General features: G+C 67.0%; 52 protein-coding genes and 3 pseudogenes (2 of these 55 running past the window's edge). 27 read left to right on the top strand and 28 right to left on the bottom strand.

The features are described from left to right. Positions 1 to 1483 carry the 3' portion of a hypothetical protein gene (locus JMJ55_RS23015; protein WP_202827947.1) on the top strand. The gene continues 140 nt to the left of window position 1, outside the view, so 1483 of the gene's 1623 nt are visible here — the last part of the coding sequence; its start codon lies beyond the left edge, outside the window; its stop codon occupies positions 1481 to 1483. Positions 1484 to 1852: 369 nt separating this feature from the next. On the opposite strand, the gene JMJ55_RS23010 is transcribed toward JMJ55_RS23015, so the two are convergent. Then, on the bottom strand, positions 1853 to 2824 hold the full coding sequence (locus JMJ55_RS23010; RefSeq protein WP_202827946.1) for a TIGR03885 family FMN-dependent LLM class oxidoreductase: 972 nt from the start codon (positions 2822 to 2824) through the stop codon (positions 1853 to 1855). A 244-nt stretch (positions 2825 to 3068) separates the two neighbouring features. On the opposite strand from JMJ55_RS23010, the gene JMJ55_RS23005 reads away from it, so the two are divergent. Further along, entirely contained in the window at positions 3069 to 4685 is a 1617-nt protein-coding gene (locus JMJ55_RS23005) for an alpha-amylase family glycosyl hydrolase (protein WP_202827945.1), read from the top strand. A 548-nt stretch (positions 4686 to 5233) separates the two neighbouring features. Here the strand turns inward: JMJ55_RS23005 and JMJ55_RS23000 are convergent. Genes JMJ55_RS23000 through JMJ55_RS22990 form a run of 3 tightly spaced genes read right to left on the bottom strand, consistent with a single transcriptional unit; the run spans position 5234 to position 9127 of the window. Further along, entirely contained in the window at positions 5234 to 6307 is a 1074-nt protein-coding gene (locus JMJ55_RS23000; protein WP_202827944.1) for an ABC transporter ATP-binding protein, read from the bottom strand. Positions 6308 to 6309: 2 nt separating this feature from the next. Next, positions 6310 to 8064 (bottom strand): ABC transporter permease, encoded by a 1755-nt coding sequence (locus JMJ55_RS22995; protein ID WP_202827943.1) that lies wholly within the window; start codon positions 8062 to 8064, stop codon positions 6310 to 6312. 1 nt (position 8065) lies between these two features. Continuing rightward, on the bottom strand, positions 8066 to 9127 hold the full coding sequence (locus JMJ55_RS22990; protein ID WP_202827942.1) for an ABC transporter substrate-binding protein: 1062 nt from the start codon (positions 9125 to 9127) through the stop codon (positions 8066 to 8068). A gap of 484 nt (positions 9128 to 9611) precedes the next feature. On the opposite strand from JMJ55_RS22990, the gene JMJ55_RS22985 reads away from it, so the two are divergent. After that, on the top strand, positions 9612 to 10604 hold the full coding sequence (locus JMJ55_RS22985) for a Bug family tripartite tricarboxylate transporter substrate binding protein (RefSeq protein WP_202827941.1): 993 nt from the start codon (positions 9612 to 9614) through the stop codon (positions 10602 to 10604). 55 nt (positions 10605 to 10659) lie between these two features. On the opposite strand, the gene JMJ55_RS22980 is transcribed toward JMJ55_RS22985, so the two are convergent. The 4 genes and pseudogenes from JMJ55_RS22980 to JMJ55_RS22965 all read right to left on the bottom strand — a co-directional run bounded on the left by JMJ55_RS22980 (position 10660) and on the right by JMJ55_RS22965 (position 12977). Then, positions 10660 to 11301, bottom strand: a complete 642-nt coding sequence (locus JMJ55_RS22980) for a YdcF family protein (protein WP_202827940.1) — start codon at positions 11299 to 11301, stop codon at positions 10660 to 10662. A 365-nt stretch (positions 11302 to 11666) separates the two neighbouring features. Further along, on the bottom strand, positions 11667 to 12104 hold the full coding sequence (locus JMJ55_RS22975) for an IS3 family transposase (protein WP_202827939.1): 438 nt from the start codon (positions 12102 to 12104) through the stop codon (positions 11667 to 11669). A gap of 8 nt (positions 12105 to 12112) precedes the next feature. Then, positions 12113 to 12454, bottom strand: a pseudogene (locus JMJ55_RS32095) (hypothetical protein); the annotation flags it as partial. Positions 12455 to 12488: 34 nt separating this feature from the next. Continuing rightward, on the bottom strand, positions 12489 to 12977 hold the full coding sequence (locus tag JMJ55_RS22965) for an NUDIX hydrolase (protein ID WP_202827938.1): 489 nt from the start codon (positions 12975 to 12977) through the stop codon (positions 12489 to 12491). A 219-nt stretch (positions 12978 to 13196) separates the two neighbouring features. On the opposite strand from JMJ55_RS22965, the gene JMJ55_RS32090 reads away from it, so the two are divergent. Together JMJ55_RS32090 and JMJ55_RS22955 are read left to right on the top strand one after the other, a co-directional pair. Continuing rightward, positions 13197 to 13454: a transposase gene (locus JMJ55_RS32090; RefSeq protein WP_202827970.1), complete on the top strand. Its 258-nt coding sequence runs from the start codon at positions 13197 to 13199 to the stop codon at positions 13452 to 13454. Beyond that, positions 13424 to 13804: a hypothetical protein gene (locus JMJ55_RS22955; RefSeq protein ID WP_202827937.1), complete on the top strand. Its 381-nt coding sequence runs from the start codon at positions 13424 to 13426 to the stop codon at positions 13802 to 13804. The genes JMJ55_RS32090 and JMJ55_RS22955 overlap by 31 nt, the downstream gene beginning before the upstream one ends. Here the strand turns inward: JMJ55_RS22955 and JMJ55_RS22950 are convergent. From JMJ55_RS22950 to JMJ55_RS22915, 8 genes are read right to left on the bottom strand one after another with little or no spacing between them, the layout of a single operon-like run. Next, positions 13801 to 14847 (bottom strand): UDP-glucuronic acid decarboxylase family protein, encoded by a 1047-nt coding sequence (locus tag JMJ55_RS22950; RefSeq protein ID WP_202827936.1) that lies wholly within the window; start codon positions 14845 to 14847, stop codon positions 13801 to 13803. The genes JMJ55_RS22955 and JMJ55_RS22950 overlap by 4 nt on opposite strands. After that, on the bottom strand, positions 14844 to 15938 hold the full coding sequence (locus JMJ55_RS22945; protein WP_328702759.1) for a CgeB family protein: 1095 nt from the start codon (positions 15936 to 15938) through the stop codon (positions 14844 to 14846). Before JMJ55_RS22945 ends, JMJ55_RS22950 begins: the two co-directional genes overlap by 4 nt. A 29-nt stretch (positions 15939 to 15967) precedes the next feature. Further along, a complete protein-coding gene (locus JMJ55_RS22940) occupies positions 15968 to 17062 on the bottom strand; it encodes a CgeB family protein (protein WP_202827934.1) in 1095 nt (364 codons plus the stop codon). Then, the gene (locus tag JMJ55_RS22935) at positions 17059 to 18174 is read right to left on the bottom strand and encodes a CgeB family protein (protein WP_202827933.1); all 1116 of its coding nucleotides are present in this window, start codon (positions 18172 to 18174) and stop codon (positions 17059 to 17061) included. The genes JMJ55_RS22940 and JMJ55_RS22935 overlap by 4 nt, the downstream gene beginning before the upstream one ends. Then, the gene (locus tag JMJ55_RS22930; RefSeq protein WP_236033944.1) at positions 18171 to 19271 is read right to left on the bottom strand and encodes a glycosyltransferase family 4 protein; all 1101 of its coding nucleotides are present in this window, start codon (positions 19269 to 19271) and stop codon (positions 18171 to 18173) included. The genes JMJ55_RS22935 and JMJ55_RS22930 overlap by 4 nt, the downstream gene beginning before the upstream one ends. A gap of 26 nt (positions 19272 to 19297) precedes the next feature. Further along, positions 19298 to 20587: a TIGR04295 family B12-binding domain-containing radical SAM protein gene (locus tag JMJ55_RS22925; RefSeq protein WP_202827931.1), complete on the bottom strand. Its 1290-nt coding sequence runs from the start codon at positions 20585 to 20587 to the stop codon at positions 19298 to 19300. After that, positions 20584 to 21663 (bottom strand): NAD-dependent epimerase/dehydratase family protein, encoded by a 1080-nt coding sequence (locus JMJ55_RS22920; RefSeq protein ID WP_202827930.1) that lies wholly within the window; start codon positions 21661 to 21663, stop codon positions 20584 to 20586. Before JMJ55_RS22920 ends, JMJ55_RS22925 begins: the two co-directional genes overlap by 4 nt. Beyond that, a complete protein-coding gene (locus JMJ55_RS22915; RefSeq protein ID WP_202827929.1) occupies positions 21660 to 22775 on the bottom strand; it encodes an NAD-dependent epimerase/dehydratase family protein in 1116 nt (371 codons plus the stop codon). Before JMJ55_RS22915 ends, JMJ55_RS22920 begins: the two co-directional genes overlap by 4 nt. A gap of 446 nt (positions 22776 to 23221) precedes the next feature. Here JMJ55_RS22915 and JMJ55_RS22910 point away from each other — a divergent pair, with 446 nt between their 5' ends. From JMJ55_RS22910 to JMJ55_RS22860, 11 genes are all read left to right on the top strand, one after another. Beyond that, positions 23222 to 24184, top strand: coding sequence for an inositol-3-phosphate synthase (locus JMJ55_RS22910; protein ID WP_236033943.1), 963 nt, complete (start codon positions 23222 to 23224; stop codon positions 24182 to 24184). A gap of 5 nt (positions 24185 to 24189) precedes the next feature. Beyond that, entirely contained in the window at positions 24190 to 24789 is a 600-nt protein-coding gene (locus JMJ55_RS22905; RefSeq protein ID WP_202827927.1) for a histidine phosphatase family protein, read from the top strand. Further along, a complete protein-coding gene (locus tag JMJ55_RS22900; RefSeq protein ID WP_202827926.1) occupies positions 24786 to 25550 on the top strand; it encodes a TIGR04290 family methyltransferase in 765 nt (254 codons plus the stop codon). The genes JMJ55_RS22905 and JMJ55_RS22900 overlap by 4 nt, the downstream gene beginning before the upstream one ends. After that, complete coding sequence (locus JMJ55_RS22895; RefSeq protein WP_202827925.1) at positions 25547 to 26434, top strand: glycoside hydrolase 5 family protein; 888 nt, start codon at positions 25547 to 25549, stop codon at positions 26432 to 26434. The genes JMJ55_RS22900 and JMJ55_RS22895 overlap by 4 nt, the downstream gene beginning before the upstream one ends. A gap of 70 nt (positions 26435 to 26504) precedes the next feature. Then, positions 26505 to 27596 carry a DNA topoisomerase IB gene (locus JMJ55_RS22890; protein WP_202827924.1) on the top strand — a complete coding sequence of 364 codons (1092 nt, stop codon included), beginning with the start codon at positions 26505 to 26507 and terminating at the stop codon, positions 27594 to 27596. 37 nt (positions 27597 to 27633) lie between these two features. Further along, complete coding sequence (locus JMJ55_RS22885) at positions 27634 to 28719, top strand: CgeB family protein (protein ID WP_202827923.1); 1086 nt, start codon at positions 27634 to 27636, stop codon at positions 28717 to 28719. Between the two features lie 2 nt (positions 28720 to 28721). Further along, positions 28722 to 29561, top strand: a complete 840-nt coding sequence (locus JMJ55_RS22880; RefSeq protein WP_202827922.1) for a nucleotidyltransferase family protein — start codon at positions 28722 to 28724, stop codon at positions 29559 to 29561. Between the two features lie 136 nt (positions 29562 to 29697). After that, positions 29698 to 29880, top strand: coding sequence for a hypothetical protein (locus tag JMJ55_RS22875; protein ID WP_202827921.1), 183 nt, complete (start codon positions 29698 to 29700; stop codon positions 29878 to 29880). A 337-nt stretch (positions 29881 to 30217) separates the two neighbouring features. After that, the gene (locus tag JMJ55_RS22870; protein WP_202827920.1) at positions 30218 to 30772 is read left to right on the top strand and encodes a GNAT family N-acetyltransferase; all 555 of its coding nucleotides are present in this window, start codon (positions 30218 to 30220) and stop codon (positions 30770 to 30772) included. After that, positions 30772 to 31896, top strand: coding sequence for a phosphopentomutase (locus tag JMJ55_RS22865; protein ID WP_236033942.1), 1125 nt, complete (start codon positions 30772 to 30774; stop codon positions 31894 to 31896). Before JMJ55_RS22870 ends, JMJ55_RS22865 begins: the two co-directional genes overlap by 1 nt. Beyond that, the gene (locus JMJ55_RS22860) at positions 31893 to 32264 is read left to right on the top strand and encodes a hypothetical protein (RefSeq protein WP_202827919.1); all 372 of its coding nucleotides are present in this window, start codon (positions 31893 to 31895) and stop codon (positions 32262 to 32264) included. Before JMJ55_RS22865 ends, JMJ55_RS22860 begins: the two co-directional genes overlap by 4 nt. Positions 32265 to 32371: 107 nt before the next feature. Here the strand turns inward: JMJ55_RS22860 and JMJ55_RS22855 are convergent, their stop codons facing one another. After that, positions 32372 to 33316, bottom strand: coding sequence for a glycosyltransferase family 9 protein (locus tag JMJ55_RS22855; RefSeq protein ID WP_236033961.1), 945 nt, complete (start codon positions 33314 to 33316; stop codon positions 32372 to 32374). A 646-nt stretch (positions 33317 to 33962) separates the two neighbouring features. Between JMJ55_RS22855 and JMJ55_RS22850 the strand changes: the two genes are divergently transcribed. Continuing rightward, entirely contained in the window at positions 33963 to 34505 is a 543-nt protein-coding gene (locus JMJ55_RS22850; RefSeq protein WP_202827917.1) for a DUF1003 domain-containing protein, read from the top strand. A 210-nt stretch (positions 34506 to 34715) separates the two neighbouring features. Beyond that, positions 34716 to 34958 carry a hypothetical protein gene (locus JMJ55_RS22845; protein WP_202827916.1) on the top strand — a complete coding sequence of 81 codons (243 nt, stop codon included), beginning with the start codon at positions 34716 to 34718 and terminating at the stop codon, positions 34956 to 34958. A 346-nt stretch (positions 34959 to 35304) separates the two neighbouring features. On the opposite strand, the gene JMJ55_RS22840 is transcribed toward JMJ55_RS22845, so the two are convergent. Then, positions 35305 to 35886 carry an NUDIX domain-containing protein gene (locus JMJ55_RS22840; protein ID WP_202827915.1) on the bottom strand — a complete coding sequence of 194 codons (582 nt, stop codon included), beginning with the start codon at positions 35884 to 35886 and terminating at the stop codon, positions 35305 to 35307. Positions 35887 to 36391: 505 nt separating this feature from the next. On the opposite strand from JMJ55_RS22840, the gene JMJ55_RS22835 reads away from it, so the two are divergent. Beyond that, complete coding sequence (locus tag JMJ55_RS22835) at positions 36392 to 37375, top strand: di-heme-cytochrome C peroxidase (RefSeq protein WP_202827914.1); 984 nt, start codon at positions 36392 to 36394, stop codon at positions 37373 to 37375. Here JMJ55_RS22835 and JMJ55_RS22830 read toward each other — a convergent pair. From JMJ55_RS22830 to JMJ55_RS22810, 5 genes and pseudogenes are all read right to left on the bottom strand, one after another. Then, positions 37289 to 38494: pseudogene (locus JMJ55_RS22830) on the bottom strand (IS3 family transposase). The gene JMJ55_RS22835 and the pseudogene JMJ55_RS22830 sit on opposite strands and share 87 nt — an antisense overlap. A gap of 644 nt (positions 38495 to 39138) precedes the next feature. Next, the gene (locus tag JMJ55_RS22825; RefSeq protein ID WP_202827913.1) at positions 39139 to 40308 is read right to left on the bottom strand and encodes a phytanoyl-CoA dioxygenase family protein; all 1170 of its coding nucleotides are present in this window, start codon (positions 40306 to 40308) and stop codon (positions 39139 to 39141) included. A 102-nt stretch (positions 40309 to 40410) separates the two neighbouring features. After that, positions 40411 to 41364: a tripartite tricarboxylate transporter substrate binding protein gene (locus JMJ55_RS22820; RefSeq protein WP_236033941.1), complete on the bottom strand. Its 954-nt coding sequence runs from the start codon at positions 41362 to 41364 to the stop codon at positions 40411 to 40413. Positions 41365 to 41532: 168 nt separating this feature from the next. Next, entirely contained in the window at positions 41533 to 42507 is a 975-nt protein-coding gene (locus tag JMJ55_RS22815) for a Bug family tripartite tricarboxylate transporter substrate binding protein (RefSeq protein ID WP_202827911.1), read from the bottom strand. A 47-nt stretch (positions 42508 to 42554) separates the two neighbouring features. Further along, positions 42555 to 43472 (bottom strand): TauD/TfdA dioxygenase family protein, encoded by a 918-nt coding sequence (locus tag JMJ55_RS22810; RefSeq protein ID WP_202827910.1) that lies wholly within the window; start codon positions 43470 to 43472, stop codon positions 42555 to 42557. Between the two features lie 118 nt (positions 43473 to 43590). Between JMJ55_RS22810 and JMJ55_RS22805 the strand changes: the two genes are divergently transcribed. Further along, entirely contained in the window at positions 43591 to 44313 is a 723-nt protein-coding gene (locus JMJ55_RS22805; RefSeq protein WP_268885383.1) for a GntR family transcriptional regulator, read from the top strand. Between the two features lie 197 nt (positions 44314 to 44510). On the opposite strand, the gene JMJ55_RS22800 is transcribed toward JMJ55_RS22805, so the two are convergent. The 5 genes and pseudogenes from JMJ55_RS22800 to JMJ55_RS22785 all read right to left on the bottom strand — a co-directional run bounded on the left by JMJ55_RS22800 (position 44511) and on the right by JMJ55_RS22785 (position 49230). Next, positions 44511 to 46103, bottom strand: coding sequence for an MBL fold metallo-hydrolase RNA specificity domain-containing protein (locus JMJ55_RS22800; protein WP_202827908.1), 1593 nt, complete (start codon positions 46101 to 46103; stop codon positions 44511 to 44513). A 43-nt stretch (positions 46104 to 46146) separates the two neighbouring features. Next, positions 46147 to 46596, bottom strand: a complete 450-nt coding sequence (locus JMJ55_RS22795) for a host attachment protein (protein ID WP_202827907.1) — start codon at positions 46594 to 46596, stop codon at positions 46147 to 46149. Next, positions 46596 to 47936 carry an ATP-dependent metallopeptidase FtsH/Yme1/Tma family protein gene (locus JMJ55_RS31115; RefSeq protein WP_328702753.1) on the bottom strand — a complete coding sequence of 447 codons (1341 nt, stop codon included), beginning with the start codon at positions 47934 to 47936 and terminating at the stop codon, positions 46596 to 46598. The genes JMJ55_RS22795 and JMJ55_RS31115 overlap by 1 nt, the downstream gene beginning before the upstream one ends. Positions 47937 to 48243: 307 nt before the next feature. Continuing rightward, a pseudogene (locus JMJ55_RS31965) lies at positions 48244 to 48351 on the bottom strand (hypothetical protein); the annotation flags it as partial. A gap of 432 nt (positions 48352 to 48783) precedes the next feature. Further along, on the bottom strand, positions 48784 to 49230 hold the full coding sequence (locus JMJ55_RS22785; RefSeq protein ID WP_202827906.1) for an EF-hand domain-containing protein: 447 nt from the start codon (positions 49228 to 49230) through the stop codon (positions 48784 to 48786). Between the two features lie 394 nt (positions 49231 to 49624). On the opposite strand from JMJ55_RS22785, the gene JMJ55_RS22780 reads away from it, so the two are divergent. The 7 genes from JMJ55_RS22780 to JMJ55_RS22750 all read left to right on the top strand — a co-directional run. Next, on the top strand, positions 49625 to 50626 hold the full coding sequence (locus tag JMJ55_RS22780; protein WP_236033938.1) for a hypothetical protein: 1002 nt from the start codon (positions 49625 to 49627) through the stop codon (positions 50624 to 50626). 15 nt (positions 50627 to 50641) lie between these two features. Continuing rightward, positions 50642 to 51628 carry a zinc-dependent alcohol dehydrogenase family protein gene (locus tag JMJ55_RS22775; protein WP_202827905.1) on the top strand — a complete coding sequence of 329 codons (987 nt, stop codon included), beginning with the start codon at positions 50642 to 50644 and terminating at the stop codon, positions 51626 to 51628. Between the two features lie 90 nt (positions 51629 to 51718). Next, entirely contained in the window at positions 51719 to 52555 is an 837-nt protein-coding gene (locus JMJ55_RS22770; RefSeq protein ID WP_202827904.1) for a universal stress protein, read from the top strand. Between the two features lie 233 nt (positions 52556 to 52788). Then, positions 52789 to 53406, top strand: a complete 618-nt coding sequence (locus JMJ55_RS22765) for a calcium-binding protein (RefSeq protein WP_202827903.1) — start codon at positions 52789 to 52791, stop codon at positions 53404 to 53406. Then, positions 53339 to 53605 (top strand): hypothetical protein, encoded by a 267-nt coding sequence (locus JMJ55_RS22760; protein ID WP_202827902.1) that lies wholly within the window; start codon positions 53339 to 53341, stop codon positions 53603 to 53605. The genes JMJ55_RS22765 and JMJ55_RS22760 overlap by 68 nt, the downstream gene beginning before the upstream one ends. Before the next feature lie 224 nt (positions 53606 to 53829). Beyond that, positions 53830 to 55485 (top strand): hydantoinase B/oxoprolinase family protein, encoded by a 1656-nt coding sequence (locus tag JMJ55_RS22755; protein ID WP_202827901.1) that lies wholly within the window; start codon positions 53830 to 53832, stop codon positions 55483 to 55485. Continuing rightward, positions 55482 to 55494 carry the 5' end (the start) of a hydantoinase/oxoprolinase family protein gene (locus JMJ55_RS22750; protein ID WP_236033937.1) on the top strand. It continues 2102 nt past the right edge of the window, so only the first 13 of its 2115 coding nucleotides appear in the window; it begins with the start codon at positions 55482 to 55484; the stop codon falls past the right edge of the window. The genes JMJ55_RS22755 and JMJ55_RS22750 overlap by 4 nt, the downstream gene beginning before the upstream one ends.

The following is a 55494-nucleotide window of genomic DNA, read 5'->3' as shown; positions in this document are numbered from 1 at the left end:
CCCGGTCAGCTGCACGCCAGAGGCGCAGGCTGCCTTCGACGCAGCAATGAAGCTGCAGCACTCCTTCTGGTATGAGGCCGCTCAGGAGGCCTTCCGGCGTGTGCGCGAGCGCGACCCCGGTTGTGTCATGTCCTACTGGGGTGAGGCCATGGCGCTGCTGGTGAACCCCTTCACCGTGACGACCGCGGCCAACCTGCGCCAGGGCCGGGCCCTACTGGCAGAGGCGAAGCGCATCGGGGCGAAGAGTGAGCGCGAGATTGGACTTATTGGTGCCCTCTCTGAACTCTACGGCGATGAGAACCCGGCGACGCACCGCGCCCGCTTGGAGCGTTACGAGCAGGCTATGGGGCAGTTGCACGGGCGCTTCCCGGACGACCCGGAGGTGGCGATCCACTATGCCCTCGCGCTCGCCATGGCCGCATCGCCGACCGACAAGACCTACACACGGCAGCTCAAGGCCGCCGAGATCCTAGAGCGCGAGGCTGCTCGCCAGCCGCAGCATCCGGGCGTGGCCCACTACCTCATCCACACCTACGACGTGCCGGCGCTCGCCCAGCGCGGTCTGCCCGCTGCCGAGCGCTACGCCGGCCTCGCGGCGGACGCGCCACACGCCCTACACATGCCCTCCCATATCTTTACACGCGTTGGGCGGTGGGAGGACTCGATCGAGACGAACCGACGCTCGGCCGAGACGGCACGGGCGCGACAGTCTGCGTTCGACGAGATCCACGCGCTTGACTACATGCTCTACGGCTATCTTCAAACCGGGCAGTTGGAGGCGGCGCGCCGCACGCTGGCGGAGCTGCCGCGCTTCGCCGACTGGAACGCACCCGCGCCGATCTTCGCCTGGGCGCTCACGGTGATGCCGGCGCGCTACGCGCTGGAGCGGGGGGCCTGGGAGGAAGCGGCTGCTCTGCAGCCAGGTCGGCAGACAGCACCGCTCGTGGTAGCGAACACGTATTTCGCTCGCGCGGTGGGCGCTGCCCGCGCTGGGCGTCCGGACGCCGCCGCCAGCGACATCGAGGCGCTAAAGGCCGCTGCCACGGCACTGCGCGGCAGCGGCGACGCCTACTGGGCAGAGCAGACGGAGATTCTGCGCCTCGCGGCTGAGGGCTGGGTCGCATTCGGCCGCGGTGGGCGTGAGGAGGGCTTAGCCCTGCTGCGCGAGGCAGCGGAACGAGAGAGCCGGACGGACAAGCATCCGGTCACGCCGGGGCCACTCATGCCAGCACGCGAGCAGCTCGGGGAAATGCTGCTGCTGGTGGGCCGCCCTGGCGAGGGGCAGCGCGAGTTCGAGGCGGTGCAGGAGACCGAGCCGCGCCGGTTCCGCGCCGTCCACGGCGCGGCTCGATCAGCGGAAATGGCGGGTAATGCTGAGGCGGCGCGCCGGCACTACGGCCACCTCCTTGAGATCGCAGCGCGCGCGGAAGATGGCGCGCGACCGGAGCTTGCGGCGGCACGCGCGTACACCACCAGGCAGTGACTGCGCGGGTCGGGGAGCCAAGGCAACGCCCCTCAACCGTTACGGCATATGAACAGGAGCTGGGCGGCGCTAAACCTCGACTACGGCGCCGCCGTTCGGGCCAGTTCATGCCCCCTGTCAGCATTACGGGCTCTGCCCGAGCGCAAGCGCGCCAAGATCCCGGACAAGGCTAGTCCACCGGCGCTCGCACCATGCGCCTGCTCAGTCGGGAACAGCTCCCCCTAAACGGACCGTCGCCGCAGGCCTCGTCCATCTAGAACAGCCTTCGATTATGAATATTCACTCACCGGAGCCGGGCGGTGCGCTCATCCCAGAGCGCTCCCTCGCCCAGCTTGGAGTCGGCGGCTCCGAACAGGCCCGGTGCCCCGATCATCGCCGCAGCGCCGGCAGCACGTGCTCGCCGAAGATGTCGATGAAGGCCTGCTGATTGCGGCCGACCTGGTGCAGCTGGATTTCCTCAAAGCCGAGTTCGGCAAGTTCCGCGAGGCGGGCGGCGTGCCAGCTGGGATCGGCCGAGATCCAAACGGATTGCCGCATGTCATCGGGTCGGACGAAGCGTGTCGCTGTATCGAACTCCTCTGGCGTGCGCAGCTCCCAATTCACCTCGCCGCCGATGACATTGGTACGCCATTGCTCATGCGCGCCCGTCAGCGCCTCCGCCTCGGTCGGTGCCCAGTTCAGCCCGACCTGGACCACCAGCCGCTTGCCCGCGCCGCCGCCGCGTTGGAAGGCCTCGATCACCTTGCGCATCTGCTCGGGTTCCGCGGAGACCGTCAGCAGCCCGTCCGCCCAGGCGCCCACGGCTTCCGCTGTCGCCTCCGTCACCGCGGCCCCGAGCAGCGGCGGCGGCTGGGCGGGGCGACTATAGAGTTTCGCGTTCACCACCGAGACCCGACCGTGATGCGTCACCGTCTCGCCGGCGAGCAGGGCGCGGATGATGTCGGCGCATTCGCGGAGGCGGGCATTGCGCTCAGCTTTCTCCGGCCAGGCAAGGCCGGTGATGTCCTCATTCAGACGCTGGCCGCTGCCAAGGGCCAGCCAGAAGCGGCCGGGAAACATTTCAGTCAGTGTCGCCGCGCCCTGGGCGACGATGGCGGGGTGGTAGCGGTAGCCCGGCGCCGAGATGACGCCGATTGGCAGCCGGGTCGATGCCAGCGCCGCGCCGAGCCAGGACCAAGCGAAGCCCGAATGCCCCTGCGCCGCGCCCCAGGGGCGGAAATGGTCGGAGGACATGGCACAATCGAAGCCGGCGGCTTCGGCGTGGCGAACGAGGGCGAGCAGTTCCGAGGGCGGGAACTGTTCATGTGAGGCGTGAAAGCCGATGCGAGGAAAGGCGGCCATGGTCACCTCGTCGCGGCGCGTGCCGCCGGGCGGGAACTTGCGGCGCGTGCCCCGGTTGCCGGGTGGCGGGCGATGGAAGAGGATATACGATGGCTGAGGCGCTCATCTCCGGGCTGGACGAAAGGTCGACCGGCAGAAAGGCCCTGCGCCTCAGCGCCCGGTCCTGGATGGTTCGCCGCCGCGGCCCGGCGGCGTGCCTGGCGCGAGGCCATGGCTCGCCGCTGGCCCGCGGCTGCGCGTGACCATGGCGGGCAAAGGATATGCCTGGTGGCAGAGCGGGGTGATCTATCAGGTCTATCCTCGCTCCTTCCAGGATTCAAACGGCGATGGCGTCGGCGACCTGCCGGGGATCCTGGCGCGGCTCGACCATCTCGTGGCACTGGGCGTGGACGCGGTCTGGATCTCGCCCATCACTCCCTCGCCGATGGCGGATTTCGGCTATGACGTGGCGGACTACACCGGCATCGATCCAGCCTTCGGGACGCTTGCCGATTTCGACCGCCTCGTTGCGGCGGCACATGCGCGGGGCCTGCGTGTCATCCTTGACTATGTGCCGAACCATAGCTCGGACCGTCATCCGTGGTTCCTCGAAAGCCGCGCCTCCCGCAGCAGCGCCAAGCGCGACTGGTACATCTGGCGCGATCCCGCACCGGATGGCGGCCCGCCCAACAATTGGCTGAGTGAATTCGGCGGCCCCGCCTGGACGCTAGACTCGGCAACGGGCCAGTACTGGTACCATGCCTACCTCCCGGGACAACCGGACCTGAACTGGCGCAACCCGCTGGTACGGGACGCCATGCTGGAGGTGCTGCGGTTCTGGCTGGACCGTGGCGTGGATGGGTTCCGCGTCGATGCCATCCATCACCTGTTCGAGGATGAGTGCCTGCGCGACAACCCACTCAACCCCGACTGGCGACCGGGCCTGTCACCGGCGCGCCGCGTGATCCGTGCCCATACGATGGACCTGCCGGAGGTGCAGGAGGCGGTCGCCGCGATGCGCCGCGTGGCCGATGCCTACCCCGGCGATCGCGTGCTGATCGGCGAAGCCTATCTGCCAATCGACCGGCTGATGGCCTATTACGGGGTCGGGCTTGCAGGCTTCCATCTCCCTTTCAATTTTCACCTGCTCTCCACGCCGTGGAAGGCGCGCGCAATTGCCGCCCTTGTCGAGCGTTACGAGGCGGCGCTGCCGCAAGGTGCCTGGCCGAACTGGGTGCTTGGCAATCACGACCGTTCGCGTCTCGCCAGCCGGCTGGGCCCGGCGCAGGCCCGGGTTGCCGCCATGCTGCTGCTGACCCTGCGCGGCACGCCGACGATCTACCAGGGCGAGGAGATCGGCATGAGCGATGTGCCGATCCCACCGGACCGCGTGCAGGACCCCTGGGAGCGGCGCGTGCCGGGACTGGGCCTCGGACGCGACCCGGTAAGAACGCCGATGCAGTGGGATGCCGGAGCGGGCGCCGGCTTTACCAGCGCCGTCGAGCCCTGGCTGCCGCTGCCGCAGGACTGGCGCTCGGTGAATGTCGCGGCACAGGAAGGCGATGCATCGTCGGTGCTGTCGCTCTACCGCGCACTCCTCGGGCTGCGCCGTGCCAAACCGGCGCTCTCGGTCGGGACCTATGCCTCCGTCGCGGTCGATGCGCCGGATGTTCTGGCCTATGAACGGCGGGACGAGGCGACCGGTCGCCGATTGCGCATCGCTCTGAACCTGGGCGACGGCCAGCGGGTGCTGGCCGGCTTCGCGCCGGGGGCCAGGGTGCTGCTGTCCAGCTGCCTTGACGACAGGAGCGGCCCGATCCAGGAGGCGATGTCGCTGCGCTCCGCTGAAGGCGTCGTGGTGGAGCTGCCAGCCGGGGCCTGAGCGGCGCCGCGTCGGCGTATGGCGGACAAGCTTTGGTCCTGACGACGAGACAGGATGAACCGCCGCCCTCCGCGAGACTTTGGCCATCTCGGTTGAGCAGACGGCGGAGTGGTTTGAGCGGAGAGACTGGATGCGTCTCCGGCGCACCGCGACCAGCCTGCCGCATATCCGTGCGCTCACCTTGGAAAAACGCTTCGTGAACTATCATTGGGTGCTCAACCGGGTGGCCTGAAGTGGGAGAGTGGCGTCCCGGGTGCTGCTCGATATCTTCCTGCCAGCGAAGGCCGGTGCTGCTGGGGCTGAACCACGCCCTCGTGCACCGGCGCGGCGACCGGATCAGCGCGAAAGGGATCTATCGGGATTTGGTCCGCTCCAGCTACGGCACTTCGTCAAGGCGAGTGGCCTAGGTTGGCTCAGCCTCATGCTGGCACCTTCGCCGCTATAAAGCGGAGAGATTATTGTCCGCTTGTCGAGTTTCCAGGCCACCTCACCTGCCAGCGGCGAGGCTGCAAACTGCATCCAGGAACCGGGTGCCATTTAGGGTGGTGTTACTCCACCAGTGCCATCTGGTGCGGATCGAATTCCAGCCAGACAGCCTCACCCACCTCATGCACCTGGAGCGGCGGGGCGGTGACCCGCAGCTTGGTGCAGCTGCTTTGGGGTTGGACCACGTAATCCCAGGTTTCGCCAAGGAAGACGCGCTGCGTCACGATGCCGGGCACCACCGGCCGGCCCGCAGCGCTCGCGGGCTGTGCCCGGTATAGACCGATGCTCTGGGGCCGCACCGAGAGCAGGACCGGCCGACTGAGACCGTTCAGCGATGCATCCACTTGGCTCGCCTGGAAGGCGACGCCGTCGAAGCCGATCTCACCATTCGCCAGCTTTGCCTCTAGCAGGTTGGTGCGGCCGATGAAGCCAGCCACAAAGCGGGTCTTTGGCTTGGTATAGAGCAGGTGCGGCGCATCTACTTGCTCGATCCGGCCGGCATGCATCACCGCAATCCGGTCGGAGGTCGCCATCGCCTCCGCCTGATCATGCGTAACATAGACCGTGGTGATGCGGAACTCGTTGTGCAGGCGGCGGATCTCGAAGCGCATTTCCTCCCGCAGGTTGGCGTCGAGGTTGGAGAGCGGCTCGTCCAACAGCAGCACGGCGGGTTTAACCACGATGGCCCGCGCCAATGCCACGCGCTGCTGCTGCCCACCGGAGAGTTCCGCCGGGTAGCGCCCGTGTAGATGCCCCATCTGCACAACTTCCAGGATCTCGGCGACCCTGCGCTGCACCTCCGCCGCCGGCAAGTTGCGCAGCTTCAGGCCGAAGCCAACATTCTCCGCAACCGTCATGTTCGGCCAGATGGCATAGCTCTGGAAGATCATGGACATCTGGCGCCGCTCGGGCGGCAGGACGGACCCAGGCGTGGAGATGACCTTGCCGCCCATCTCCACTGTGCCATCCGTCGGCTCGACGAAGCCCGCGATCATGCGCAGCGTAGTGGTTTTGCCGCAGCCGGAGGGGCCGAGCAGCGAGACGAACTCGCCTTCGTTCAGGGTCAGGTCGATGTGGTCCACTACCACCATCTTGCTATAGGCCTTGGTCAGGCCCCGAAGGGAAAGGCGGGACATCCCTAGGTCCTCCGCAGCATGAAGTCGCGTCCGACTAGCTTCATGCCAATGCCAACGAGCACCAGGGTGATGAGCAGCAGGAGGCCACCGAAGGCGGCCAGCACCTCAAAATTGCCGGCCTCGCTCAGGTCGTAGAGAAGGACGGACATGGTTCGCGTCCGTGGCCCCACTAGGAAGATTGCTGCGGAGAGTTCCCGGGTGGCGACGATGAAGACGATTAGCCAGCCGCCGAGCAGTGCCCTTTTCAGCAATGGCGCGGTGACATGTGCGATGGCGTGCAGCCGGCCGCTGCCAAGGATGCGCGCCGCCTCCTCCATCTCCGGATGCACGGTTCGCACCGCAGCGGCCGAATTGGCGTAAGCGATGGGCAAAAAGCGCGCAGTGAAGGCGAAGATTATGATGGCTGCCGTGCCGTAAAGCGCCACCGGCGGCGAGGCATAGGCAGCGTAGAAGCCGATGGCCATGACGATACCCGGGATGACGAAGGGGGCCATGGCCAGGAACCCGAGCGCGTCGCCGAAGGGCACCAAGCGGCGTTGCACAATGTAGGCGACCAGTAGCGCAATCAGCACAGCCATGGTCGCGGCGGAGGCTGAGAACCAGACCGTGTTCCAGATCGAGGTCAGCGCCATCTCGTGCTCGAAGATAAGGTGCTGGTAGTTACGCAGGGTGAAGTTGTCCAGGCTGATCCCTCGCCCCCAGGCCTTGGCGAACGAGGCCTGCACTAGGATACCCAACGGCATCACCACCGACAGCAATCCGACCAAAGCGCACCAGGTAAAGAGCAGCCAGCGCCAGGGGCCAAGCTTGATTGGCCGCCGCTCACCGCCCTTGCCAGTCTGCGAGACGAAGCCCTTGCGGGCTAGAAACAGCTTTTGCGCCACAATCATGCCCACCGTGATCAGTAGGAGCGGCATGGCGTAGGCGGCAGCGACTTCGACCCGGACCGGGTATTCGAAGAATTGCCAGAGCTGTGTCGTGACCACGTTGATGCGTGCCGGGATGCCGATGAGGGCTGGCGTGCCGAACAGCGCGATGGTTTCCAGAAACACCACCACGAAGGCGCCGAGGATCGCCGGCCAGACTAGGGGCAGCGACACCTTGCGCATCGTGGTCCAGGTACCAGCGCCAAGGATGTTGGCCGCGTCCTCCATCTCCGAGGAGATGAGGTCCAGCGCTGCCTTGACGAAGATGAAGACCAGTGGGAAGGAGTGCAGCGCGATGACCAGCGCCAGCCCCTCGAAGCTGAAGATGTTGAAGAGCGGGCCTTCTGCCCCGGTCGCCCAGCGCCAGAAGCGGTTGACTGCTCCTGAATTCGGGCCCGCCAGCAGCATCCAGCCTACCGCGCCGAGGTAGGGCGGCATGACGAAGGCACCCATCACCACGCCCCAGGTGAGGCCCTTGCCGGGCATGTCGGTGCGCGACACCGCCCAGGCCATCGGGACTGCCAGCGCCACCGACAGCGTGGCGGAGGCAAGGCCCAGAGTTAGTGAATTCACCAACGCATCGACGTATCGCGCGCGGCCGTAGGCGGCGACGTAGTTGGAGAGGGTGAACTCGCCGGTGCCTTGCGTCTCGAAGCTGACAGCGAAGAGCTTGGCCAGGGGCGCCACCACCAAGAACAGCAATGCCAGGAGCAGCATTAACCAAACCAGCGCTACCGGTTCGACGTGGCGGAGCCGTCCAAGCAGGCCGAGGCGGCGGGTGCCGCGGGTCTCGCCCACGGGTTCGGGAAGGGAGGCGGCAGTGTCGGGCATGTCAGATACCGAACGTGTCGCGCCAGAGTTCGCGGACTTCCGGCACGCCCTTCTCCTGCTCATCCTGGCTCGGTGCGATCAGCTTCACCTGGTCCAGCGGCAGAGAGCCTTCGGCTGCCGGTACATCCGGCCGCAACGGCTCTCCGAACAGGCGGCGTATGACCTGTGACATCTCGGGCCCGGTTTGGTACTCCATGAACAGCTTGGCCGCGTTCGGGTGCGGCGCGTTCGACGGGATCGCGGAGGGTGAGATGGTGGCTAGCGTGCCCTCAGTCGGGTAGATCAGCCGCAACGGATTGCCGCGCGACATGCTGAGCAGCATAGTTCCGGCGGGGACGCAGATGCCGATGCTGCGCTCCCCGGCATTCAGCAGGGTCACCGGGTCTTGGCTGGAGCGGCCAATTTGCGGCCGGTTCCGCTCCAAGCGCTTGAAATAGTCCCAGCCATACATTTTGCGCATCTGCACGGCCCAGACCCCGATAGCGCCGCTGAAGCCCGGATGGCCCACGGCCACCTGGTCCCTCCACTTCGGGTCGAGCACATCCGTCCAGCTTTTCGGCGCTTCCGCGTCCTTTACCTTCTGAGTGTTGTAGCCCAGCAAGAACAGGCCGAGAAAGCTAGTCTGGTAGTAGTTGTCGGGGTCGGCGATGCGGATTGCTTCCAGCAACCCGTCCGCATTCCTCGGGCGGAACTGCAGCAGCCGCCCCTCCCGCTTCAGCATGGTAAAGTGGCCGGTGTTGGTGGAACTGAAGACATCGCATTGCGCCACCCGCGCCCGCGCATCCTGCGACAGGCGCTGGAAGGCGACCTGGGATGTGCTGCGCACCACGTTGCAGCGCACCCCGGCGTACCGCTCCATGAAGCCGCGGCCTACTGCCTCCGATCCCTCCGCGCTGTACTGGCCGGAGTACCAGGTGATCTCGCCCTCGCGCTTGGCAGCCTCATAGAGTTCGCGCTCGTGCGGGGGCAGGTCCTGCGCCGCTCCCCGGCGAATGATTGCGAAGCTGGCTAACGTGGCGCCCAGGCCTGTGCCCAGCACCCCGCGGCGTGTAACCTGCGGCATGTGACGCTCCCTCTGCAACCATTCTTCGCTTTGTGGAAGGTAGCAGAGCCTGACCGCACGCCAGATGCCAGCCCCGACGCGCCAGATCAGCCGCCTGTGAAGACCGCGGGGTTTCCCATCGATGCGCAGCGGTCCTCGGCGTAACTCACGCCTTTCGACCAACGGGTGACTGCGGGCGAGGGGCTGCGGCTCGTAACCACCAACGCTATCAACACCTGGCACGATTGGTACGACGTCAACGGAGTGCCGGAGCGCGGCATTTGGACTGGCCCCAGCGGGACAGTGCGGCCGGGCCGAGGGGAGATGAGCAGGAGGCACTCGCCTGGTAGGACTAGCCCGACCGACCTGGACAGGGGGATACCCGAGGAGCCCGAGCAGCGCATAAAGCTCAGGCAACGCTCGTCTGGACGATCCGCGGCGAAGCTGGTCTGATCCCTGCTGGTGCCGTGCCTATGGGAGCGGCAAGGGGAGGAAAGGGGCGTCCATGCAGGCACTCCTCAATCGACGCGCTCTGGGCGCCGCGGCACTTTCTGTACTGGCGAGGCCCGGTCTGACGCAGACCGACGCTGCTGCCTGGCCAAATCGGCCAGTGCGCCTGGTAGTCGGCTATCCTGCCGGCGGCTCGACCGACATTTGCGCCCGCATCCTGGCCGATGACTTTCGAACCCGCCTCTCGCAGCCTATCGTGGTGGAGAACCGAACTGGCGCAAACGGTTCGCTCGGCGCTGCATCCGTCGCGGCAGCGACCGACGGCCATACCCTGCTGGTCAGCAACACCAGCACCATGACCGTGAACCACCTGCTCTATCGCGACACACGCTATGACCCGCTGCGTGATCTGCTGCCTGTGGCTACGATCACCATCAGCCCCTTCATCTTGGTGATCAACCCGCGCAATCCGCGCACCCAGGGCGTGCGCACGTTACAGGATCTGATTGCGCTGTCGCAGCGGCAGCCCGGGCGGGTTACCTATGCCTCGGCCGGCGTCGGGAACCTCCAGCACCTGCATATGGAGCAGCTGTTGGCGGCAGCCGGTGCGCAGATGTTGCATGTGCCCTACCGCGGCTCTTCGGTGGCGACTAACGCCATGGTGGCCGGCGAGGTGGACGTGCTACTGGATACCCCCACCACAGGCGGACCGCTGATCCAAGCTGGCACCTTGGCAGCGTTGGCTACCACTGGTGAGACGCGCTGGCGCGAGTTGCCGGAGGTACCGACAGTCAAGGAAGCCGGCTACCCAGACTTCGCCGCCGTTTTCTGGAATGGTTTGGTCGCACCAGCCAATACACCGCCCGAGCTGGTGAACCGCCTATATGGTATGATGCGGGCAACAGCGGAGTCGCCCACGGCGCGCCCGCCGCTGCTGGCTCAAGGCGACATCTTCGTACTAGACCCGGTGCGCTTCCGCGAGCGCATCGCCACCGACATCGAGCGCAACGCTGCGGCCATCAAAGCGGCTGGTATCGAGATGCAGTAGGGCTGCCGCTCACGCCAAGGCCGGACAGCTTCGGCCTGAACCGGCACGTCACTCTTTAGTAACTCTCGAGCGCTGCAGCTGGCGGGGCATCGCTTTGAGGATCGGCTCCCGCGGCATAGGCCTGATGCTCGGTGAATAAAAACCGATGCATTGCGGCAAGGCTGCCGATGCGAGAAATGAGGCGGCGCAAACCCTCCATTCTCGCCACCTCCTTCGCGCGCCGCGCCGCAATGCTCACCTCCGTCAGACCTAGGTCTGGCACCGTATGGTAGTCCACGGTGTAAGGCGGTTCGGCTGGGGAAAGGCTGAAGACCCAGTCGAAGATCATCCGGGTCCGTGGCATGTGGAACTCCGAGTTCACCACCAACAGGCGTCGAAGACCGGCCGGATCGGTATGGATCATACGGGCGAAATAGGCGTTCCCGATCGTGTCGAGTGATGCCGTCTCAGTCCAGATCCGTGCCGCCGGCACGCCGCGCGCGAGCAGGGCCTCCGCGGCGGCAACGGATTCCAACACTGGGAAGCCCGCAGCATTGAGCGGTGGGGCACGATGAACGGTGTGCGCACTTAGCGGGATGATGGGTGCCTCGCCGGCCAGGGCCTCGGCCGCCTCTAACCGGTTCAGCACAAATGGCGGCAGCGTGCCGCCTGGTCGCAGGCCACCGCCGGGCACAAGGACTGCGTCATATTGCTGCATAGGCTCAAGCATAATCGGAAGGCGACACGACGTGGGGCGCGTTTGACGCGCTTTCGCAGAATGTTACCTCCAGGGCTAAACCAACTCCAGCTTGGAAACCCTAGTCCACCCCGTTGATGACGCTCCTCTGGAAAAGCATTGTGCTAGCCGGCGTTGGCAGGGCTGCAGGTTTCAAACTGGGCGTGGTTTGTCAGCGCTTACGGTCCTTGGGGCCGGCTTCGTCCTTCGAGTCCTCCGCCACCCGTGCCGCAGCGGCTTCCGTCGCGGCGCGGTCATCGCCACCATAGCCTGCCTTGGGAGTCGCACCGCCCGCTTCCCCCGCCGCCTCCGCGTCGCTCGAGGTGGGTGCCCCTCGGCCTTTCTCCTCAGAGGCCCAGCCCGGCTTCCTGGTTCCTTTTCCCTTGTCGTTCGGCATTTTCAACTCCGTGGGTCGGAGATCGAAAGGCTGAACGCAAGGAGCAGTTCCGGTGCGGACCTACTACATAATAGTCGCGGTAGAGCTCTGGCGGCAGGTTGGGGGCGACCGGCAGCTCGTGGCGGCTGTCCGTGGTGCGGGATGTGCGGCGGCGGCCCCGGCCAGCCGAGAGCCTCGTCTCGCGCATTAGCCGCTCGACGCGCCGGCGCGAATGCCGCAGCCCTTCCCGGCGCAGCTCGGCGTGGACGCGTGCCAAGCCGTAAACCCACCGGCGAGCGGCGAAGATGCGGCCGACCTGCCTGCGCAGCTCGGCTTCCGCCTCGGCACGGCTTTGGACGGCGTGGTTCGCCCGCTCGGCCGACACAAAGCTGAACGTCGTCCCGTTCATCCCCTTTGCGGCTCAACCGCCTTGGCGAAAAAAGCCGCCGCCTTGCGGAGGATCTCCACCTCCTCCTGGAGCCACTTCAGCTCGCGCTTCAGGCGCTGCGTTCCGGCCTGCTCTGCTTTGCGGGTACCAGCAGCCAGAAAGGCGTCGCGCCAGCTGCTCAGGGTAGCCGCGGTCACACCTAGCGCCCGCGAGACCGTCTCCAGGTCCTCGCCCCGGAGCAGCCGCAGCACCGCGTTCCGCTTGCGCTGCCGTGACATCCGGCCGTCCCGGCCAGGACCAGCGGCATCCGTCAGCTCTGTCATCGTCGTAAACCCGATCCGCGGACACCGTCCACTTGCGGGATGTCTCATTCAACTGCGAAGCGGAGGATGATCACACAGTTCGTCAGGCCCCAGCCGACGGACGCTGACGCTTCGGTGGCAGCTCACATAAATAGCCCCGGATGAACGGAGGGAGGTCGTCCGCCTGCAGCAGCGCGAGTGGATCGACGAAGCGGGCACTCACAACTTCACGGTTGTCGAGGCGGATGGGAGGCTCGGCCTGCAGGTGCAACTCGAAGATGCGCACGCGGTCGCGTCGGTAGTCCCAATCCACAACCATTTCCCGGGCGAGCACGAGGGCATCGGCGCTGACGGCCAGCCCAAGCTCCTCGCCGAGTTCACGTCGAGCCGCGTCCCTGGGGTCTTCATTCCGGTGAATCCCGCCTCCGGGCCAGGAGAAGTTCGAGCGGTAGGATTGTCGAACGACAAGGATGCGGCCGTCGAGCCAGATCGCCACAACGGCACCGTCATGATCTGGGCGGCGCAGCCACCACCAGAGCCGGGCCGCGTGGAAGCCGACCTTGTAGGCAGTCCGCCAGAGCCAATCCGTCATAGCAGACGCAATCTCCATTCCTTCCGTGTCGGTGCACAGAGCCGTGGCGGATGGCCCAGATGCAACAAATCCGTTATGGTTTCGGGAACGCCATTCAAACACAACGCCGCCCGGCGTCACCGTATCCCGGAAGTACGCTACCGGATCCGGAACTGGCCAGCCTATAAGGCCGGGCTACGGCGGCGTGGCGACCTGACGCTCTGACTCGATGATGATGCCCTGAGCGGGTGCCAGGCACCGCGGCGGAGCACGCCCGGCGGCCAAGCTCGGGAATCGGATGCAGTGATCGAGCCGGTGCTGATGCTGCGGCTCGTCCTCCATCTCGCCCCGCGCCCAGCTGAGGGCTTCGCGACGAGCGTGCTGCAGTTACTCGGGCCAGCGTTACGTGTCCCGGGCCACACGACCTTGCGCCGGCGCAGCCGCAGCTTCGTTGGCGGCAGCCGACGGTGGTCCCGCACGACCGGCTGCACCTGCTGACCAATGGTAAGGGCCTCAAGCTGTTTGGCCGGGGCGGATGGAATGAGGAGAAGCATGGCCGAGCGCACCGGTCCTGGCGCAAGCTGCATCTCGCCGTCGGTGCTGGCACCGGCGAGATGGTCTCAAGCACGGGGATTGCCGAGGCATCAAGCCAACGTAAGCGCCACATTCCGCTCGTCGCTGAGAAGAGCCGCATGGCTTGGAAAAAGGAAGCAGGTCACGGCTGCCGCAGTCTCGCCGAGACTACGGCTGCCAGATACACGACGATCGTTGGCTCAAGGCTGCGCGCCCACCTCGAACGGACATCCGGTCTAGCATCTCGGCGCGAGGCCGCACGCGGCCTGGCTTAAGAGTTCATGCCCAAGCCATCGCCAGACGCATGAAGACTCGCGGGAACTTTGCCGACATGCGCGTTGACCACGGGAGTATGCTGCTGTTCGGCCGCGAACCACGCGATGGTGGATTTCAGCCCGGTGCTGAGTGGAATGCGTGGCGACCAGCCCAGAAGCTTGTTGGCGCGGGCGATACTGGGTCGGCGCCGGCGAGGGTCATCCAGCGGCAAGGGGCAGAACACCGTCGACGAGCGCGAACCTGTCAGGGCGATAACCTGCCCTACCAGTTTTGCAATCGTCAGCTCCGCTGGGTTGCCAAGATTGATCGGGCCGTCCAAGGGCGTCTCACACGCACCAAGCCGCATCAATCCATCCACCAGATCCTCGGCGTAGCAGAAGGACCGGCTTTGCGTGCCGTCACCATAGATAGTGACCGGATTGTCGGCCAGCGCCTGGGTGATGGCATTAGAGACGATGCGGCCATCATCGGCTCGCATCCGCGGGCCATAGGTGTTGAAGATCCGGGCGACGCGGACATCAACGCGACCCATCCTGGCGTAGTCGAAGGTCAATGTCTCGGCGGCGCGCTTGCCCTCGTCGTAGCAGGCCCGTGGTCCGGTCGGGTTAACATTGCCCCAGTAGGTCTCGACCTGTGGATGGATCTCGGGATCACCGTAGATCTCGCTCGTCGATGCCAGGACGAACCGCGCTCCCGACGCCTCGGCTAGGCGGAGTAGGTTCCGCGTGCCGAGCACGCAGGTCAGCAGAGTGTGCTCCGGATCCGCCTGGTAGTGCGGCGGCGAGGCAGCGCATGCGAGGTTGAACACGGCGTCGATTTGAAGCCGGCCAAGACGCGCGGGCAGCGCATTGATAACATCCGCCTCAATCAGTTCAAAACGTGGCTCGCGCTGAAGATGCGCCAGGTTGCGCGCCCGTCCGGTGCGGAAATTGTCGACGCATATGACGTCGACATTCTCCGACAGAAGGGCATCGCAAAGGTGCGACCCGAGGAATCCCGCGCCGCCGGCGACGACGGCGATCTTGCGCTGCATCTTGCTCATGATGTCGCCCTCTCACCTGGGCCGCTGCCGGCCTGCTCCGGACTGGACGAGTAGCGGCGCAGATAGGCTTCCAGTTCCGCAGCGCGGTGGGCAGCAGTGTGATGGGAGCACACACGTCGCTGCACGGCGACGGCCAGGGCCAATCGGCGGGACTCTGGGACTTCCAGCAGCGTCTGCAGCACGTCCTCGGGTTCCCTCACGAGGATAATGTCCTCGCCCGGAGCAAAAATCTCATCGATGCCGGCCCATATGTCGGAGAGGATGGGGGTTCCGCAGGCGCCGGCCTCGAACAGCCGGACACTCGGGCTGTAGCCCGCTCGCACCATGTCATCGCGGGTGACGTTCAGCGTGAAGCGGCTCATGGCGTAGAATTCGGAATGCGCGCCCGGAGGCACGTGCTCGAGCCGTTCCACATTGTCGGGCCAGCAGATGTCCCCCGGGTATTGCGGACCGGCGACGACGAACCGCAGCTGCGGCGCCCGTCGCGCCGCCTCGAGCAGCAAGTGCTCCAGCTTAGGTTGGCGGTCGGCACTGTAGGTGCCGAGATAGCTGAGATCCCAGCGATGCGGCAGCCCGAGCGGGCGGTAGGCTTCCGCATCCACAGAACAGTACAGCACCCGCGCGGCCGGCGAGCCATACTGGCCCATCAAGCGATCGAGCGTCGGTCCGCCGGTGAAGGAGAGGTACAGATCGTAGCCGGGGATCTGCCGGGCAGCCAGGTATTCCTCGTCGCCCCGCTCCAGCTTCGCCAGTGTCACCGGCGTGTCGATGTCGTAGAAGGCAGTGATCCCCCGGGCGATACGCTGCACCAGCGCGCCGACGGCAACACCCTCCGGTACATAGGAGCCGACAATGACCGCATCGGCATCGGCGATGACCTCGTGCCAGCGGCCCAGCTCGGCGAGGTCGCGGTAGAATTCCAGGCGGCAGAAGCCGGGATCGCCGAGGTCGCGATGCGCAGCATACCACGGTACGTCGCGTTCAAGGAACAGCACGTCATGGCCGCGCGCAGCGAAGGCGTTCAGCAGGGCGCGGTAGGTGGTCGCATGGCCATTGCCCCAGGAGGAGGAGAGGCTGAGGCCGAGCACCACGACCCGCAAGGGCGGAGGAGCCACAGGCATCATGCGACCACCCGGGCACGCTTGCGGGAGGCTTCCTCGCGCAGCAGGGCATCCACCTGCGTGCCGCGTCGGGCATAGGTGTGCTCAGACAGGATGCGCGCACGTGCCGCCTCTCCGATTGCGCGGGCCCGTGCAGGAGTCAGTTGCCGGACATGCTCGGCGACTTCTGCGCCATCGCGGGCGACCAGCACCTCCTCGCCTTCACGGAGGAAGAGCTCGAGGCCGACCCAGGCATCGGTGATCAGGCAGGCGCCGGCACCCGCCGCCTCGAAGACGCGGGTCGCCGGGGAGAATCCGACCGCTGCCATGCTGTCGCGGGCGATGTTCAGTACCGCGAGGCCGGAGGTGTTGAAGGCGTTGTGCTCGCGCGTGTAGACATGCCCGATATGCCGGACCTGCGGCGGCATATCCTTGGTCTCCCAACCATTGCCACCGATCAGGAAGCGCCGCTCCGGCAGCATCGCGGCGGGGCGCAGGAAAAACTCCTCGACCCGCGCCTCACGGTCTGGCAGGCGGTTGCCAAGGAAGGACAGGTCGGCAGCGAAGCGCGGCTCGGCCGCCACCGGGTGATGGGTCTCCGGATCGAGGGCATTGTAGACCGGTACGCAGCGGCGCGCGCCGAAACCCTCATAGGCCTCGACTACCGGCGGCCCACCGCCATAGGTCAGCACCAGGTCGAGCGCAGGCAATGTGCGGCGCAGGCAATGGTCCGGGTTGCCGCGCAGCTCGGCCAGGGTCGCCGGTGCGTCGACATCCCAGAAGATGCGGATGGCATGCGGCGCCGCCGCTGCCATCACGCCCTCGAGCAGCGCATCGTCGAACACCCCGACACCGCTGGCCTTCACCACCACATCGGCCTGGCGCGCCTCGCCGATCACCTCGCGCAACGCCGCCTCGGTGGCCGGGTAGACGCGCACCATCGCCCACTCGGGCGGGTCGATGTCGCGGTGCTGTTGCCGGTCGAAGGCGTCGGGCTCGTAGAAGGTGATCTGGTGGCCGCGCCGGTGCAGATCGCTGATCAGGCCACGATAATAGGTCGCAGCACCATTCCAGTAGGAGGACAGCAGGCTCGAGCCGTAGAACGCAATCTTCAAGAACTGGTCTCCATTGCCGTGGGGACGTCCCGCAGCCTGCCGTGGATCGACAGCAGCTCCGCTGCCCGATGGGCGCAGGTGTGGCGGGCGCGGATGGTGCCCAGCCCGCTCGCGACCAGGCTGGCGCGCAGATCGGCATCATGGCGAATAGCGGTCAGGTGGCGCGCCATCGTCGCCCCGTCCTGCGCCACGAGATAGTCCTTTCCCGGGTGGAAAAGCCCCTCCGTATCCTGCCACGGCGAGCAGACGAGAGGGATCCCACAGGCCAGCGCCTCGAAGACCCGGATGGTCGGGATGCCGGGGAGCCGGTCGACATAGAAGCGCCGCGGAACATGAACCGTGGCGAGATGGCGTGCGAACACCTCCGGCGCGCGTGCATTGGGCAGCCAGCCCCGATACCGCGCACCATAGGCGGCAAGCGTCCTTAGCGCCTCGTCCGGGTAGCGCACGCCATGGATGTCGAGTGCCAGGGCGGCGACCTGCGCGGGTGCAAGCAGGAAATGCTCGAGCTCCTCGCTGCGCTCGTCGTCGCCCCAATTGCCGATCCAGACCAGGCCCTCCCGCCTGGCTTCCTCGGCAGGCGGATGGAACAGCCGTGTGTCGGCGGCCTCGTGCCAGACATGGACCCGATCGCCCCAACCCCATTGCCGATAGACCGCGGCCAGAGTCTCGCCGAAGGCAAGCACGCCATCATAGCCGTCGAGGTCGAAATGTCGGATCGCGTCGGGGTCGCTAACCGCTCTATGATGGGTATCGTGGAACAGCAAGACGAAGCGGCCGCCATTGCGCCGCATCCGGCCGAGCGCCGCGACCAGCCACGGCTCGTTCCATTCATGGACGACGATCAGGTCGGCACCCTCGGCCGCTTCGGCCAGATCGGCCTCACTGTCATAGGTCTGGGCCTGTAATTCGGGATAAGCTGCGCGGAAGGCGTCGAGGCCGGCCGGCCCATGGTCGCGCAGCAGGTTCTCTAGGCTCCAGGCTTGGGTCGGCTGCCAGGTCGCCACCTCATGGCCTCGCAACAGGAACTCCCGCAGCACGCCGCGGAGGAAATGCGCGTTGCCGTGGTTCCAGCAGGAATCAAGGGAATGGGTGAAGTAGACCAGCTTCACGCCGCGACGTCCTTTTGCATCGAGCCACATTGGCCGGCGAGAAGCCGGCGGTAAGCGTCCAGCATGGTGGTAGCCTGAGTCTCGACCGTGAATCGTTCTGCCCGTTCCCTTGCCGCAACGCCCAATGCAACTCTGCGTTCCCGGTCCGCCGCGATATGCTGCACCGTGGCGGCGAGTGCGGCGTCATCGCCGGGCTGCACGAACTCCGCAACCCCGTCCCACAGCTCGCGGAAGCCAGGGATGTCCGACAGGACCAGCGCGCACCCGGCCTGCGCCGCCTCCAGCACCGCCAGGCCGAAAGGCTCATATCGGGCCGGCGCGACGAAGATGGGACGTGTGTCCAGGAGGTGGGCGAGCGTGGTGTCCGAGAGCCGTCCGAGCAGCCGCAGATGCCGCAGCTCGACCTGGGCGCCATTCGGGCCGCGCGTGTCGCCGGCGGCAAGAACCGGAATCGGCAGCCTGGCTGCTGCCCGGTCGAGCGTCGCCATGTCCTTGCCCTCGTCCCAGAGCCGGCCGGCCGTGAAGGCAGCATCCGCCGGTATGGGCTGCACAGCGGCAGGGCGGGCCATCGCCCGGCGTCCGTTGTAAATCACCAGCGGCGGTTGCCGCAGCCTGTAGGTCCGTGATGTCGCAGCGGCGAAAGCGGCTGTCGGCGCGACCAGGAGCCTCGCCGCCGCATAGGCCTGGCCCGTCAGCTCGGCGCGCCAGCGGAAGTCGTCCGGCAATGGCCCGTCCCGGACCGCCTCCCACCAGGTCGCGACACAGGAATGGCAGGCAATGACGAGCGGTGCCGGGAAGGCGGCGCAGGCGGCGGGCGCCGGCGTGTTGAGATGCACCAGATCCGCACCAATCTCCCTCGCCAATCCTGCCAAGGCTTGACCCGAGGCCGCGATCTCTGCCCTCGAAGTGGCGAGCCATTCGAGCGGCAGGCCCGTCTCCAGCAGCCGCAGCCCTGGCACTGCGGCCGCGGCCGCACGCTGGTCCGCCGTCGGTGCGGGACCGAGCACCGCAAGTGTGGTCTCCACGCCATGCGGTGCCAGGCCTCGCAGCAGATCGACCGCATAGGACCACACGCCACCCACCGCATCCGCCGTCATCAGCAGCCGGATGCGGGGCGAGGGACTCATCGGCAACATGCAGCCTCGAGCTCGGGCAGCAGGGCCACCCGGTCGTCCTGGATATCGCTCAAGACGGAGAACTGGGCGAGGTAGTGGGTATGCGCCCGCTCCCATGCCTCGTCATCCGGAGCGCCCCAGAGGCGGTGGTAGTCCGGCGAACTCGGGTAGGGGTAGAGCGGCACGGGATCGTTGGCCCAGACGCCGCCACGCCGCAGCGTCTCACGCCAGGCCGCGATCATGGCGGGATCGTCGCCCGGCGTCTTGATCAGGTTCGCCTGTACGAAAGGCACCCTGCGCTTCGCATGCAGCAGCCGCTCGGTGAGCTCCTCCGTCGACATCCGGCAGTTCTTGTCGAGCGCGGCCCGGCCCTCCGGCGTCAGGCTTTCCACCCCGGCCTCGATCGAGACGCAGCCCGCCGTGCCGAGGAGATCGAGCATTTCCGGCTTCCAGAGGTCGAGGCGGGTCTGGATACCGAATTGCAGGTTGCGGCCGACCAGGGCTTCCAGCAGGGCGCGCTGCGGCAGGAAGATCTCGTCGATGAAGTAGACATAGCCGACGCCCTGAGCGATCAGCCCGTCCAATTCGTCGAGCAATGGCGCCAGGGGGCGCCGCCTGTAGGCGTCGCGGAAGTCGATCTTGGCGCAGAAGGAGCAGGAATAGGGGCATCCGCGGGAGGCCTCGACCTCGGCGCCGGGCACCGCCGGCTGCGCGTCGAAGCGATGATGATGGTGGTGATGTCGTGCGATCCACGAATCCGGCCAGCGCAGCGCAGGCAGCGTTGCGAAGGCACCGGCATGCGGCGCACCGGTGACCCGGATCTCGTCGCCATCCCGGAAGGCGATGGCCGGTACCCGTGCGAGGTCGCCTTCGCCGGCAAGCCGGAGAACGATCTCCTCGCACTCGCCGCGGACTACCACGTCGACGCCGAGCTTACGCAGGGCGGCCGCTGGTGTTGCCGAGCCGTGGGGGCCGACCGCGACCGTGCGACCGCCCCGGCCGTCGAGGGCCAGGAGGAACTCCCGCGGGACGCGAAGCTCCGGCGGTGCGCACCGCCAGAACAGGTAGCTGGGCGCGGTCGTCACGACGGTCATGTCAGGTTGGAAGGCGACGACTTCGGTCACCGCTTCAGCCAAGGGCAAGGCGAAGAGATGCGCGTCCACCATCAGAACGACGTGGCCGGCGGCTTCCAGCAACGCCTTGCTATAGCCTAGCTCGAGCGGCAGATGCGGCTCGCGGCAGCCGAAATAGATGCTGCCATCGAAGCGCCAAGGCGGGTTGACCAGCGCGACCTTCATGGCAGGGCCTCCGCAGGATGCGACGGAGTGACCGCAGCGGTTGGGCCGTGATTCTGCCCGCGCAGCCAGTCCGCCAGGGCGGCGAGGCCGTCCTGCCAGGGGGTCGGTGGCCGCAGGCCGAGCGCCCGAGTCGCTAGGCGCGTGTCGGAGACGTAGTAGCGCTGGTCGCCCGCACGCCAGTCGCCGTGCTGCACCTGGACCGGCGAACCGAGCAGCGTGCCGATGTGCTGCAACACCTGCCGCAGGCTGACCGCATTGCTCGGGCCGCCGCCTAGGTTGAAGGCGCTGCCGCGCACCCGACCGATATTCCGCCAAGCCGCGACATAGGCACCGACGGCATCATCGACGAACAGGATGTCACGCACCTGGCAGCCATCGCCGAAGACACTGACCGGCTTGCCTTGCAGGGCACGGATCAGGAAATGCGCGACCCAGCCCTGGTCCTCGGTGCCCATCTGCCTTGGGCCGTAGATGCAGCTCATGCGGAAGACGGCGGTCGGGATGCCGAAGCTCCGTGCATAGTCCAGCACATACTGGTCCGCCGCACCCTTGGAGCAGCCATAGGGAGTGTGGAACTCGAGCGGCCGGTCCTCGCCGATGCCGTTCAGGCGGATCTCCTGCGCTTCCGGCCGGTAGGCGTTGTCCTCAAGCCGCAACGCGAGATCGGCCAGGTTCCCGTAGACCTTGTTGGTGCTGGCAAAGACAAGCGGCAGATCCTCCCGGGCGCGCCGCACGGCTTCGAGCAGCAGAGTGGTTCCCTGCAGGTTGGTGCGGAAGTCCTCGGCGGGATCCTCAAGGCTGGTGGTGACCGCGACCTGCGCCGCGAGGTGAAACACCGCACCGGCCTCCCCGACCGCGCGGCCGAGCTCGCCGGCCTCGCAGATATCCGCAATGACCGGGATGATGCGGCCAGCATGCCGGTCCCGCAGCCATTCGAGATTCGCCTGGACGCCAGGGCGCCGCAATGCGTCATAGACCAGGACGCTGTGGCCTTCCCTCGCCAGACGGTCAGCCAGGTTGGCGCCGATGAACCCCGCGCCGCCGGTGATCAGGACCGGCCGACCTTTCGCCGTCACGCCACCAGCCCCCGCGCGGCGAGCTCATTCCTCGCATGGCTGACGCGATCTTCCGCCTGCTGCAAGGCGACCCACTCCGCCAGTTCGCTAAGCCCATCGACAAAGTCGCAGCGGGGCTCGAAGCCGAGCACGGTGCGTGCCAGGCCGAGATCCGGGATGCAGTGGCGGATGTCGCCGGCGCGCGCCTTGCCGGTGATCTCGGGGGCCATGCCGTGCTTCCGCATCGCTCCGGCGAGAAGCTGCGCGACCTCCGCGACCGTGCGGTCGACGCCGCTGGCGATGTTGAACACACCGCCCGCGGCGGCGGGATGCTCCAGCGCCAGGACGAAGGCCTGGGCCACGTCCTCGACATGCACGAAGTCGCGGCGCTGCGCGCCATCCTCGAAGATCATTGGCGGCTGGCCGTTGTGAAGGCGGGAGGCGAAGATCGCCAGCACGCCGGTATAGGGGTTCGACAATGCCTGCCCCGGACCATAGGCGTTCCAGAGCCTGAGCGCGACGCCTTGCATGCCATAGGCAGGGGCGAGGGTGAGCGTCAGGCGTTCCTGCATGTATTTGGTGATCGCATAGACCGAGGCCAGCGCTGGCCGCTTGGTCTCCGGCGTCGGGATCGGGATGAGCGGCCGCCCGGCTGGATCCAGCGGGTCCCAGGATGCCGTAGAACCCGTGCGCGGGACCCGGACGACATCCTCGTAGCAGCGCCCTTCCGCATCCCGGTAGAGTCCCTCGCCATAGATGCTCATGGACGAGGCGACGACGACTCGGCGCACGGGCTTTTCAATCAGGCCCTGGAAGAGGACGGCAGTACCGTGGTCGTTCACCGACACGTAGCGATCGATAGCGTACATGCTCTGGCCAACGCCAACCTCGGCGGCGAGGTGGACCACGCTGTCCACACCCTGCAGCGCACGGGTAACCGCCGCAGCGTCGCGCACATCGCCGATCTGCAACTCGGCATCGCGGCCAAGAAGTTCCGGATCAGGCTGCTGGCCATGAACCTGCTCGATGAGGCTGTCCAGAATTCGAACATGATGCCCACGCGCGAGAAGCGCCCGGGTGAGATGCCTGCCAATGAAGCCGGCGCCGCCGGTAATGAGAACACGTTCCGACAATTGGGCGCCTCCGCAAGATAGTGTCGCCGGCTATGGCGGCAACGCCGCGATAGCTTGGCTGGTATGGCTTGCCGGACGCAACCCGGTATTGTCACCCGCTCCGGTGATCGCCAGCATCCGAGAGAGACAAACGCGTCCTGAGTCGATTCGTATCCGCGGCGGAATCGGTGTTCACCCGGATTTGTTGTCAGGCAAGTTTATAACGGTGGCGCCAATCGCGCCGTCGCGCGTTCGATCTGCGATCATCGCCGCGGCTACATGGTTGCGTGCCACCCGATTGCGGCTTTACGCCTAAGCATAAGCAGCGACGTGTCATGAGGAGATCGACCTTGGGCTCCAGATCAGTGCGGGTTGGCTTGGTCGGTGTCGGCAATTGTGCGTCATCCTTCGTTCAAGGACTGGCTTATTATCGCGATTTCGGAACGGATGGTGCTGTCCCCGGGCTGATGACGCAGGAAATCGGCGGCTACCGTGTCGCTGACATCGTCATTGCCTCAGCCTTCGACATCGCCGCTGCCAAGGTCGGGCGCGACGTGGCGGAGGCCATTTTCGCCTCGCCCAACAACACGGCCCGATTCGCAGCGCCTCCACTCACGGGCGTGGTGGTTGAGCGCGGCAGGACCGCTGATGGTCTCGGGCGGTATCTGCGCGATGAGCTGCAAGAATCCGATGAGCCAGAGGCGGATGTTGCGGAAACGCTGCGCCGCACCGGGACTGAGGTGCTGGTGTCGTACTTGCCGGTAGGTTCGCAGCAGGCGACCGAGTGGTATGCCGAGCAGGCCCTCAAGGCTGGCTGTGCCTTCGTGAACTGCATCCCGGTCTTCATCGCATCCAATCGCGACTGGCGCGAGCGGTTTGAGGCGCGCCGGTTGCCGCTGATCGGCGACGATATCAAGAGCCAGGTCGGCGCCACGATTGTGCACCGGGTGCTGACCAACCTGTTCCGTGAGCGCGGCATTCAGCTAGACCGCACCTATCAACTGAATTTCGGCGGCAACTCCGACTTCCTGAATATGCTGGAGCGGGAGCGTCTCGTTTCTAAAAAAATATCGAAGACTCAATCAGTCACCAGCCAGATGGATGTGGCGCTGCCCGACGGTGACGTTCATGTCGGACCGAGTGACTTCGTGCCCTGGTTGGGTGACCGTAAGTTCGCCCATATTCGCATGGAGGGTACCGGCTTCGGTGGCGTGCCCCTGAACCTGGAGCTCAAGCTGGAGGTCTGGGACTCGCCCAATTCGGCGGGCATCGTCATCGACGCAGTCCGCTGCGCCAAGCTTGCCCTGGATCGCGGCGTCGGCGGCGCGCTGGTCGGCCCTGCGAGCTACTTCATGAAGTCGCCACCACAGCAGTTCACCGATGGCGAAGCCCGGGAAAGGACGCTCCGCTTCATCGCCGGCGAGGGCTGAGGCGGGTGGCGACCACGATCTTCCTGGTCCGCCACGCAGAACACGAGCTGCTCGGCCGCGTGCTGTGCGGCAGAATGCCAGGCGTCTCGCTCGGCGATGCCGGCCGGCAGCAGGCATTGCGACTCGGCCACCGGCTGCAGCAGGAGGGTTTGACGGCGCTCTACACGAGCCCGCTCGCCCGGGCACGGGAAACGGCGGCGGTAGTTGGCCAGCAATGTGGGCTCGCGGCGGACATCGCCACGGAGTTCAACGAGATCGATTTCGGGCGCTGGACCGGCGCATCCTTCGACCGGCTAGACCCGGATCCGACTTGGCAGAGGTGGAATGCCGAGCGCAGCAGCGTACGGCCGCCAGATGGCGAATCGATGGCCGAGGCCCAGGCCCGGGCTGTGGTGGGCGTGCGGCGAATCGAAGCCCGGCATCCCGAGGCGTCCGTTGCAATCGTCAGCCATGCCGATGTCATCAAGTCGGTCCTGGCTTGGTGCCTCAGCCTTTCGATGGACTTCCATGCGCGATTCGAGGTTGGCCCCGCCTCTGTCAGCGCGATGGCGATGTGGGGCACGGGGGCGAAGGTGCTTTGGATGAATGAGGCCGTAACAACATGACTGCCATTCTCGATACCGACGAGATCCGACGCCGGGCGACGGCGCTTGGCCAATGGTTCCACAACATCGATCTCCGTGGCGTGTCGACGGCGCCAGATCATTTCCTCGGGGACTACCCCGCGGTTAAATGGCGCGGCTTCGCCGAGGCCATCCCGCAGGACCTCACCGGCCGAAGCGTGCTCGATATCGGCTGCAACGGCGGGTTCTACTCGCTCGAGATGAAGCGGCGCGGCGCGGCGCGGGTGCTTGGTGTCGATTCCGACGAGGGCTACCTTGCCCAGGCACGCTTCGCCGCCGAGGTATCCGGGCTCGACATCGAGTTCCGCAAGCTTTCGGTCTATGATGTCGGGACGCTCGGCGAGAAATTCGACGTGGTGCTGTTCATGGGTGTGCTCTACCACCTGCGGCATCCGCTGCTGGCGCTCGACCTGATCCACGAGCATGTCGCCCGCGACTGCCTGGTGTTCCAGTCGATGCAGCGCGGGGCCGGCACGGCCGCGCCGGTGCAGGAGGACTACGACTTCTGGGACACGGCGGAGTTCGACCGGCCCGACTGGCCCAAGCTTCATTTCATCGAGCACCGCTACGCGCATGACGGGACCAACTGGTGGGTGCCGAACCGTGCCTGCGTCGAGGCCATGTTGCGCAGCGCCGGCTTCGCCGTCACCGCCCATCCGGAGCCGGAGGTCTATATTTGCCGGCGTGTCGCCGCGCCGGCCGGCGCCGAAGCTGCCTACCCTGCCAGGGAGCGCCGGGCATGATCGAAGCGGCGATGATCTGGAACGAGCCCAACAACAAGTCCCATTGGGATCCGGAACTCGATCCTGACTGGAGCCTGTTCGCCACTATGGCGAAATCCGCTTGCCAGGCGATCCGGTCGGTGCATCCGACCTTGCCGCGCGTGCTTGGCGGCATCTCGCCCATCGATCCGAGCTTCATTGAGAATCTGATCGGCAAGGGCGTGCTCGAGCACCTCGACGTGGTCGCGGTGCATGGCTTCCCGCTGGACTGGAACCTCTGGCAGATCGGGGAATGGCCGGCAAAGATCGAGGAGATCCGGGCCGTCACCAGCCTGCCGATCTGGGTTTCGGAGGTCGGCGTGTCCTCCTTCGGGGCGGAGGAGGTCCAGGCCTGGGGGCTGAAGCGCACGGCCGAACTGCTGGTCGGCCAAACCCCGCGTATCCATTGGTACAGCCTGTATGACCTGCCGCGGGCCTGGGGCGCCACAACCCGGCACCGTGAGGCGGAGGGGTCCTCCTACTACCGGCATTTCTACATGGGGCTGCTGCGGGAAGACGGCACGCCCAAGCCCGCGCTCGAGGAGTTCGGCCATCACACGCCGGCCGTCGGCCTCTGCCAATGGTTCCATTATGAGGATCCTCGGTTGGACGACGCGGTGGCCTGGATGCGGCGGCTGGGCGTCAGGTATCTGCGGACCGGCCTGTCCTGGGCCGACAGCTTCCGGCCGAACGCGCTGGCCTGGTTCGACCGGCAGATGGAGGCGCTTGCGGAGTTCGACGTGACGGTCACCTTCTGCTTCACGCCGGAGCATCGTGGGATCGCGCCGCACCATACCAGCCCGCCTTTGGTCGAGGCGGAATTCGCAGAGTTCTGCGCCAGCATGATCCAGCGTTATGCACGCTAGGGCGACTGTGAAACCGTGCGACGCGGCAAGGGTTGTTATCCTGTCGGCCGTCCGGCCCGAGGCGTCCATCATGGCCAAGGATAATGCCTCCTTAGCGGAGGAGGAGAACCGTATCGCAGCGCGGGAAGCAGCGCTGCGCTATGTCTCGGACGAGGCGCCGGGCATTGGCCGACGGCGTATCGGCAAGGGCTTCAGCTACCGCGCTCCGAAGGGTGGCGCAGTGCGCGATTCCAAGACTCTCCAGCGCATCCGGTCCCTGGCGATCCCGCCAGCCTGGACCCAGGTTTGGATATGTCCGCATGCAGACGGCCATATTCAGGCAACGGGACGCGACGAGAAGGGACGGAAACAGTACCGCTACCATCCCCGCTGGCGCGAGGCACGGGACGCCGCGAAATTCACCCATATGGTGGAGTTCGCCCACGCCCTGCCGCGCATCCGTGCCCGGGTCGAGGCTGACCTGCGCCTCACCGGGCTGCCACGCGAGAAGGTGCTGGCGACGGTGGTCCGGCTGCTGGAGACAACCTTGATCCGTGTCGGCAACGACGACTATGCAAAGCAGAACCAGAGCTATGGCCTGACCACCCTGCATGAGGACCATGTCGAGGTCGAGCGAGGCCGGCTGCGCTTTTCCTTCAAGGGCAAGAGCGGCAAGACCTGGAACCTGCAGGTTTCGGACCGGCGCATCGCCCGTATCGTTCGCGAATGCCAGGACCTGCCGGGGCAGGAGTTGTTCCAGTATGTCGATGCCGACGGCTCCGTCCGCAGTATCGATTCCGGCGACGTCAACGACTACCTGCGGGAGGCTGCGGGGAGCGAAGTCACCGCGAAGGATTTCCGCACCTGGGCGGGCACTGTCCTCGCCGCCCTCGCGCTCCAGGAATTCGAGAAGTTCGACACCCATGCTGCGGCGAAGCGCAATGTGAAGCGCGCCATCGAGCATGTGGCGAGCCGGCTTGGCAACACGCCGACGATCTGCCGCAAATGCTATGTGCATCCCGGCGTGCTCGACCACTATCTCGGCGGCAGCTTGGTGCTGCAGATCAAGGCTGAGGCCCAGACGGAGCTGCGCGACGAGGTATCCTGCCTCAAGCCCGAGGAGACGGCGGTGCTTGGCCTGCTGATCGGTCGTCTAGAACACGAGGAGCGACGCGCGGCATGAGGCGCAATGGCTGCCATCATGGTCGGATACCGGCCTGATGCGGTTTGTCGTCTTCGGCCTGACCATCACATCCTCTTGGGGCAATGGCCATGCGACTCTGTGGCGAGCCCTATGCCGCGCCTTGGTGCGGCGTGGCCACAGCGTCGTCTTCTTCGAGCGCAACGTGCCCTACTATGCCGAGCACCGCGACCTGCACGGCATGCCGAACGTCGAACCGGTGCTCTATGCCGATTGGAGTGAGGTGCGGCAGCGGGCGGCGCAGGCGGTGGCGGCGGCCGATGTCGCCATCGTCACCTCCTTCTGTCCCGATGGAGTCGCGGCATCCGACCTTGTCCTCGCCTCCACCGTGCCGGCGCGGGTGTTCTACGACCTCGATACGCCGGTGACGCTTGACCGGATGGCGGCCGGCGACTGGCCGGACTATCTGTTGCGGCAGGGGCTCGATGGGTTCGACCTGGTGCTGAGCTATACCGGTGGCGAGGCGCTGGTGCGGCTGCAAACGCAACTCGGCGCGCGCCGAGTTGCCCCGCTCTATGGCAGCGTGGATCCGGACGCCCATCGGCCGGTTGCGGCGATGGAGAGATACCGGGCCGATCTCTCCTATCTCGGCACCTATGCGGCGGACCGACAGGAGGCGCTGGAGCGCTTTTTCGTGGAGCCGGCGCGGCGGCTGCCCGATCGTCGCTTCATCATCGGCGGCGCGCTCTATCCGCCGGATTTCCCCTGGGCGCAGAACATCTTCTTCGTCCGCCATATGCCGCCGCCGGAGCATCCGGCCTTCTTCTCCTCCTCGCGCCTGACGCTGAACATAACCCGCCGGGCGATGGCGGCGATGGGCTGGTGCCCTTCCGGCCGGCTGTTCGAGGCCGCGGCCTGCGGCGCGCCGATCCTGACGGATTGGTGGGAAGGTCTCGATGCCTTCTATGCGCCGGGTGCGGAGGTGTTCGTCGCAGGGTCGACCGTGGACAGCCTGGCGACGCTCGGCCTGACTGATGCCGAGCTTCGCCGCGCCGCCGGACAGGCGCGGGAACGCACCCTTGAGGAACACACCTCCGACCGGCGGGCCCTCGACCTTGAAGCCGCGCTGGAGAGCATCAACTCGCCAATGGCGACAGGAGGCTGAGCATGTGGGGCATTATCCCGGCCGCAGGCATCGGGAGCCGCATTCAGCCGCTGGCCTTCTCGAAGGAGTTGCTGCCCATCGGCAGCCGGATCGAGGACGGGGTCGAAAGGCCGCGGGCCGTCAGCGAGCATCTGATCGAGCGCATGGTCGCCGCCGGCGTCGACAAGATTTGCTTCGTCATCGCCCCGGGCAAGAGCGACATCATCAACTACTATGGGGCGCGCATCGGCAACGCCAGCATCGCCTATGTGGTCCAGCAGGAGCCAAGCGGGCTCTGCGATGCCATCTTCTGCGCTCTGCCGCTGATCGGGCCGGAGGAGCCCGTCGTGATCGGGCTGCCCGATACGATCTGGTTTCCAGAAGCGGCACTGGCGCCCCTGCCGGATGATCGCTTCTCCTTCCTGCTCTTTCCGGTGGAGCGGCCGGAGTTGTTCGATGCGGTAGTGACGGACGAGGCGGGTCGCGTCCTGGAGATCGAGGTGAAGCGGGCCGGTGCGCGGAGCCGCTGGGTATGGGGCGCCTTCAAGATGCCAGGCCGCGTGCTGCACGAGTTGCACGCGCTATGGCGTCAGCCCGGGCGCGGCGACGAGTATATCGGCACGCTGGTCAATGTCTGGCTGGCGGCCGGTGGCGCCGCCCATGGCGTCCGCACCGGCGAGGTGTATGTGGATGTCGGCACGCTGAACGGCTACCGCGAGGCGGTCTCGCTGCTGGCCGGACGGCCTGCGCAGGCGAATTCGACGGTGGTGCCCTTCCGGGTGCTGCAGCAGCGCGGCGTGCTCAATGCGGCGGCGAAGCGGCCCGACCAGTCGATGATGACCGGGGCGCTGGTGGGAAAGTAGCCGCTGTGCCGGACTTCCTGACCTGGCTGCCTTCGGCAGCAGCAGCACCGACTGTCGCCTGCTGGTCGTCGCGGCGCACGGCTTCTCGGATTGCGCCTCCTACGCCGTCGCGCAGCGGGAGGAACTGGCGACGGCGATGCGCCTCATCCGGTTTGAGCCTGTGGAAACGCTTGGCATCTCCGACCAGGAGGCATCGCACGACCTCGCCGGGCTGGTGCGGGATGTTGCCGATATGGCGGCAGTCATGCGGGCTGTCTCGGGCCTGTCGGCCGACGCCTGCCGGGAGGCCGCGGCGCGGCGCTTCTCGGCCAATGCCTAGCGTCGAGGAAATTGCCACGACCGCGGCACGCGAGGACCTGCGGCCGGCATGGGAGAGACTCTGGGCCCGCATCCGCCAGCGCAACGCCGTTTTGGGCACCGGATTGGCTCATCCCGTGGTGGCGTCTTATCGGGAAGGGGGTCCTGCTGACCCTAACGTTGCGCTGCGGGGCAGGGGCGCTCATTGGGCATTTCCCGCTCGGCATCGCCACGACCGATTACCACGATGCCCTGGTGCTGCCAGGCGAGGGAAAGGCGGCCATGACTGCCGCCTTCGGGCACTCGCCGCGCGGCGCGAAGTCTGGGATGCCGGCGACGGGGCGCAGCTCCGCCTGGCCTTGCCGCTGCTGAAAGCCCTGTCGTCAGGCTGGGACGGCAGCGTCGAGCCGACCGAGCCAGTCCCGGCGCTGCGCCTGTCGGCGAGCGTCGCGGCACTGGGCCAGCGGGTCTCCGGCGAGACCCTCGGGCCGATCTTCGGGGCGCTGCTGCGGCTGCGCGCCGCCCACTGGGCCACGCGCGATGAGGGCGGCGTCCTCGCTTCGCTTCACGTGCAGGCCGTGTATCGGGAGGCGCTGCCCGGACAGCTTCGCGCCGGGCTGCTGCGCCTCCACGCGCTGCGCCTGGACGACGAGATCGTCGCCGTAATCCATGGCTTGGCCGATCCGCCGGGGCGAGACGATTGCCGGGACTATTTCCACCTCAGCGGCTTCGATCCACAGCTTGAGCGGGTTAGCCCTGGCATGCTGCTGGTGCGGCAGGCGGTCGAGGCGGTGACCACCAGGGGCATGGCTCATGCCGACTTCCTGCGGGGCCGCGAAGCCTACAAGTATTTCTGGGGCGTCGAGGACTGTCCGACCTTCCGCCGGCGCCTCGCCATACGGGGTGGCGGCTGATGCGGTGCCTGCTGATCGTGCTCGACAGCGTCGGCGTGGGCCATGCGCCCGATGCCGCGGATTACGGCGACGCCGGCGCCGACACGCTCGGCCATCTCTTCGCCACGACCAGCCTCCATCTGCCGGCGCTCTGGTCGCTCGGCCTTGGGCGTATCATGGGCGTCGATGGTGCGCCGTCCGCGGCGAGCTGGGGTCGGATGCGGCCACGCTCCACCGGGAAAGACAGCACCACCGGGCACTGGGAGATCGCCGGGGTGGAACTGGCGCAGCCCTTCGCGGTGTTCGAGCATTTTCCGCCCGAACTCGTGCAGGCAATCGAGGCCGAGGCCGGCATCCGCTTCATCGGCAACCTGCCGGCAAGCGGGACGCAGATCATCGCGGAACTGGGCGGGGAGCATTGCCGCACGGGGCGGCCCATCCTTTACACCTCCGCCGATTCGGTGCTGCAGATCGCGGCGCATGAATCCGTGGTGCCGGTGGAGCGGCTGATGGAGATATGCACCATCGCCCGCCGCCACGCCGACCGCTGGCGCATCGGCCGGGTGATCGCACGGCCCTTCATCGGACAGGAGGGCGACTTCCATCGCACCTCGCAGCGGCACGACTTCGCCATGCAGCCGCCGCCGACGATCCTCGACGCCCTGGACGGGGCCGGCCTGCCGGTGAAGGCGGTCGGCAAGATCGCCGATCTCTTCGCCGGCCGGGGAATCGCTGAAACCTGGCCGACGACCTCGAACGCCGATGGGATGCGGCGGATCGAGGCCGTGTGGGAGACGACGCGGGCGGGGCTGGTCTTCGCCAACCTGGTGGATTTCGACACGGAACACGGCCATCGGCGCGACGTGCAGGGCTATGCGCGGGCCCTGGAGCGGTTTGACCGCTGGCTGGCTGGCTTCCTGCCCGCCTGCACCGGGCAGGACCTGCTGATCATCACCGCCGACCATGGCAACGACCCGACCTTCCGCGGCACGGACCACACGCGGGAGGAGGTGCCGCTGATCCTCCGCCATGCCGGCCCCCCGTCATCGCTCGGCACAAGCGACGGCTTCGCCGACGTGGCCGCGACGCTCGCGGCATATTTCGGCATCGTCCCCTGGCCGATCGGGCGTTCGCTCCTGCCATGACGGCGGATGGCCCGGCGCTGGAGACCTACCTGTCGGGTGCGATCTCGGCGCCGGTCGCGCTGATGCGCCTGCTGCTCCCCGGCGCCTCGGCGGCGGCGGTGCTGGAGCAACAGACGGCTGCGGCGGCTTGTAGATCTGGCGCGGCAGCACCGGGACAAGCTCGGGTTGCTCGAGCGCATGGTGCAGGCCGGCGCGGCGCATGGCGGCGAGGCGCATCCGGCCATGACTTGGCCGGGGTGGCCGATGCCTCCTACGATCTCGTGCTGGCGGTGGACGTGTTCCCGTATCTGGTGGCCGGTGGCACGGCACTGGCCGCAGGCATGTCGCGGAGGCGGGGCGGGTACTGCGCAGCAATGGCAGCCTGGTGATCCTCAACTTCAGCTACCGCAAGGATGCGGTGGACCGACGAGATGTCGCGGTGCTGGCGGCGCAGGCCGGATTTGCCGTGCTGCGGAACGGAACCCGTGAGCTGGCGCTATGGGACGGCGCCGCCTATTGGCCGCGCCTGGCTTCCAGCCGCACCGGATGATCGGCGCGCCGCCGCAAGGGTCCGCAGCGCATCAGCCACACGGGCGATGACCTCGCCCCAGGCACCGGAACGCCTCTGCCGGAAGAGCCGCATGCTCGGGTACCACGGGCTGTCCTCGCGCTCCTCCATCCAGCGCCAGTCGGCGTCGCTGGCGAGCAGCGTCCAGACGGGAAGGCCGAGCGCGCCAGCCAGGTGGGCCGGCATGGAGTCGATGCTGATGACGAGATCAAGGCCGCGCATCACCGCTGCCGCCTCGAGTATGTCGTCGGAACCGGAGAGGATGCCGAAATCGGGCAACCGCTCCTCCAGCGCAGGGCCGCGCTGGAGGATGTGCAGCGCGACGCCAGGGACGGTCCCGAGCGGTGCGAGCAGGCCGAAGGGCACAGAGCGGCGCTCGTAATCCCAGTCGCCGGACCGCCAGACCAGCCCCACCGCGAGACCAGGACGTGCCGGGCCGATGCCTGCCCGCAGGTCACGGTGGGGCGGGTGCAGATAGGGGACCTGGGCGGGGAGGGTTCCGATCGTAGTGCGGAGGACATGGGGCAGTTCCATCACCTCCACATCGACGTCATAAGCGACCTCCGGTGTGCCGTCATGCAGCGGCAGAAGGCGTCCGACCCCCGACATCGTGCGGAGCAGCGGGATAAGCGCCGGCTGCGCCCAGACCGTCAGCTCGGATGCACGGGCCTGGACCAGGGGCGCGAAGCGGATGAACTGGATGGTGTCGCCGAGACCGTGATAGCAGCGGACGAGGATCCGCCGCCCGTCCAGCGGCGTGCCGTCCCATACGGCCTGCAGGTGACGTGGGCGGCTCCAGTCCCGCACCCCGGCGCGGGCGCGCAGCACCGCATCGCTGATGCTCCAGGCCTCCCCCCAGTCGCCGCGGCGCATATAGTGCACCCAAAGGGCTCCGGAATCACTGCTGACCGCTGACACGATCCCCTGCTGCTCCCGCCGTGCTGCTGCGAGCATTCCGCACCGAACTCGCGGCGCAACGCATCCGCCGACCGCCCGGTTCCGCGCAACCTGGTGCGGGAGGATGCTGCGCAGGCTGTGCCGACGCCCGCGGTGGCGGCATTAGGAATGCTCCTGGATTTTTCGATTTAGCGAAAGCCGGATTGGTGGTCCCTGAGCTGTTCGGAAAGCATCCGGCCACAATCGGGCCGCCGCTGGCCATGCGGTGCATAGCCGCGATGGGCCCGCATGTTGCGAGATTGCCGCGAGTGAATCCGACCGGGTAGAGCAGATAGGAAAGGCATGGCATGGCGGCTCCTGGGACCAGCAAACCACACCCCCCGCCTCAATGCTGCGAGCCCTACACGACAGCTCGGCTGCGGGATACTCTCGCGCAAGCCGCGCATGTTCGTAGTCGTCGCCCTCGTCAACAAGACGGCCAGAACGGTTTGGGTCTTGCTGGCGACGGGCGAGACCTATCGGTCTTCAGCAGTGGCTGCCTCGAGCTGACCACATCCATGCCCGTCTTTTGCGCGTTCTGCCTGACGCTCACGCGCCTTCGGAGCCAGGGATCACTGCCAATATGCCAAGCCCAACACCGACCGTGCCGCTGCCCAAGCCAGACAGCCTCAGCACCTCCCTCAAGCGTAACATCCAGGCCCTGGAGAACCGGCGCCGTGAGGAAACTGCGGCGGCGACCCGCGAGGAGCGGATCGCCGAGGTCATCACCCGCTTCACCGGCAGTATGGTCTTTGTCTACATCCACCTCGCCCTCTACGGCGCCTGGATCCTAGTAAATCTTGGATTCATCCCGGGTATGCCCGCGTTCGACCCATCCTTCGTAGTGCTCGCAATGGAGGCCTCGGTAGAGGCCATCTTCCTCTCCACCTTCGTGCTCATCAGCCAGAACCGCATGGCCGCTGCGGCTGACAAGCGCGCCGATTTGGACCTTCAGATCAGCCTCTTGACAGAGCATGAGCTGACCAAGCTGTCCGAACTTGTCGTCGCCATAGCCGAGCGTCTGGACATCCGGGCCAACGCCGATCCTGAGTTGCAGGAGGTGCAGCAGGACGTCGCTCCGGAAGCCGTGCTGGATGAGATTGAAGCGCGGCAGCAGAGAGGCTGAGTGTCACTGAAGGGACATGATCGCACTCGCCGGTCTCGTCGGGCTCAACTATCTCGCGGTGGACGGCATCTAGCTGCGCTCCAATACCATCAAGCATAAGGCGACGAGCTACGGCCGGGCGGCCAACCGCGGCCGAGTTGGACGCCGAAGTCGAGGGCTGGCTGGCGCAGGCCGAAGGGATGCAACGTCACCGACTCCGAGAGCCGGATCATGAAGGACCGCGACGGCTTCGTGCAGGCTTACAACGCCCAGGCCGCAATGGATGACAAGGCCCAAATCATCGTGACGTACTACCGGAGCAACAACGCCGCCGATTATGACGCGTTGGCACTGCTGCTCGACGCAGTCACCTCCTGCACCGGTGCTACGCCCGTCGAGTTCTCTGCTGGCAGCAGCTACTGTTCTGAGGCCAACCTAGCCGACCTTGCGAGGCACGGGAACCGCCCGACATAGCCACCGCAGGCGTCCAAGCACTCCGACGGTGGTAGCGACCGACAACGCGGACCGCTCGTCTCAGCCATGCGCAGGCGGCTCCGACACGCTGGCCGGCGCAGCCGATATCGATTGCGCAAGCAGGTTGTCGAATCCGTCTTGGGCAGATCAAGGGAGCACGAAGTTCCGATATTTTCTCCTCCGCTGCATCAACGTTGAAATGTGAATGGGAGCTCGTCTGGAGCGAGAATAACCCATCAAGCTCGCCAAGGTAACGGCAGGCTGATGCAGGGCAGAGGCATGCACGCGATGAATGCTGCTCTAATTCCACCGCCGTTGCCCGAAATGCGGTTGCCGGAACGGGCTTTTAGCAGGCGGTGAATAGCTCCGGCCGACGAAGCCGAAGAGTCTGCACCAAGGCGAATAGCTTCAGCTCGGTCAGCGCGCCGCGGTCAGCCATTTCCGCCAACTTGGCCAATGGTAGTTCCGCCACGGTGATGTCCTCATGTTCGTCGGCCAAGCCACCGCCCTTAGCGACGCGGTCGGCAACATGGTAGGGAGCTAGGAACAAGTGCACTCGTTCTGTGGACAATGCTGGCATGGTCCATGCCACCATCACTAGCTCTAGTTTCCCCAAACGCAGGCCAATCTCTTCGAGCGTTTCGCGCCGAGCACCGGCGGAGGGATCGTCTTCGTCAAGGCGGCCAGCCGGCAGCTCCAACATCTCGGACTCGCCGGCAGCGTAGAAGGGCGGAGCTCGGAACTGTCTAACCAGCAGCGCGGTGCGGCGTTGAGGGTCAAACGGCAGCACCGCCACCGCTTGACCGTGGTCCTCCACGTCACGCTGCACAGTTTGGCCACTCGGTAGGCGTATAGTGGCTATAAGCAGGCGCGACCAGCGTTGATGCTTCAGCACCATCTGCTCGATCGTAGGCTTCATCTCGGTCATGCGGACCTGCACCCTTCCTGGTAACATCCGTGGAGGTGGAAACTCCGGCATCGGCCGGGGTGTAAGGCTGGGGCGGCCATCGGACCTGATGGCTAGGGTGGAGTTGCGAGGCTCCCACTCCTGACCGGCCGAGGACCCGATGACCGACGACAGACTGCCACTGGCGGACCTGCTGGCGAAGCCGGAGATGACGACTTCTTTCGCAGCGTCGCGGAGGCGGTGCTGCCGATGCCGATGGAAGCCGACGTGGAAGGCCTGACGGACCAAAAGCGCTGGATCGTCGTCGAGGCGATGCAGTCTGGCACCATCGCGCTCTATAAGCGGCCCGGCGTCGGATTCGATGGGGACAGTCATCATATTCGCAATCTAGATCACGCCGACCTAGCATCTGCATTCCTGGTGGGAGGTAGGCCATGGCTGTGCATGCCAAGGGACGCGGCGAGGCTGAGGGGATCGAGCCGTAGCGAAATGGCAGTATGAGTTATCCGCAGGGCGGAGCCGCACCATGGTCGCACTCACCATTGCGGTGGCGTCGGTCGGATGCGCTGGGAGGCTTCCGGACTACAAGCCACCAGAGGCCGTTCGGGAGGTTGCCGAGCAGAACTGGACGACGGCGCAGCGCCAGTGGTTCCACCATACTTCCCAGGGCACCAAGATCATGCCCTACGCCCGGTTCATGGCGCTTGAGCAGCCCCAGCCCAGTTGGCCCGACGGCGCGCCCCGCTTCATCGAGGCGGACTACCTGCCGCGGCTTGGGTTTATCCCATCCCCACCCTCGGCAGCCAACCCCGACGGCTTACCGATTGGCTTCGCCAAGGACGAGTTCGGAGCTAATGACGGAACCACCGAAACCGAAGCTGTGGTTGGGCTGACCTGCGCCGCCTGCCACACGGGCCAGATCGAATATCGAGGCCGGGCTATTCGGATCGATGGCGGTCCATCGATGGCGGATACCGGGGCCTTCCAAGAGCGGATCGGCCTCGCGCTTTACATGACCTACCACTCGGACCCCCGCTTCGCCAGGTGGGTGCTGGCCGCGACCGGCGAGGCGGACACGTCGGAGGCCCGGGAGCGACTGCGGCGCCGGCTCGAGCTCGCCCTGGACGCCGGCGCCACCGGGAGAGGGCTTGCGGAACGGCGTCGGCTGTACCGGGTAGCGGAGGGTTTCGGTCGGCTGGACGCGTTAGGCCGAGGCGGGAACTTCGTCTTTGGCACCTTGACCCAAACACCCTCGAACTTGGCGGTGGCAGACGGGCCGGTGAGCTACCCGGCTCTGTGGGACGCCCCCTGGTTCGACTGGATGCAGTACAATGGCGCCATTCCCATTTCGGGCACTTCCAAGTTTCCCAAGGACCTGAACGGCATGGAGATTTTGGCGGTTCGTGACGTGCTCCCTGCTTTCCTACCGCGGATAACTTGGATCCGTTCTCCGTTTACCCCTGTTCGGGACCGTGGTGGATCGGGCCGAGGGCGCGGAGCCCTCGAGTAGCGCAGCGCCCTCGGCCCGATCCTTCGCGCGGGCGCTGTGTCTGGCAAACTCCTCCGGCGCCCGACCGCCGAGGCTGCCGTGAGGCCGGACCAAGTTGTAGTCCTCCCGCCAGGCCTCGATCAGCCGACGCGCCTCGGCCAGCGAGCCGAACACATGCTCGTTCAGGCGTTCGTCGCGCAGGCGGCCGTTGAAGCTCTCCACGAACGCATTCTGCTGCGGCTTGCCCGGCGCGATGTAGTGCCATTCCACGCTGCGCTCCTCCGCCCAACGCAGGACCGCCACCGAGGTCAGCTCCGTGCCGTTGTCGCTGACGATCGTCGCGGGCAGGCGCCGCCCGGCCACCAGGCGCTCCAGCTCGCGCATCACCCGCGCGCCGCTGATCGAGGTGTCCACCACCGTCGCCAGTGCCTCCCGCGTGAAGTCGTCCACCACGCACAGCACCCTGAACCGCCGACCATCGGCCAGCGCATCGGCCACGAAGTCCAGGCTCCATCGCTGATCGGCACCCTGCGGCACCCTGCGGCACCGTCATCGGCGCCCGCGTGCCGAGCGCCCGCTTACGTCCGCCGCGTCGCCGCACCGAAAACCGCTCCTCGCGATACAGCCGCCAGATGCGCTTCAGGTTCACGACAGCACCCTCCCGCCGCAGCAGGATCGCCAGCCGCCGGTAGCCGAACCGGCGACGCTGACCGGCCAGGTCGCGCAGCCGCTTCCGCAGCTCTGCATCCCCATCATCGGCGCGCTCATACCGGAACGCCGACCGATCAACCCCGATCAGCCTGCAGGCCGCCCGTTCGCTGTAGCCGTGCTCGCGCATCACGCGCTCCACCGCTCCGAACCGCGCCGCAGGCCCGATCAGTTTTTTCTCAGCAACTCCCGTAGCACCGAGTTGTCCATCACCGCCTCGGCCAGCAGCTTCTTCAGGCGCCGGTTCTCGTCCTCCAGCCCCTTCAGCCGCGATGCCTCCGACGGCTTCAGACCGCCATACTTGGCCTCCCAGTTGTAGAGCGTCTGATCGCTGATCCCGTGCTTCCGGCACAGATCCGCCGCCGACCGCCCCGCCTCATGCTCCTTCAGGATCCCGAGGATCTGACCCTCGGTGAACCGGCTCCGTCGCATCGTCCTCTGCTCCTCGACGGACCCAACTTATCCCTGGCTGGAACCACGGGGAGCACGTCATTCGATAGCCTTTGCCCCGCACGTATGGCAGGCGGTCCGCGAAGACGGGTTTGAGCACCGCGCGGCGGTCCTCGATCCTCTCCGAATTCCAAAATTTCCGAGGGTTTGCGAGGAAGCCAAAGGCAGTTCGATAGGTTTCGCCGAAACTCATCAGCGGCTTGCTGCCGGACACCATACGCTCTCGCATCAAAGCCGTGCGCGTCTCCAGCCCCTTGAGGGGGCGTTCATACGCCGCCACGACCGAGGCGCTTGTGGCGTCCATGATGCGACCGAGACGCTGGTGGCGAAGCCGCGCAAGGCTATCGCCCGCACCACGCCATGTCTGCTTGGGCCATTCCCGATCGTCACCCTGTTGGCGTCGCGCCTCAACGGTCGCGCTCGCATCCAGGTCTCGGCCAGCGCCTGATACCACAAGCAGCGGCCGATCTTTGCCAACAGTCTCGCCGCGGTACCAGCTGCGATCTGGAGCGAGCAGGGTTTCGCCGTGTCCCGGCAGTCGGTCGACGCTGCGAAACTCCCGCCTGCTCTACGCGAGGGCATCACCTATGCCCTCTGCCACACGGCCTGAATGGCTAAAGTCGAGCTTAGATAGATAAGTCCTTGGTGTTGTAGTCGCGGATCACGCGCTCGAAGGTCTCAGGCGTAAAGCGGAACTGATCCTCGATCCCGGCAAATGGCTGGTAGCGGAACCTCGTCTCCTGGGGGAACGCCTGGCCGCGTGCGTCGATTGCCACCTGGATGACGGCCGCACGCTCGAAGACGCGCTTCTCATCGTAAACCGCATTGGTCTCGGTTATCGACAGGGCTGCCTTCTGACCGAGCACCGACTTACGCCGATGGAAACCAAAGGTCAGTGAGATGCGAAGATCAGGCGAGCTGTTGGCGAAGGAGCCGTGAACCATCTGGCGATTCACAATCGTGACGTCACCCGCTTTGCAAACAAGCGGTACCGCACCTGGCAACTGCTCGCTGCCGCCATTTTCCGCGACAAGTCTCTTGATGTCGACTTTGCCGAGTTTGTGCGAGCCGGGGATGACCCACAAGCAGTTGCCCACCGTTGTCGGATAAATTTGCACCTGGAAGTTAAAGCCATGGATGCCCTCATCCCAGTCGGGCGAATTCCAGTGCGTGACGCCATCCTGATGCCAGGCGACAGAACCGCCAAGGCCCGGCTGCTTGACAAAGATGGCGTCGTTGAAAGGCACGAAGTCGGTGCCGTTGATCGACTGCGCGACCGCCAGCAGTCCCGGATGCCCGTATAGCCTGAGACCCGACGGCATAGACTGGCACATCGAGTACATCAGGAAGACCACCTGCTCGGGCGCACCTTCATCGGCCTTCGGCTGTGCCATTTGCGCCGGATGGCGGCCGTTCAGCGCATCGGTGCCGCCCCAAGGGTCGGACAGTGGTTTGGTATAGCGGTAAGGGCAACGCGCATAATCGAGACCGAGAGCAGGACGACCTTGCGCATCGATCTTGGCGTCGGGCGTAACCGGCGCGCGCTCCAGCATGTCTTGAGCGTCGCGCCGGAGCGCTTCGACCTCTGCCTGGTCGATAACCCCTTCGAAAATGTAGTACCCATGCCGCCAGTAGGCGGCAAGGATATCAGGGTGCAGGCGGCCGTCATCGGTCAGTCGAAGCGGGCCCCGATTGCCGATCTCGGCGGCAAGGCGCTCGCCTGCAATACGATAGTCGCGCATACCTGCATCATGATCGGCACGCGACAGAGTTGGTGCTTCCGCAGTGGCAGACATCCTCGTTTTCTCCTTTTGCTTCATTTGTCCATGTTCAGGAAGCAGAGTGGCAGGCCCAAGCGGCGTGGGTGGCTAGGCCGCGAACAAGTTAGGCTTTGGGCGTTAGCCTGGACGAATCTCTCTGCGCTTTACCAGGCCACCCCAGCGTGCGGCCTCCTCCTGTATGAATGCGCTGAAGGAGGCTGGGGTCGTGTCGCCGGCAATGAATGTCATATCCCGCATGCGTGAACGCACCTCTGGCAGTTGGAGAACCGAACGAAGGTCGGCCGCTATCTTCTCGACGACCATGGGGGGCGTTTCACGCGGCGCCACCAATCCGTAGAAGGCCGCGGCGCTGTAGCCGGGAAAGCCCTGCTCGGCGATGGTCGGCAAGTCTGGCAGGAGGTCAAGACGCTCCGCTGACGTGACGCCAAGCGCTCGCACGCGCCGCGCTTCGATGTGTGGCAGCATGCTGCTATCGAACATCGCCGAGACGCGCCCTGAGAGGACGTCGGCATGGGCTGGGGTACTGCCTGGGTAGGCGATCATTGTCACCTCGATGCCAGTCTTATCGTAGAGCAGTTCGCCAGACAGATGGGTAATGCTGCCAATGCCGGTGTGGGCCACCGTGACCTTGCCAGGGTTGGCGCGTGCATAAGCGATGAATTCACCCACCGTTCGTGCCGGGAAGGAGGGGTGAACGACCAAAATGTTGGGAATACTGGATATTAAGCCGACAGGAAGAAAATCCTGGAATGGGTCGTAAGGTAATTTCTCGAACATCACCGGGTTGAGCGCGAAGGGCAGAGAGACCGACAGCATGGTGTGGCCGTCTGGCGCAGAGCGTTGCACAGCCTGGGTCGCGATCAGCGTGTTCCCTCCAGGCCGGTTCTCGACCACGACGGGCGTATTCCACATCTCACTCAGATGCTGGGCAGCCAGACGGGCCTGGCTGTCCGCAGCCCCACCGGCGCTGTAGGCAACGACAATCCGCACCGGCCGCTCGGGAAAGCGAGAAGCGGCCGATGACGACTGTGCCAACCCGGGTGTCGCATAGGCGGCAAACCCGGTGGCCATGAGATCCCTACGGCGTACCTTCACGGTGGCTTTTCCTCCAGCATGCTCGCTGCGTGCGGCATTTTCTTCTTTGGTGTCCTCGGCCCGGGTCCGGGCGACGGGACAGCGTCAGGGCGTCTGAAGCGACCCAACGCAGCCGTGGCATCGGCATGAGAATGATCGCCAAGGCTATTCCACCCGAATCTGGGCCTCGCGGATCACACGACCCCACTTCTCGCGGTCGCCGGCAATCAGCGCAGTCACGTCCTCGGGCTTCCCGATGAGCGGCTCGGCACCGAGTTCCGCGAGATGCTCCACCGTGGAAGGTACGGAGAGGACCGCGTTCACGGCGGCGTTCAAGCGGCGGACAATGTCATCCGGCACACCGGCGGGGCCGAGGAGAACGAACCAGCCCTCGATCTCTGCCTCCCGAAAGCCAAGTTCGCGGAGGGTCGGGAGGTTGGGTACCAGAGGGCTCCGCTTCGCTCCGGTGACGGCGAGGGCCCGGACCTCACCCCGTCGGACATACGGGAGCATCACCGCGACATTGTCGAACATCGACTGGATGCGTCCGGCGAGCAGGTCGGCGCGGACCGCGCCGCTCCCCTTGTAGGGAACGTGCAGGATGTCGATGCCAGCGACCCGGCGCAGGATCTCCCCGGCCAGGTGCTGCGCCGTCCCCATCCCGGTGGAGGCATAGGCGATCTCGCCGGGGCGGCGGCGGGCGAGTTCAATCAACCCTTGCATCGACTGCGCCGGAACGCCCGGACTAACGACAAAGAGGTATGGCGTCCGCGCGAAGGTCGCGATGGATGTAAAGTCCCGCACAGGGCTGAACGGCAGCGAGGGGTAGAGTTCACTCAGCGTGGCGTGCGAGCTCGGTGCGAAGAGGAGCGTGTAGCCGTCGGGCGCGGCCTTTGCGACAGCCTCGGAACCAACGATGCCGCTGGCCCCGGCACGGTTCTCGACGATGACGTTCTGACCGACTTCCCCCGTCAATCCCTGGGCGAGCAGACGGGCCATCACGTCGGTTGCCCCACCCGGTGGGAAGGCCACGACCATCCGTATGGGCTGGGTCGGCCAAGCCGCCGTCTGGGGAACGGCCGGCGCTGCGATGGCAGCTGAGAACAGGATGAGCAGGAGCACCGTTCTGATGCGCCGCATGTTGTTTCCTCCCCGTGGGCGTTCGCCGGCGGGCCTCTACGGGCCGCTCAGGACACGGCGGCGACGGCCTGGAGCATGGAGGCTCGGTCACCCATCCCGGCGGCCGTTATGATCCGCCCTGTCTTCTGCTCGCCTTCCAGAGAACAGCGGTGCATGACCCGCGGCTTCGTCTGGTCGAAGTCGGCGAGCGCGACGTGGCAGGTGCAGCGGTTGTCCCACATAACAAGGTCACCCACGCTCCAGCGGTGCCGGTAGACGAACTCGGGCGAGGTCGCGTGGGTGTTGAGCATAGACAGGAGGCTTTGGCTTTCCTCGTCTGACATGCCGACGAAGCCGCGGATGCGCTGACCGATGAGGAGCGACTTGCGTCCGGTCTCCGGGTGTACTCGCATGACCGGGTGCACGACCGCCGGGTTCCGGCGCTTCATGTCGGCCACGAGCGCCGGGTCGCGCTGCTCGATGCCCTTGATCAGCGTGACGTCGTGGACGGCCTCAAGCCCCTCCAGGAGCGCGCGTATCGCGGGGCTGAGCGTCTCGTAAGCGAGGTAGAGGTTCGCCCACATCGTGTCACCGCCGACAGGTGGCTTCTCCTTGCAGGAGAGCAGGGCGCCCTTGGCTGGGCGCTCCGTGTAGCTCAGGTCCGTGTGCCAGTTCCGGCCGGAGTTGTGCGTACCGGACGGCTTTCCCCCGACCTGCTTGTTCGTCAGGACCAGGATCTCCCGGTGCTCGGGATGCAGGGTCGAGGGCGCCTGCGACGCGTGATCATCGAGTTCGCCAAAGTTCCGGGCGAAGGCGATCTGCTGCTCCGGCGTCAGGTCCTGGCCGGGGAAGACCAGGACCAAGTGGCGCAGCCAAGCGTCATTGATCGCACCGCGGTCCGCCTCGGCGAGTGGCTGGCAGAGGTCGAGGCCGGTGACCTCGGCGCCGGCGGCGAAGCCCAGGGGGCGGATATTGAGGTTGCTCATGGACAGCTTCTCCTGGGCAGGAGCCTAGTCGTATGTCGACTGTCTGACAAGATTTTGGAATCTGCGCGCCCCTGGGGCCTCGGCACCACGTCACAAGGAGGAGTAGAACTGCGCCCGCATGAACGAGACAGAACTAGGCCCGGATGGGGCCTTGCCCCTGGGGAAGTCCGCCAAGTCCCTCCCTGAGCGCCTTGCAGACCTGCTGCTGGCGGAGGTGATGACCGGACGCCTGCGGGCGGGCGACCGGCTGAAGGAGGAAACCCTCGCGCAGCAGCATGCGGTGAGCCGGGCGACCGTGCGCGAGGCGCTGATCGCCCTCGCCAAGGGGGGCTTCGTGGTGCGCGTCCCACGCTTCGGCGCCCGGGTGGCCGAGTTCTCGCGCGAGGACGTCGCTGACCTCTTCGAGCTGCGCGCCACCCTCCTCGGCATGGCCGTGGCGCGCTGCGCCCGCCTCTCGACGCCGGTGATGCTTGCCGAGCTGCGGGACTTGGCGGCGCAGATGGAGCGATTGGCCGCCGACCTGGCCACGGATCCGCAGACCTTCGCGGCGTGCTCGGTGCGCGCCCAGGCGCTGCTGGTGAGCGGCTGTGGCAACCGGCATCTCCCGGATGTCTACGAGCGGCTGGCGGGTATCAGCACCTGGCAGCTGATCCGCTGTCAGGCCACGAGCTTCCTGCGAGCCGATTGGCGGGCCGAGTCTGCGGCGGACTGGCGGCGGCTGGCGGACCGCGTCGCCGCGGGGGATGCCGAGGGCGCCGAGGCCGCGGCCCGGCTTCTGCTCACGCACTCAGCAGCGCGGGTCCAACAGCAGCTCGACAGGGCCGTCGCAAGCCAAGCCTGAAGCGCCGCTCGCTCGCATAAGCCTGGCGGATTGCCGCGGCCGTGCTGGCCGGAAACTCCGCTTCCAGGAACAGGCAGCGGATGGCAGCGCCGGTATCCTGCAGCAAAGCCTGGCGGCACCTGGACACCGGCTTGGCGAGCTTGCCGATCATTTCCCCAAGCGATGCGTTCTTGCCGCCGACTCGCGGCACCGCACCGCTACCCCATGGCGCGGCGCAACCGGTCGATCAGTGCCGCCCGTGACTGGTCGTCGGTAGCCCGGTCCAAGGCTTCCTCGATGCTCAGGAGCAGTGCGGCCCGGCGGTTGTGCCAATCCGGCTCGCCGACCGTGTCCGTGGCATCACGTCGGCGAAGCGATGCTGCCGCATCGCGCATCGGCACCACGCCAGGCTCCAGCCGGAACACCTCATCGAGCTTGGGCCGGATCACCGCCGCATCCGGTGCGATGCCACGTCCGACCACGCGTTTGGCCAAGCCTTCGATCGCGTCCGGCTCGCCATGCACGAGGAAGACCCCACCGCCCACCGGCCTTCGGGCCTCGATCCAGCGGCCAAGCTCCGGCCCATCGGCATGGGCGGAATACCCCTCGATCCGGGTGATGCGTGCGGCGACCTGGAAGGTTTCGCCCTGGATGCGCACGCGCGACGCGCCATCCTGCAACAAGCGGCCGAGCGTCCCCATGGCCTGGAAGCCGACCAGCGCGACCACTGCTCGTGCGTCCCATAGCCTGGCTTTCAGATGCTGGCGGATGCGCCCGGCCTCGCACATGCCGCTGCCGGCAAGCACGATATGGAAACCCTCCAGCCGCGCGATGCGCCGACTGGCTTCGCCATCGAGCTCATAGCGCAGCCGCGGCGAGGCCAGGGCCTCACGCATGGCCTGACCATCGTCCAACGCCGCCGCGTTTCTCTCGAAGACGCGGCTTGCGCGGATTGCCAGGGGAGAATCGAGGTGGATGTCGGCGGCCGGGATCTCATTGGCTTGCATCAAGCGGACGAGGTCCAGCACCACTTCCTGCGCGCGCTCGACGGCGAAGGTGGGAATGAGCAGGGCGCCGCCCTGGGATGCGGCCAGGCGCACGACCTCGGCGAGCGCGGCACGCCTCGCCTCCGGTGTGACCAGCGGCCGATCCTCATCGCCATAGGTGGATTCGACGATGACATGGTCGACGCCGCCCACCGGGCCGGTCGACATCGGTTGCAAGCCAGTGGCCTTGGGGCCGACATCGCCCGACACCAACACCCGCATGGCCCGCCCGGGCAGCGCGAATTCGAGCTCGATCGAAGCCGAGCCCAACATATGGCCCGCATTCCACCAGCGGGCACGCAGACCGCGTATGGGCGAAACCCATTCGTCATAGGCGACTGCCTGGAAGGCGGTGAGAGCATGCTCCGCATCCGCTGCGGTGTAGATCGGACGCACCGGATCCTGGCCGCGCCGGCGGTTGCGGCGGTTCAGCGCCTTGACTTCGAATTCCTGGATGTGACCCGCATCGGGCAGCATGCAGGAGCAGAGCTCTATGGTTGGCTGCGTCGCATGCACCGCGCCACGAAAGCCCTGTTTGACCAGGCGCGGGATCAGCCCGCTGTGATCGATATGGGCATGGGTCAGCAATACGGCATCGATGTCGCGCGGGTCGAAGGGGAAGGGCTCGTAGTTCAGCGCCTTCAGCGTCTTCGGGCCCTGGAACATGCCACAATCCACCAGGAAGCGTGCGTCCGGTGTTTCGAACAGCAGGCAAAGGCCGGTCACCGTTCGGGCGGCGCCACAGACCTTCAGGCTGATACCCATGGCATCCATCCCGACAGTGTTGTTGTATCCATCGCGCGGCCGGTCAGGCCGGCCGATGCTCCGGCAGATGGGCGACGATCTCGGCGAGCGTCGCCTTCGTCAGATCGAGGTCCAGGCTGCCCTTCAGCCGCTGGCGCGTGCCATCGCCGAGGGCGTCGCGGAGATGACCCAGAAAGGCAGGAGGTGCCACCAGGATCAGCCTTGCGAAGCGCCTGGCCTCCGCCGCAGCCTCAAGCCGATGGGCCAGGTCGGAGGCGAAGGCCACCTTACGCGCCTCATGCGGATCGTGCCGCGGTTCCAGCGCGTGGCGGGTGGTGCCAAGGCTTTCATGCACGCGGCCGGGCCGGTCGGTCCCAAGCGAGCGGGAGGGCGGATCGAAGACCTTCCACGCCTCAGCTTCGAGTTCCTCCCACGGTGCTCCGAGCGAGGGCCGTTCCAGCACGCGTGCTCGCTGGCCATCCGCCACCAGCACCCAGCCGGGTTCCTGACGCATCACCCTTGTCCTCCGTCTAGCGATACACATTGCCGAGCCAGGATACCGGCGGCTTCCCGCTGCTGCCCGGCGGCAGGCCGGCAGAGCGGCGCGAATTCCTCGGCCGTGAGCGTCTCCCGCTCGAGCAACAGCCCGGCCCCGGCTTCGAGATCGCTCCGACGCGCCTCCAGGATTGCCCCGGCGCGGTGGCCCGCTGCCTCGACCAGGTCGCACACGGCGAGGTCGATCTCGCGCGTGGTCGCCTCGCTGATCTCGGCGCGCATCGGTGGCAGCGCCACATCGCCGAGGAAGGTGTGCCGCGGCGGCGCATAGGCACGGTTGCCGAGACTCTCGGCCATGCCGTGGCGCGTGACCATCTCCTGGGCCACTTCGGTGGCGCGTTGCAGATCGTCTGCCGCCCCGGTGGAGACATCGCCGCCGAACATCATTGCCTCGGCCATGCGGCCGCCCATCAGCACGGCCATCCGGTTCTCGAGGTCGCTCCGCGCCAGCAGGAAGCGATCCTCAGTCGGGCGCTGCATGGTGTAGCCCAGGGCGCCCACACCCCGCGGGATGATCGAGACCTTCAGCACCGGATCCGCGCCGGGCAGGCTCGCCGCGACCAGCGCATGCCCCATCTCATGCAGCGCGACGCGGCGCCGCTCGGACGGGTTCAGGATGCGGCTGCGCTTCTCGATGCCGGTGAGGACGCGTTCCACCGCCGCCACCAGATCCTGCTGCGCCACGGCCTCGGCACCGCGCCGGGTGGCGGCGAGGGCCGCCTCGTTCAGCATATTGGCGAGATCGGCACCGGTCGCGCCGGGCGTCAGGCCGGCGATACCATCGAGATCGGCATCCGGCGCCAGCCGCAGCTTGCGCGCATGCACCTCCAGGATCTGCCGCCTGCCTTTGCGGTCGGGCCGATCCACCAGGACCTGCCGGTCGAAGCGGCCGGCCCGCAGCAGGGCCGGGTCGAGAATCTCCGGCCGATTGGTGGCCGCCAGCAGGATCACGCCGACGCTCGGGTCGAAGCCGTCCAGCTCGGCGAGGAGTTGGTTCAAGGTCTGCTCCTTCTCGTCATAGCCGCCGCCGACCAGGCCGCCGGCCGCGCGGCTACGCCCGAGCGCATCGAGTTCGTCGATGAAGATGATGCAGGGGGGCGGCCTTGCGCGCTTCGGCAAACAGGTCGCGAACGCGGGCGCCGCCGACGCCGACGAACATCTCCACGAACTCGGCACCCGAGATGGAGAAGAAGGGGACGCCCGCTTCGCCGGCCACGGCACGGGCGAGCAGGGTCTTGCCGGTCCCGGGCGGTCCCACCAGGAGGATACCCTTGGGCGCGCGGCCACCGAGGCGGCCATAGGCCTTCGGCTCCTTCAGGAAGGACACGACTTCCTGGAGCTCCGCCTTGGCTTCGTCCACGCCGGCGACGTCGGGGAAGCCTATCCTGATGTCGGTCTCGACATAGACCTTGGCACGCGACTTGCCGATGGACATCAGGCCGCCGAAGCCCCGCCGCTCGGCGATGCGGCGGAAGGCGAAGGTCCATACCAGGTAGAACAGCAGGAGCGGCGCCAGCCAGGAGAGCAACTGCGACAGCAGGCCGGGCGGCGGGGCGCCGGTGACGGCGACGCCCCGGTCGCGCAGGCGGTCGGCCAGCGCCGGCTCGACGCGGACGGCGCTCACCTCGCGCCGGCCGTCAGGGAGCGGCTCCTTGAGCCGGCCCCGGATGCTGTCCTGCGACACCGTCACCTCGGCGACCCGGCCCTCGGTCATCAGCCGGTCGAATTCGGTCCAGGACACGGTCTGGGGTTGCATCCCCCGCCCCATAGCGACTGCACCAGCATGACGAGGAGGGTAGCGCCGATGACATACCAGGTCGCGAAGCGCCGTTTCTGTTCTTCGGGCTCCAGGCGTGTTCGGCCTTGCTTTGCCCGCTCCATGCGACCGACCCCTCCCGACACCCTGCAATGCAGTGGCCCTGCCCTGCCGGAGGAGGTTATCCCGGACGCGGCGCGCCTCCTTTGATCCAGGTCATGATCCCGGAGGTCGGGCAGCGGCATCCTAGGGCGCGATCCACAACAACCCATGAAGAGGGCATGGGGACGACGCCGGGCGAAAGGGGGCTTCGCCCGGGCCAAAGCATCGGCGCAGTGTCTGCAGACAGGCGGCCGTGGCCGCGTTAGGCGCGACGCTTAGGCGGGCAGGTCACCGGTTGCCGCCCGTCCGCCCGTTCGCCGATGGGCTTGGCCGGCGGTTCGGCACCTCCTGGCGTGTCAGGGCACCGTCCCGGTTCGCATCCTGGGCGCGGAACCACATCTCCGCCAATGGGCGGAGTTCCTCTGGCGTCAACCTGCCGTCCCGGTCGGCGTCCAGCGCGCGGAAGGTAGCGCCTGCTCCCTGGCGGATGTCGAACTCGTGCTGGGCCACCGCACCGTCGCGGTCTTTGTCGTGGTGCTCCAGGCGCCCCCGCAGCCATAGCCAGAACTCGTCATGCGTCACGCGGCGGTCGCGGTCGGTATCTGCCTCCATCGGATTGCCCCCAAACAGCCCGCCAGGGCTGTCAGGGCCGCCCCAGGGTGACCATTGTGCGTGCGACGGAGCCGCCGGCGCGAGGAACAGGCCCACAAGGACAGCCGAGTAACCGAAGCGCATCACCCTCTCCTCCACTACAGCCGGCCAGGCGGATTCGAGGGCCTTCGTCACCCTGCGTCCCGCACATCGGGCGAGGCCCCAGCCGTCTCCTGCAACGCCAGCGACCGCACCGCACGCCGCCGCCGGTGCTTCGGCTTTCGGTCGCGCCGACGCGGGAGCCGAGCACGCCTGACGCCGAGCGTCCAGGCGAGCCGATGAGCCGTCGGTACCGCTTACTCGGTATCGCTCTGGGAAGTTATGGACCGGCATTGTCCTGCGCCGCCGCCGCCTGATTGACCTCGATCAGTGCAGGCGGGTGCTCAACGGTGCAGGCTCCTGCCCGGCTGAAGGCTCGAGCGGCTGGCCGGAGCAGGGCGTCGCAGGCGTCGGCGGCTCCTTCGCGGAGGTCACGGCGATGGCGAATGAGATGGACCGAGGACAGGCTTGGCTGTGGCGACGCGGCACGCGCCCGGCGGCCGCCGGGCTGACAGCGCATCGCCTGTCCGGGATCACGCCGGCCGTCCTCCCGCCCGCTGCCACCCGGGCGCGCCAGGGGCAGGTTGCGAAACCTCTTTTGGGACCGCGTCTGGCTCTTGGCTGGTGCCTGGCCGCCATGGCTTGCGTGCCGGCCGACCCACCGCTGCCCGTGCCGCAGGCGACCGTGGCACGGTCCGATACCCGGGTGCTGCCCGGGCCTGCCCTGTCCCCGGCCGAGATCGAGGCCGAGGGTGCCCGGCTGCGTGAGGTCCTGACGCGGGAGGTGCCGTCCGCCACCGGCCCGGGGCCATGGCAGGAGCAAGGATGGGTCGCCCGGGTCCAGGCCGCCGTCGCACGGGCGGGGCTGGTGCTGGACCGCCCCCAACTGCTCGTCAGCGTCGACCGCAGCCCCGGCGTGCAGGCCTTGGCCATCCTGCTGGCACGTCCGGACGGGCCCTGGGATGTCCTCGGGGGCAGCTACGTCTCGACCGGCCAGGCGAACCGACGCGGATACTATATCACGCCCACCGGCGTCTTCCTGCATACCGACGCCATCCTCGACTGGCGAGCGGAAGGCACCTTCAACGAGAACCACATCCGCGGCCTCGGGCTCAAGGGCATGCGCGTTTGGGACTTCGGCTGGGTACAGGCCAGCAAGGGCTGGCGTGCCGACAAGGAGTTGGGCGAGATCCGCTTCCTGTTGCACGCAACCGACCCGGACTACCTCGAGCAGCGGCTGGGCCGCCCGGCATCGAAGGGTTGCGTGCGAATCCCGGCCGCGATGAACCGGTTCCTCGACCGCCACGGCGTGCTCGACGCGGACCAGGAGCGGGCCGCGGCCAGCGACGGCCGATTCCGTGCGCTCCTGCTGCCCGACCGGGAGCCGACCCCGCTCGCCGGCCGGGCCCTGGTGGTCGTCGATTCATCGGAGACGTTCTGAGGAGGCGGTGGCGAGATGCGCGCGATGGTCCTGGACCGCCCCCGCGAGGCCCTGCGCTGCGCGATGGTCGCCGACCCGCAGCCCGGCCCGGGCCAGGTGCTGCTGCAGGTTCACGCCTGCGCCGTCTGCCGGACCGACCTGCATGTCGTCGACGGGGATCTACCGGCCGCGAAGGACGGAGTGGTGCCGGGACATGAGATCGTGGGCTGGGTCCTCGCGCAGGGGCCGGGCGCCGAACGCTTTCCGCCCGGGACCCGGGTCGGCGTGCCCTGGCTGGGCTGGACCTGCGGCGCCTGCCGCTTCTGCCGTAGCGGACGGGAGAACCTCTGCGAGCGGGCTCGCTTCACCGGCTACCAGATCGACGGTGGCTATGCCGAGCTCGCGGTTGCCGACGAGCGTTTCTGCTTCGCCCTGCCGGAGGCCTATGGCGATGCCGAGGCAGCGCCGCTGCTCTGCGCCGGCCTGATCGGCTACCGGGCGCTACGGCTGGCTGGGCCCGATGCGCGGCGCATCGGCCTCTACGGCTTCGGCGCCGCGGCGCATATCGTCGCGCAGGTTGCCCGCTGGGAGGGGCGCGAGGTCTACGCCTTCACCCGCCCCGGCGATGCCGCCGCCGAGGCCTTTGCCCAACGGCTGGGCGCCGCCTGGGCCGGCCCCTCTGACGCGCCGGCGCCCGAGCCGCTGGATGCCGCGATCGTCTTCGCTCCCGTCGGGGCGCTGGTGCCGGCGGCGCTGCGCGCGGTGGACCGCGGCGGGACGGTGGTCTGCGCCGGCATCCACATGGGCGGGATCCCGGCCTTTCCCTACGCCATCCTGTGGCATGAGCGGACCCTGCGCTCGGTCGCCAACCTCACCCGGCGCGACGGTGAGGAGTTCCTCGCCCTCGCGCCCCGGGTGCCGGTGCGCACCGCGATCGAGGTGCTGCCGCTGGAGGCGGCCAATACCGCGCTCGCCCGCCTGCGGGCAGGAGAGGTTTCGGGCGCCCTTGTGCTCGCGCCGTAGGCGCGGGTCTGCGGTTGAGGCAGATCAGGGCACGTCCCCGCCAAGCGCCTAAGCTGCGGCCATCTCGGCGAAGGTAGCGGGGAGGCGAGGATGACGATGGCCTACAAGGCACTCATGGTGGACGCCGGGCCCGGCATCGGGACCGAGGCACGGATCCGGCTGGCTGCCGGGCTCGCCGGAGACTTCGGCGCCCAGTTGATCGGACTGGCAGCCTGCGCAGCGCGCCCGCTCTTCGGGCCGCCCTTCGGCGAAAGCGTGATGGTCGCCGACATCATCGAAGACGAGATCCAGCGCGTCCGCGCCATGCTGCAGTCGGCAGGCGACCGCTTCCGGACGATCGCAGGCGCGAGTGCGGAATGGCGCCCCTTCCTCGAATACCCAGGCGATGCGCTGGCACGGGAGGCGCGGGCCGCGGACCTGGTCATCACCGGCCGGGACGCCGAAGCCGGTCCGGCGGGCTTTCGCCAATCAGCTGAGCCGGGTGACGTGCTGATGCGGGCCGGGCGCCCTGTCCTGGTCGTGCCACAAGGCGTTGCCAAGCTCGAAGGCCGTCGCATCCTGGTGGCCTGGAAGGAAAGCCGAGAGGCTCGGCGCGCCGTGATGGACGCCCTGCCGCTGCTGGCTCGGACGGAGCGGGTCATCGTCCTGGAGGCTTGTGAGGAGTGGGAAGATCCCACGCTGGCACAGCGGCATGTGACGGACGTGGCGGCGCTGCTCCTCCGCCACGGCGCCAGAGCATCGGGCGAGGTTGCGACGCGGGACGGGCGCAGCGCTACAGCGGAACTGCTCCGCGCAGCGGAGCGGCTGGAGGCCGATCTCGTTGTCGCCGGTGGCTATGGCCATACGCGGCTCCGGGAGTGGGTCTTCGGTGGCGTGACCCGCGACCTGCTGACAACCTGCCCGGTATGCTGCCTGCTGAGCCATTGATAAATGCCGTGCGGGACCGCCAGGGCAATGGCCTGCTGGGACGCCGAGAGATCGAGCAATGGGTCGCATTACTCGACGAACCCTGCGATTTCGAATTGAAGAAAGGGAGTTGCTCGGATCCTCGGGCCAGTCGCGGCAGAAGTATTGATTTATCTCAAGGATCAGGCCAGGGACAAAGCAGACTATATACCCCTTACTGATGCAGCAACGCACAGAAGGGATGGGAGGAAGCCATGGCCAAGATTGGCGACGAGCCTGGCCTGGGCAACAACGTCATTTTCGGCACAAGTGGTGACGACGTCTTCTTGTTCGGCGACGTCGCCACCCTTGGGCCCGGGATGCATGGCGGCAACGACATCGTGGACGCCCTGCGTGGCGACGACCGCGGCATCACCGGCGACGCGATCGACATGGTCGGCGATGCCCGCGGCGGGAACGACATCGTCAGGGGCGGCCCAGGCAACGACTCCTTCCCGGCGCCCGGCACGTCCGGCCCCGTTGGCATCTCCGGTGACGCCATGAACATGCGCGGCGACTCCCGCGGCGGCAACGACATGGTCGATGGCGGCCCGGGCAATGACTGGGTCCAGGGCGACGCCAGCGGCATGTTCGACAACAGCCGCGGCGCCAACGACGTGGTGCTTGGTGGTCCTGGCGATGACGTGCTCTGGGGCGACGCCTCCATGCTGCAGGACAACGCCCGGGGCGGCAACGACTTGGTCATCGGCGGTCCCGGCAATGACACCATCTGGGGTGACGGCAACCTTTTGGATCCGACGACGCATGGCGGACCAGCTGGTCGGCGGCCCGGACAGCGATGGCTTCCTGTTCCAGGGCGCCTTCGGCCATGATGTTGTCTGGGACTTCACCCAGGGCGAGGATAAATTAGGCTTCTCCGTCCTCGGCACCGGCTATCTGGACCTGGCCGACCTGCACATCGCCCAGATCGCCGGTGGCACGTTCATTACCGTCGAGGACGGCACCACCATGGGCAGCGTCGCCCTGGCCGGCTTCACCGGCACGCTCACCCAGGCCGACCTCTTCGCCTGAGTCCCGCCCGGCGCCACCACGGTGCTGCTGCTGGTCCTGAGTGTCTTCACCGGATCGGCGGCTTCCTCGGCATCTATCTGCCGGGCGCTCTCGCCCTGGCCTGCACCGGCCTGATCTTCCCGAATGCCGCGGCGGGCGCCACCGCCGCGGGCCTGGCGCGGCCGCGGGCCTAGCCCTGCGCCGGGGGCCGTCTACACTCGCCCCGGCAGCGCAGGATGGCAGCGATGAGCGATATGGCGCACGATCTCGACCCGGTCACCCTCGAGATCTACTGGAACCGCCTGATCTCGGCGGCGGATGAGGCGGCGACGGGGCTGCTGCGCACCGCCTTCTCCACGATCGTCCGGGAGTCGAACGACTTCGCCACGGTGCTGATGGACCGCAACGGCGACAGCATCAGCGAGAATACCGGCGGCCTCGCCTCCTTCTCCTGCATCCTGCCGCGCACGACCAAGGAATTCCTCCGCCGCGTCCCGGCCGAGGCCTGGCGGCCGGGTGATGTTATGGTGACCAACGATCCCTGGCTCGCCACCGGCCACCTGCCGGACTTCACCGTCGTCACCGGCATCTTCCATCGTGGCAGGCTGGTCGGCTTCTCCGGCTCCATCGCCCATTCGCCGGATGTGGGCGGCGCGCTCTGGGCCGCGGATTGCCGCGACATCTTCGAGGAAGGCATCCGCATCCCGCCCGGCCATCTGTTGCGGGACGGGCAATGGAACGCGCAGATGCTCGACATCCTGCTCGGCAATGTCCGCGTGCCGCGCCAGGTGCAGGGCGATCTGCAGGCGCAAGTGGTGGCGGCCGAGGTCGGCGCGCGCCGCGTCGCAGAATTCCTCGAGGATGCCGGCCTCGCGGATCTCCAGGCGCTCTCGGCCGCGTTGCACGAACGGGCCGACCGCGCCATGCGCCGCGCCATCACCGCCATGCCGGATGGCAGCTGGGCGGCCGAGATCGCCGCCGACGGCTTCGACGAGAAGCATACGCGCATCGCCTGCCGCGTCACCGTGCAGGGCGAGACCATGGCGATCGACTATGCCGGCACCAGCCCGCAGATCGACCGCGGCATCAATTGCGTCATGAACTACACCCATGCCTATTCGGTCTATCCGGTGAAATGCGCGCTCGATCCCTTCACCCCGCGCAATGAGGGCTCCTACCAGGCGATCAGCGTGACGGCGCCGGAGCGGAGCATCCTCAACCCGGTCTATCCGGCGCCGGTCAGCGCCCGGCAGCTCACCGGCCATCTGCTGGCGGGCGCCATCTACAAGGCCCTGGCGCAGGCGATCCCGGAGAAGGTCATCGCCGAATGCGGCGGCGCGCCGACCATGCGGGCGCTGTTCAGCGGCACCGGGCGGGACGGCGCCAGCTTCTCCCAGGTGCTCTTCGCCAGCGGCGGCATGGGGGCCTGCCCGCATAAGGACGGCATGTCGGCCACCGCCTTCCCGACCAATGTCGGCGCCGGCAGCATCGAGGCCTATGAGAGCGTGGCGCCGATCATCGTCTGGACCAAGCGGCTGCGGATGGATTCCGGCGGGGTCGGCGCCCATCGCGGCGGGCTCGGCCAGGAGATCGAGCTGGAGGTGGATACGCCCGATCCCGTCCGCCTCTCGCTGATCTCCGACCGGCACGACAACCCGGCGGGCGGGCTGCTGGGCGGTGGGCCCGGCGGGCCAGCCCGCATCACCTTCCGCGACGGCACCCGGCCGCATCCGAAATCCCGCACCACCGTCCCGGGCGGGGAGAGGGTGACGCTGCTCTATGCCGGCGGCGGCGGCTATGGCGACCCCAAGGCACGGCCGCGGGAGGCGGTGCTGCACGACCTGCGGCACGGCTACATCTCGGCGGCAACGGCGCGCGATGTCTATGGGGTGGAGGAATGAGCGCGATGT

The sequence above is a fragment of the Belnapia mucosa genome (genome assembly GCF_016775475.1).
Taxonomy (GTDB): Bacteria; Pseudomonadota; Alphaproteobacteria; order Acetobacterales; family Acetobacteraceae; genus Belnapia; species Belnapia mucosa.
Note: the sequence above shows the minus strand (reverse complement) of the source record. Positions and strands in the feature narration are given on the sequence as shown.

What these genes read in the sequence shown, in the direction of transcription:
- JMJ55_RS23010 (WP_202827946.1), bottom strand. Translation starts at nt 2,824, where the DNA reads ATGGCCGCCTTTCCTCGCATCGGCTTTCACGCCTCACATGAACAGTTC.
- JMJ55_RS23005 (WP_202827945.1), top strand. Translation starts at nt 3,069, where the DNA reads ATGGCGGGCAAAGGATATGCCTGGTGGCAGAGCGGGGTGATCTATCAG.
- JMJ55_RS23000 (WP_202827944.1), bottom strand. Translation starts at nt 6,307, where the DNA reads ATGTCCCGCCTTTCCCTTCGGGGCCTGACCAAGGCCTATAGCAAGATG.
- JMJ55_RS22995 (WP_202827943.1), bottom strand. Translation starts at nt 8,064, where the DNA reads ATGCCCGACACTGCCGCCTCCCTTCCCGAACCCGTGGGCGAGACCCGC.
- JMJ55_RS22990 (WP_202827942.1), bottom strand. Translation starts at nt 9,127, where the DNA reads ATGCCGCAGGTTACACGCCGCGGGGTGCTGGGCACAGGCCTGGGCGCC.
- JMJ55_RS22985 (WP_202827941.1), top strand. Translation starts at nt 9,612, where the DNA reads ATGCAGGCACTCCTCAATCGACGCGCTCTGGGCGCCGCGGCACTTTCT.
- JMJ55_RS22980 (WP_202827940.1), bottom strand. Translation starts at nt 11,301, where the DNA reads ATGCAGCAATATGACGCAGTCCTTGTGCCCGGCGGTGGCCTGCGACCA.
- JMJ55_RS22975 (WP_202827939.1), bottom strand. Translation starts at nt 12,104, where the DNA reads ATGAACGGGACGACGTTCAGCTTTGTGTCGGCCGAGCGGGCGAACCAC.
- JMJ55_RS22965 (WP_202827938.1), bottom strand. Translation starts at nt 12,977, where the DNA reads ATGACGGATTGGCTCTGGCGGACTGCCTACAAGGTCGGCTTCCACGCG.
- JMJ55_RS22950 (WP_202827936.1), bottom strand. Translation starts at nt 14,847, where the DNA reads ATGAGCAAGATGCAGCGCAAGATCGCCGTCGTCGCCGGCGGCGCGGGA.
- JMJ55_RS22930 (WP_236033944.1), bottom strand. Translation starts at nt 19,271, where the DNA reads ATGACGGCGGATGCGGTGGGTGGCGTGTGGTCCTATGCGGTCGATCTG.
- JMJ55_RS22925 (WP_202827931.1), bottom strand. Translation starts at nt 20,587, where the DNA reads ATGAAGGTCGCGCTGGTCAACCCGCCTTGGCGCTTCGATGGCAGCATC.
- JMJ55_RS22910 (WP_236033943.1), top strand. Translation starts at nt 23,222, where the DNA reads ATGACGCAGGAAATCGGCGGCTACCGTGTCGCTGACATCGTCATTGCC.
- JMJ55_RS22900 (WP_202827926.1), top strand. Translation starts at nt 24,786, where the DNA reads ATGACTGCCATTCTCGATACCGACGAGATCCGACGCCGGGCGACGGCG.
- JMJ55_RS22895 (WP_202827925.1), top strand. Translation starts at nt 25,547, where the DNA reads ATGATCGAAGCGGCGATGATCTGGAACGAGCCCAACAACAAGTCCCAT.
- JMJ55_RS22890 (WP_202827924.1), top strand. Translation starts at nt 26,505, where the DNA reads ATGGCCAAGGATAATGCCTCCTTAGCGGAGGAGGAGAACCGTATCGCA.
- JMJ55_RS22885 (WP_202827923.1), top strand. Translation starts at nt 27,634, where the DNA reads ATGCGGTTTGTCGTCTTCGGCCTGACCATCACATCCTCTTGGGGCAAT.
- JMJ55_RS22880 (WP_202827922.1), top strand. Translation starts at nt 28,722, where the DNA reads ATGTGGGGCATTATCCCGGCCGCAGGCATCGGGAGCCGCATTCAGCCG.
- JMJ55_RS22875 (WP_202827921.1), top strand. Translation starts at nt 29,698, where the DNA reads ATGCGCCTCATCCGGTTTGAGCCTGTGGAAACGCTTGGCATCTCCGAC.
- JMJ55_RS22865 (WP_236033942.1), top strand. Translation starts at nt 30,772, where the DNA reads ATGCGGTGCCTGCTGATCGTGCTCGACAGCGTCGGCGTGGGCCATGCG.
- JMJ55_RS22860 (WP_202827919.1), top strand. Translation starts at nt 31,893, where the DNA reads ATGACGGCGGATGGCCCGGCGCTGGAGACCTACCTGTCGGGTGCGATC.
- JMJ55_RS22855 (WP_236033961.1), bottom strand. Translation starts at nt 33,316, where the DNA reads ATGCGCCGCGGCGACTGGGGGGAGGCCTGGAGCATCAGCGATGCGGTG.
- JMJ55_RS22850 (WP_202827917.1), top strand. Translation starts at nt 33,963, where the DNA reads ATGCCAAGCCCAACACCGACCGTGCCGCTGCCCAAGCCAGACAGCCTC.
- JMJ55_RS22845 (WP_202827916.1), top strand. Translation starts at nt 34,716, where the DNA reads ATGAAGGACCGCGACGGCTTCGTGCAGGCTTACAACGCCCAGGCCGCA.
- JMJ55_RS22840 (WP_202827915.1), bottom strand. Translation starts at nt 35,886, where the DNA reads ATGACCGAGATGAAGCCTACGATCGAGCAGATGGTGCTGAAGCATCAA.
- JMJ55_RS22835 (WP_202827914.1), top strand. Translation starts at nt 36,392, where the DNA reads ATGGTCGCACTCACCATTGCGGTGGCGTCGGTCGGATGCGCTGGGAGG.
- JMJ55_RS22825 (WP_202827913.1), bottom strand. Translation starts at nt 40,308, where the DNA reads ATGTCTGCCACTGCGGAAGCACCAACTCTGTCGCGTGCCGATCATGAT.
- JMJ55_RS22820 (WP_236033941.1), bottom strand. Translation starts at nt 41,364, where the DNA reads ATGGCCACCGGGTTTGCCGCCTATGCGACACCCGGGTTGGCACAGTCG.
- JMJ55_RS22815 (WP_202827911.1), bottom strand. Translation starts at nt 42,507, where the DNA reads ATGCGGCGCATCAGAACGGTGCTCCTGCTCATCCTGTTCTCAGCTGCC.
- JMJ55_RS22810 (WP_202827910.1), bottom strand. Translation starts at nt 43,472, where the DNA reads ATGAGCAACCTCAATATCCGCCCCCTGGGCTTCGCCGCCGGCGCCGAG.
- JMJ55_RS22805 (WP_268885383.1), top strand. Translation starts at nt 43,591, where the DNA reads ATGAACGAGACAGAACTAGGCCCGGATGGGGCCTTGCCCCTGGGGAAG.
- JMJ55_RS22800 (WP_202827908.1), bottom strand. Translation starts at nt 46,103, where the DNA reads ATGGGTATCAGCCTGAAGGTCTGTGGCGCCGCCCGAACGGTGACCGGC.
- JMJ55_RS22795 (WP_202827907.1), bottom strand. Translation starts at nt 46,596, where the DNA reads ATGCGTCAGGAACCCGGCTGGGTGCTGGTGGCGGATGGCCAGCGAGCA.
- JMJ55_RS31115 (WP_328702753.1), bottom strand. Translation starts at nt 47,936, where the DNA reads ATGGCCGCCTCGGTGGCCGCGCGCCCAAGGGTATCCTCCTGGTGGGAC.
- JMJ55_RS22785 (WP_202827906.1), bottom strand. Translation starts at nt 49,230, where the DNA reads ATGCGCTTCGGTTACTCGGCTGTCCTTGTGGGCCTGTTCCTCGCGCCG.
- JMJ55_RS22780 (WP_236033938.1), top strand. Translation starts at nt 49,625, where the DNA reads ATGGCGAATGAGATGGACCGAGGACAGGCTTGGCTGTGGCGACGCGGC.
- JMJ55_RS22775 (WP_202827905.1), top strand. Translation starts at nt 50,642, where the DNA reads ATGCGCGCGATGGTCCTGGACCGCCCCCGCGAGGCCCTGCGCTGCGCG.
- JMJ55_RS22770 (WP_202827904.1), top strand. Translation starts at nt 51,719, where the DNA reads ATGACGATGGCCTACAAGGCACTCATGGTGGACGCCGGGCCCGGCATC.
- JMJ55_RS22765 (WP_202827903.1), top strand. Translation starts at nt 52,789, where the DNA reads ATGGCCAAGATTGGCGACGAGCCTGGCCTGGGCAACAACGTCATTTTC.
- JMJ55_RS22760 (WP_202827902.1), top strand. Translation starts at nt 53,339, where the DNA reads ATGGCGGACCAGCTGGTCGGCGGCCCGGACAGCGATGGCTTCCTGTTC.
- JMJ55_RS22755 (WP_202827901.1), top strand. Translation starts at nt 53,830, where the DNA reads ATGAGCGATATGGCGCACGATCTCGACCCGGTCACCCTCGAGATCTAC.